Origin of the sequence: Evansella vedderi (genome assembly GCF_030813435.1) — a bacterium.
Classification (GTDB): Bacteria; Bacillota; Bacilli; order Bacillales; family Salisediminibacteriaceae; genus Evansella; species Evansella vedderi.
Genome location: NZ_JAUSUG010000013.1, coordinates 115,343 through 172,788 on the forward strand (window position 1 = coordinate 115,343; position 57,446 = coordinate 172,788).

Annotated in this window: 44 protein-coding genes (1 of these 44 cut by a window edge); 34 read left to right on the plus strand and 10 right to left on the minus strand. The window is 37.7% G+C overall.

What is annotated here, in order from left to right:
• Nucleotides 1-238 carry the 5' portion of an alpha-glucosidase/alpha-galactosidase gene (locus J2S74_RS16185; RefSeq protein WP_307327198.1) on the minus strand. The gene continues 1,064 nt to the left of window position 1, outside the view, so the window shows 238 of its 1,302 coding nt (coding positions 1-238); its start codon is at nucleotides 236-238; its stop codon lies off the left edge, out of view.
• A 124-nt stretch (nucleotides 239-362) separates the two neighbouring features.
• Here J2S74_RS16185 and J2S74_RS16190 point away from each other — a divergent pair, with 124 nt between their 5' ends.
• The 5 genes from J2S74_RS16190 to J2S74_RS16210 all read left to right on the plus strand — a co-directional run bounded on the left by J2S74_RS16190 (nucleotide 363) and on the right by J2S74_RS16210 (nucleotide 6,199).
• The gene (locus tag J2S74_RS16190) at nucleotides 363-1,250 is read left to right on the plus strand and encodes an AraC family transcriptional regulator (protein ID WP_307327200.1); all 888 of its coding nucleotides are present in this window, start codon (nucleotides 363-365) and stop codon (nucleotides 1,248-1,250) included.
• Nucleotides 1,251-2,286: 1,036 nt separating this feature from the next.
• Nucleotides 2,287-2,832, plus strand: coding sequence for a PspA/IM30 family protein (locus J2S74_RS16195; RefSeq protein WP_307327202.1), 546 nt, complete (start codon nucleotides 2,287-2,289; stop codon nucleotides 2,830-2,832).
• A 14-nt stretch (nucleotides 2,833-2,846) separates the two neighbouring features.
• A complete protein-coding gene (locus J2S74_RS16200; RefSeq protein ID WP_307327203.1) occupies nucleotides 2,847-3,380 on the plus strand; it encodes an NfeD family protein in 534 nt (177 codons plus the stop codon).
• A gap of 344 nt (nucleotides 3,381-3,724) precedes the next feature.
• Nucleotides 3,725-5,275 carry a flotillin lipid rafts scaffold protein FloT gene (floT, locus tag J2S74_RS16205; protein ID WP_370876023.1) on the plus strand — a complete coding sequence of 517 codons (1,551 nt, stop codon included), beginning with the start codon at nucleotides 3,725-3,727 and terminating at the stop codon, nucleotides 5,273-5,275.
• A gap of 294 nt (nucleotides 5,276-5,569) precedes the next feature.
• Nucleotides 5,570-6,199: an NAD(P)/FAD-dependent oxidoreductase gene (locus tag J2S74_RS16210; protein ID WP_307327205.1), complete on the plus strand. Its 630-nt coding sequence runs from the start codon at nucleotides 5,570-5,572 to the stop codon at nucleotides 6,197-6,199.
• 161 nt (nucleotides 6,200-6,360) lie between these two features.
• Here the strand turns inward: J2S74_RS16210 and J2S74_RS16215 are convergent, their stop codons facing one another.
• The 6 genes from J2S74_RS16215 to glgB all read right to left on the minus strand — a co-directional run bounded on the left by J2S74_RS16215 (nucleotide 6,361) and on the right by glgB (nucleotide 15,131).
• A complete protein-coding gene (locus J2S74_RS16215) occupies nucleotides 6,361-6,510 on the minus strand; it encodes a hypothetical protein (RefSeq protein ID WP_307327207.1) in 150 nt (49 codons plus the stop codon).
• Nucleotides 6,511-8,943, minus strand: a complete 2,433-nt coding sequence (locus tag J2S74_RS16220; RefSeq protein WP_307327208.1) for a glycogen/starch/alpha-glucan phosphorylase — start codon at nucleotides 8,941-8,943, stop codon at nucleotides 6,511-6,513.
• Nucleotides 8,944-8,950: 7 nt separating this feature from the next.
• Nucleotides 8,951-10,381 (minus strand): glycogen synthase GlgA, encoded by a 1,431-nt coding sequence (gene glgA, locus J2S74_RS16225; protein WP_307327211.1) that lies wholly within the window; start codon nucleotides 10,379-10,381, stop codon nucleotides 8,951-8,953.
• Between the two features lie 493 nt (nucleotides 10,382-10,874).
• Nucleotides 10,875-11,987, minus strand: coding sequence for a glucose-1-phosphate adenylyltransferase subunit GlgD (gene glgD, locus J2S74_RS16230; protein ID WP_307327213.1), 1,113 nt, complete (start codon nucleotides 11,985-11,987; stop codon nucleotides 10,875-10,877).
• Nucleotides 11,988-12,063: 76 nt separating this feature from the next.
• Entirely contained in the window at nucleotides 12,064-13,212 is a 1,149-nt protein-coding gene (locus J2S74_RS16235) for a glucose-1-phosphate adenylyltransferase (RefSeq protein WP_307327215.1), read from the minus strand.
• Nucleotides 13,209-15,131: a 1,4-alpha-glucan branching protein GlgB gene (gene glgB, locus J2S74_RS16240; RefSeq protein WP_307327216.1), complete on the minus strand. Its 1,923-nt coding sequence runs from the start codon at nucleotides 15,129-15,131 to the stop codon at nucleotides 13,209-13,211. The genes J2S74_RS16235 and glgB overlap by 4 nt, the downstream gene beginning before the upstream one ends.
• 394 nt (nucleotides 15,132-15,525) lie before the next feature.
• Here glgB and pulA point away from each other — a divergent pair, with 394 nt between their 5' ends.
• The 13 genes from pulA (at nucleotide 15,526) to J2S74_RS16305 (ending at nucleotide 31,460) form a co-directional block, all read left to right on the plus strand.
• Nucleotides 15,526-17,634: a type I pullulanase gene (gene pulA, locus J2S74_RS16245; protein ID WP_307327218.1), complete on the plus strand. Its 2,109-nt coding sequence runs from the start codon at nucleotides 15,526-15,528 to the stop codon at nucleotides 17,632-17,634.
• 255 nt (nucleotides 17,635-17,889) lie between these two features.
• Nucleotides 17,890-18,651 carry a DeoR/GlpR family DNA-binding transcription regulator gene (locus J2S74_RS16250; protein ID WP_307327220.1) on the plus strand — a complete coding sequence of 254 codons (762 nt, stop codon included), beginning with the start codon at nucleotides 17,890-17,892 and terminating at the stop codon, nucleotides 18,649-18,651.
• A 115-nt stretch (nucleotides 18,652-18,766) separates the two neighbouring features.
• On the plus strand, nucleotides 18,767-19,519 hold the full coding sequence (kduD, locus tag J2S74_RS16255; protein WP_307327222.1) for a 2-dehydro-3-deoxy-D-gluconate 5-dehydrogenase KduD: 753 nt from the start codon (nucleotides 18,767-18,769) through the stop codon (nucleotides 19,517-19,519).
• Between the two features lie 193 nt (nucleotides 19,520-19,712).
• Nucleotides 19,713-20,543 (plus strand): 5-dehydro-4-deoxy-D-glucuronate isomerase, encoded by an 831-nt coding sequence (kduI, locus tag J2S74_RS16260; protein ID WP_307327224.1) that lies wholly within the window; start codon nucleotides 19,713-19,715, stop codon nucleotides 20,541-20,543.
• A 402-nt stretch (nucleotides 20,544-20,945) separates the two neighbouring features.
• A complete protein-coding gene (locus tag J2S74_RS16265) occupies nucleotides 20,946-22,292 on the plus strand; it encodes a multi antimicrobial extrusion protein MatE (protein WP_307327227.1) in 1,347 nt (448 codons plus the stop codon).
• Nucleotides 22,293-22,465: 173 nt separating this feature from the next.
• Nucleotides 22,466-23,128 (plus strand): YesL family protein, encoded by a 663-nt coding sequence (locus tag J2S74_RS16270; protein ID WP_307327229.1) that lies wholly within the window; start codon nucleotides 22,466-22,468, stop codon nucleotides 23,126-23,128.
• A gap of 466 nt (nucleotides 23,129-23,594) precedes the next feature.
• Nucleotides 23,595-24,956: an ABC transporter substrate-binding protein gene (locus J2S74_RS16275; protein WP_307327231.1), complete on the plus strand. Its 1,362-nt coding sequence runs from the start codon at nucleotides 23,595-23,597 to the stop codon at nucleotides 24,954-24,956.
• 74 nt (nucleotides 24,957-25,030) lie between these two features.
• Nucleotides 25,031-25,981 (plus strand): carbohydrate ABC transporter permease, encoded by a 951-nt coding sequence (locus J2S74_RS16280; RefSeq protein WP_307327233.1) that lies wholly within the window; start codon nucleotides 25,031-25,033, stop codon nucleotides 25,979-25,981.
• Nucleotides 25,981-26,826, plus strand: a complete 846-nt coding sequence (locus J2S74_RS16285; RefSeq protein WP_307327235.1) for a carbohydrate ABC transporter permease — start codon at nucleotides 25,981-25,983, stop codon at nucleotides 26,824-26,826. The genes J2S74_RS16280 and J2S74_RS16285 overlap by 1 nt, the downstream gene beginning before the upstream one ends.
• 36 nt (nucleotides 26,827-26,862) lie before the next feature.
• Nucleotides 26,863-28,161 carry a Gfo/Idh/MocA family protein gene (locus tag J2S74_RS16290; protein ID WP_307327237.1) on the plus strand — a complete coding sequence of 433 codons (1,299 nt, stop codon included), beginning with the start codon at nucleotides 26,863-26,865 and terminating at the stop codon, nucleotides 28,159-28,161.
• A gap of 115 nt (nucleotides 28,162-28,276) precedes the next feature.
• Nucleotides 28,277-29,680, plus strand: coding sequence for a glucuronate isomerase (uxaC, locus tag J2S74_RS16295; RefSeq protein WP_307327239.1), 1,404 nt, complete (start codon nucleotides 28,277-28,279; stop codon nucleotides 29,678-29,680).
• A 188-nt stretch (nucleotides 29,681-29,868) separates the two neighbouring features.
• Complete coding sequence (locus J2S74_RS16300; RefSeq protein ID WP_307327241.1) at nucleotides 29,869-30,354, plus strand: hypothetical protein; 486 nt, start codon at nucleotides 29,869-29,871, stop codon at nucleotides 30,352-30,354.
• A 278-nt stretch (nucleotides 30,355-30,632) separates the two neighbouring features.
• Nucleotides 30,633-31,460 (plus strand): sugar phosphate isomerase/epimerase family protein, encoded by an 828-nt coding sequence (locus tag J2S74_RS16305; protein ID WP_307327243.1) that lies wholly within the window; start codon nucleotides 30,633-30,635, stop codon nucleotides 31,458-31,460.
• A 96-nt stretch (nucleotides 31,461-31,556) separates the two neighbouring features.
• Here the strand turns inward: J2S74_RS16305 and J2S74_RS16310 are convergent, their stop codons facing one another.
• Both J2S74_RS16310 and J2S74_RS16315 read right to left on the minus strand, forming a co-directional pair.
• Entirely contained in the window at nucleotides 31,557-32,558 is a 1,002-nt protein-coding gene (locus tag J2S74_RS16310; protein WP_307327245.1) for a LacI family DNA-binding transcriptional regulator, read from the minus strand.
• A 123-nt stretch (nucleotides 32,559-32,681) separates the two neighbouring features.
• On the minus strand, nucleotides 32,682-33,785 hold the full coding sequence (locus J2S74_RS16315) for a glycoside hydrolase family 88/105 protein (RefSeq protein ID WP_307327246.1): 1,104 nt from the start codon (nucleotides 33,783-33,785) through the stop codon (nucleotides 32,682-32,684).
• A gap of 218 nt (nucleotides 33,786-34,003) precedes the next feature.
• On the opposite strand from J2S74_RS16315, the gene J2S74_RS16320 reads away from it, so the two are divergent.
• The 15 genes from J2S74_RS16320 to J2S74_RS16390 all read left to right on the plus strand — a co-directional run bounded on the left by J2S74_RS16320 (nucleotide 34,004) and on the right by J2S74_RS16390 (nucleotide 53,911).
• Nucleotides 34,004-35,497: a UxaA family hydrolase gene (locus J2S74_RS16320; RefSeq protein WP_307327248.1), complete on the plus strand. Its 1,494-nt coding sequence runs from the start codon at nucleotides 34,004-34,006 to the stop codon at nucleotides 35,495-35,497.
• A 165-nt stretch (nucleotides 35,498-35,662) separates the two neighbouring features.
• Entirely contained in the window at nucleotides 35,663-37,189 is a 1,527-nt protein-coding gene (locus J2S74_RS16325; RefSeq protein ID WP_307327249.1) for a tagaturonate reductase, read from the plus strand.
• A 12-nt stretch (nucleotides 37,190-37,201) separates the two neighbouring features.
• Nucleotides 37,202-38,308 carry a glycoside hydrolase family 88/105 protein gene (locus tag J2S74_RS16330; protein WP_307327251.1) on the plus strand — a complete coding sequence of 369 codons (1,107 nt, stop codon included), beginning with the start codon at nucleotides 37,202-37,204 and terminating at the stop codon, nucleotides 38,306-38,308.
• Nucleotides 38,309-38,383: 75 nt separating this feature from the next.
• On the plus strand, nucleotides 38,384-39,403 hold the full coding sequence (locus tag J2S74_RS16335; protein WP_307327253.1) for a bile acid:sodium symporter family protein: 1,020 nt from the start codon (nucleotides 38,384-38,386) through the stop codon (nucleotides 39,401-39,403).
• A gap of 465 nt (nucleotides 39,404-39,868) precedes the next feature.
• Nucleotides 39,869-41,548, plus strand: a complete 1,680-nt coding sequence (locus tag J2S74_RS16340; RefSeq protein WP_307327255.1) for a PucR family transcriptional regulator — start codon at nucleotides 39,869-39,871, stop codon at nucleotides 41,546-41,548.
• Nucleotides 41,549-42,112: 564 nt separating this feature from the next.
• Nucleotides 42,113-43,321, plus strand: coding sequence for a M24 family metallopeptidase (locus tag J2S74_RS16345; RefSeq protein ID WP_307327257.1), 1,209 nt, complete (start codon nucleotides 42,113-42,115; stop codon nucleotides 43,319-43,321).
• A 232-nt stretch (nucleotides 43,322-43,553) separates the two neighbouring features.
• Nucleotides 43,554-44,750 carry a cystathionine gamma-synthase family protein gene (locus J2S74_RS16350; RefSeq protein WP_307327259.1) on the plus strand — a complete coding sequence of 399 codons (1,197 nt, stop codon included), beginning with the start codon at nucleotides 43,554-43,556 and terminating at the stop codon, nucleotides 44,748-44,750.
• A gap of 17 nt (nucleotides 44,751-44,767) precedes the next feature.
• Entirely contained in the window at nucleotides 44,768-45,976 is a 1,209-nt protein-coding gene (locus tag J2S74_RS16355; RefSeq protein WP_307327261.1) for a M20 metallopeptidase family protein, read from the plus strand.
• A complete protein-coding gene (locus tag J2S74_RS16360; RefSeq protein ID WP_307327262.1) occupies nucleotides 45,976-47,016 on the plus strand; it encodes a homoserine dehydrogenase in 1,041 nt (346 codons plus the stop codon). Before J2S74_RS16355 ends, J2S74_RS16360 begins: the two co-directional genes overlap by 1 nt.
• A 26-nt stretch (nucleotides 47,017-47,042) precedes the next feature.
• A complete protein-coding gene (locus tag J2S74_RS16365; protein WP_307327264.1) occupies nucleotides 47,043-48,491 on the plus strand; it encodes an aldehyde dehydrogenase family protein in 1,449 nt (482 codons plus the stop codon).
• A 301-nt stretch (nucleotides 48,492-48,792) separates the two neighbouring features.
• Complete coding sequence (locus tag J2S74_RS16370) at nucleotides 48,793-49,689, plus strand: AEC family transporter (protein WP_307327266.1); 897 nt, start codon at nucleotides 48,793-48,795, stop codon at nucleotides 49,687-49,689.
• A 97-nt stretch (nucleotides 49,690-49,786) separates the two neighbouring features.
• On the plus strand, nucleotides 49,787-49,987 hold the full coding sequence (locus tag J2S74_RS16375) for a hypothetical protein (RefSeq protein WP_307327268.1): 201 nt from the start codon (nucleotides 49,787-49,789) through the stop codon (nucleotides 49,985-49,987).
• 310 nt (nucleotides 49,988-50,297) lie between these two features.
• Nucleotides 50,298-51,752: an ABC transporter permease gene (locus J2S74_RS16380; protein WP_307327270.1), complete on the plus strand. Its 1,455-nt coding sequence runs from the start codon at nucleotides 50,298-50,300 to the stop codon at nucleotides 51,750-51,752.
• A 19-nt stretch (nucleotides 51,753-51,771) separates the two neighbouring features.
• Nucleotides 51,772-52,443 carry an ABC transporter ATP-binding protein gene (locus J2S74_RS16385; protein ID WP_307327273.1) on the plus strand — a complete coding sequence of 224 codons (672 nt, stop codon included), beginning with the start codon at nucleotides 51,772-51,774 and terminating at the stop codon, nucleotides 52,441-52,443.
• Nucleotides 52,436-53,911 (plus strand): PASTA domain-containing protein, encoded by a 1,476-nt coding sequence (locus J2S74_RS16390; protein ID WP_307327275.1) that lies wholly within the window; start codon nucleotides 52,436-52,438, stop codon nucleotides 53,909-53,911. The genes J2S74_RS16385 and J2S74_RS16390 overlap by 8 nt, the downstream gene beginning before the upstream one ends.
• A gap of 245 nt (nucleotides 53,912-54,156) precedes the next feature.
• Here J2S74_RS16390 and J2S74_RS16395 read toward each other — a convergent pair whose 3' ends face one another.
• On the minus strand, nucleotides 54,157-55,020 hold the full coding sequence (locus J2S74_RS16395; RefSeq protein ID WP_307327289.1) for a 5'-3' exonuclease: 864 nt from the start codon (nucleotides 55,018-55,020) through the stop codon (nucleotides 54,157-54,159).
• 228 nt (nucleotides 55,021-55,248) lie between these two features.
• On the opposite strand from J2S74_RS16395, the gene J2S74_RS16400 reads away from it, so the two are divergent.
• Entirely contained in the window at nucleotides 55,249-57,306 is a 2,058-nt protein-coding gene (locus tag J2S74_RS16400; RefSeq protein ID WP_307327276.1) for a cation:proton antiporter, read from the plus strand.
• The last annotated feature ends 140 nt before the right edge of the window (nucleotides 57,307-57,446 follow it).

Here is a 57,446-nt window from a genome sequence, read left to right on the forward strand (position 1 = left end):
TCACGTATTTAGCTCCCCTTAATGACTCTTTACGATCCAAATAAGCCTTGACTTTAATCGATGGATTATATTTTTCCGTTAAGTTTAAGAGCATTTTTTCTGAATCTTTTAATCTTGTCTCATCAATATCATGTAAAGCAAACTCAAACCCGTTTAATGCTTCTACAAACATACAGTCTCCTAGTACATTTTTTGCAAAAACAGTACTACCAGCTCCGATAAAAGTAATTTTGGACATAGTGAAACCTCCATTAAGGTAATTTATTGTTTGTTAATATAAACGCTTTCTCCTACTCCATCTAATGATAAAATCAGATATAGCAACCGTAAATGGTAATATGGTGTGATTGGAGGGTAAAATATTGCTTAATAAATTACAGTTGCCAAATGAAACAATTGCCATTAGAACGCAAGATAAAGTGATGGAGACGTTGGTTGATATCTATGTGGTGGGAAAACAGAAGGTCGATTTTCAAGACTATTATTGGAATGGGCTAAAAAGACAGGAAAGGGATGTGTTCATCTTTCAATATACCTTGTCAGGGGAAGGGGCCATTCATGTTCATGGAAAAACCTATAAGCTTCAGAAGGGGCAAGCTTTTATGGTGGAGGTACCAAGTGATCACTATTATTATATACCTGAAGAAAGCGAGGAGTGGGAGTTTATTTTCCTTACACTAAAGGGTCAGGCAGCTGCATCCTGCTGGAATTATATTATGGAGCAGTTTGGTAATGTAGTAACGATACCAATGGAATCTCAGTTAATTAATCAAGTGTTTAACATCTATCAGCAAGCATATGACAGAGATCTCCTGGACAATTATTATGCTTCCTCCCAAGCCTATGGTTTTATAATGGACTGTTACCGGTATTTTAAACAATTTAAAACAGATTCAGATTTACCGGAGAAAATAGTCCTCGCAACTAATATGATAAAAAAACGCTACAAGGAACCCCTATCTGTGGAGGAAATTGCGGATGCTGTTCAACTCTCGAAATATTATTTTATTAAATTGTTTCGGGAAAATATGAACATGACGCCAATGCAATATGTAACGAAAATAAGGTTAGAGCAAGCATTACACTTATTGAGATATACGGATTCAACCGTTAAGGAAATTGCAAAACTAGTTGGTTATTCTGATGATAACTACTTTAATAAAGTATTTCGAAAGGTTGTTGGGATTTCACCAGGGGAATTTCGTAAAAACAAACATTCCCTACCGTTTGACAGGTTGGTGATTCAATAAGTCTACCCTGAAAATAGGTTGCACAAAAGATCGCACTTTATCTTTTGTGCCACCGAAGCAATGAGCGAAGCCGCCGCAATCTTTACAAAGGTAGCTAGGAGTGAGGGTTTCCTAGCTATCTTTTTTGCGACGAGTAACCGCAGGAGCAAAATGCTTTCACTCCCTTTCCTCGGACGACCTGTCAAGCCCCCACGGTCTTCTCCCTGTGTGGTCTTGGCTTGCTCGTTCTTACGCAGGTGTGTCTTTCCCTAAAGGTAATTGTGTCCTTTAGAACGGCTTCCTGAGGACATAACCATCGAAATAAATAAAATTATGTCCTCTATTATTCACTCCTTAGGTGCTTTGTGCGGCGCGATGACGAGTACACCAGGGTTAGGAGCATGTAATAATTTAATAGATGTAGAGGACCAGCCATTGCTTAATCACCTGCTTATCCCATTGCTTTATTTTTTGCAGCTATTGCAGCTCAATTATTAGACTTATTCTTTGAAAAAAATATCCCAGAATCAAAACAGCCCGTTTCACTGGAAGCGTGCTGTTTTTTGTATTAAGCTATGTTAAACTTTGATGTTGATTTTCGCTTCAGAAACTTCAATTACGGCCTAAAGGCAGCCCACGTCCTTGCGTCTGCGATTATTCGACGCAAACTACTCGAGGTAGCGTCTCAGGTCCCGTTTGTGGGCAACGCGTAATGTCACCATCCTGGCTCCGCGGGCAACGCTTCAGACTCCTCGTCCATGCGGGAATCTTCCGCCGTTGCTTTTCCCGCAGGAGTCTCCTATCTTCCGCTACAATCAACAGTGTTAAAAATCAACACTGACTCTTAACAAAGCTTTGTATTAAAAAAATTTTTTTTCGTAGATAATGAAACTTTTTTGGAGGATATTCAGTAGAATAAGTATCCTTCGAATTTCTTATTTAACATTTATAGTAAGGCAAGTTTATGTTAAGCTTTACAAATAGATTCCAATTTCTGTGATGTTGGAGTGGTTCATTTAGAATAGGAGGGAGGACCTTGTTTTCCTTTTATAGACGTATGAAAGAAAGACTATCCTTTGGTGGGATACGGGAAAAGGGAGATTCCCCGGAAGACTTCCTAGATCAATTTATATTTGATATGCGTGAGGATATTGCCGAGGCCGAACAGGCAACTAGAAAGATGATTGTAGAAGAAAAGCTCCTATTGAAACGAATCCGTAATGCGAAGGAAAAGTTGGAAAAACGACAAAAACAAGCATTGGAAGCTCTTGAATTAGGAAAGGAAGATTTAGCTAGAAGGGCGTTAGAAGACAAAAATCTTATTGCCCAAGAAATAAAACAGTTAGAATCACTTTATGAAAGCACCTCACGGCAAGTTAATCAGCTAAGGGAAAAGGTAAAAGAACTGAAAGCATATTACCAAGATTTGCAGCTAAAGCGGGATGCCTTTAAAACAAAATCCACTGCCGCTGATGTTACCACGGAATTGTATCAATTAAAAACATCCACTTCTACAGGAGAAAATAACGCTGCCCTACCGTCAACGGATGAAGTGGAAATGGAGCTTAAGAAACTAAAGGATATGATAAACAAAAATAAGTAAGGGGGGATATTGGTATGGAGATTTTCGGATATCCATTAGAGACGGTATATTTGTTTGGGTTTATATTAGGTGGCATTTTAACAGTACTTTATATTTTATTTGGTGATATTATCGAAGGGATTTTTGAAGCACTTTCCGAAGGACCAATCAACCCGACACTTATCCTTTCTTTCATTACGTTTTTTAACTCAATGGCTTATTTAATGGAAAGGTTTAGTTCCATCAATAGTTTAATCATTGCCATTGCTTCCCTAGTGACTGCTTTTCTTCTAGTAACTTTACTTAATATTTTCGTACTGGTTCCCCTTTCTCAAGCGGAAGCAACATTGGCTTACTCCGATGATGATTTGAAGGGTAGAATCGGTACTGTTATAACTGCCATTCCAGAGGAAGGCTTTGGTGAAGTGATGATTCAAGGTAAACAAGGAAATATTGCAAGATCAGCAATAAGCTTCGATGATGTGGCTATCCCCTATGGGGAAAAGGTTCTCATTATTGAAGTGAAAAATAGTGTGTTACATGTATCTCCACATGAAGAACTAGATTAAGAGGAGAGACATGCACAATAAATTCTAAAAAAATTAGCTCTGTTAAAGGATAGTGTTGATTTTTTAACACTGTTGATTTAAGCGTAAGATACGAGACTCCTGCGAGAAAAGCAAGAGGCCACTGAAAAAGGACGTTTTTTCCCTTTTTCAGTGGTCTCGAAGCAATGGCTGAAGACCCCGCAGGGACGAGGAGGCTGAAGCGTTGCCCGCGCGGAGTCAGGATGACGACATTACGCCGTTGCCCACAGGACGTGGGCTGCCTTTAGGCGTAATTGGAGTATCTGAAGCGAAAATCAACATCAAAGTTTAACAGAGCCAAAAAATTTAAAGGAGGAGAAATTAACATGCCAGAAATGATTATGATTGTCGTTGGTATAGTAGTCGTTTTAATCCTAGCACTTATTGGTGTATTCGTAACAAAATACCGTACGGCAGGTCCAGATGAAGCATTAATTGTTACCGGTAGTTATTTAGGCAAAAAGAATGTAAACACAGATGAATCAGGTAACCGTATTAAGATTGTTCGTGGTGGCGGTACCTTTGTATTACCTGTTTTCCAACAGGCGGAATCGTTAAGCTTACTATCTAGTAAAATTGATGTTTCCACACCCGAGGTTTACACAGAACAAGGTGTACCAGTAATGGCGGACGGAACGGCCATTATTAAAATTGGTGGTTCCATCGGTGAAATTGCTACTGCGGCAGAACAATTTTTAGGAAAAACGAAAGCGGATAGAGAAAATGAAGCAAAAGAAGTATTAGAAGGTCATTTACGCTCTATCTTAGGTTCGTTAACTGTAGAAGAAATTTACAAAAACCGTGAAAAGTTTTCACAAGAGGTACAGCGTGTAGCCTCTCAAGACTTAGCAAAAATGGGACTTTACATAGTTTCATTTACTATTAAAGATGTTCGTGATAAAAATGGTTACTTGGATTCCTTAGGTAAACCAAGAATTGCTCAAGTGAAGCGTGACGCAGACATTGCAACAGCAGAAGCAGATAAAGAAACACGTATTAAACGAGCAGAGGCTGACAAGGATGCAAAGCGCTCGGAGCTTGAAAGGGCAACAGAAATTGCGGAAGCAGAGAAAATCAATCAGCTTAAGGTTGCGGAATTCCGTCGTGAACAAGACGAGGCGAAGGCACGTGCGGACCAAGCATATCATCTCCAAGAAGCTAGGTCTCAACAAGAAGTAACTGAGCAAAAAATGCAGGTTCAAATTATCGAGCGTCAAAAGCAAATTGAGTTAGAAGAAAAAGAGATTGCTCGTCGTGAGAAGCAATACGATTCCGAAGTTAAAAAGAAAGCAGACGCGGATCGTTATGCAGTAGAGCAAGCGGCAGAAGCGGAAAAGAGAAAACAATTCGCAGAAGCAGATGCAAAGAAATACAATATTGAAGCGATGGCCAAAGCGGAAGCAGAAAAAATCCGTATTGATGGTATTGCTAAAGCGGAAGCAGAACGTGCACAAGGGGAAGCGGACGCTGAAATTATCCGTCTAAGAGGTCTTGCGGAAGCGGAAGCGAAAGAAAAGATTGCAGAAGCGTACGAGAAGTATGGTCAAGCGGCCATCCTAGATATGATCCTGCAAATGCTACCTACCTACGCGAAAGAAGTGGCTGCACCATTATCTAACATCGAGAAAATTACTGTTGTGGATACTGGTTCAAGTGGAGAAAATGGTGGAGCAAACAAGGTTACTGGTTATGCAACGAACTTAATGTCTACCCTTCAAGAGTCACTAAAAGCATCATCTGGAATTGATGTAAAAGATCTAATCGAAAACTTCGCAGGAAAAGGAAATGAAAAACTAAACGTTGAGCAACTAAAGAGTGAATTAAAAGAAGCTACTTCTGCTCCAACGACTCCGAAAGATGTTAATACAGAAAAATAGATTGTAAGATTATCAGATTAGGTCCCCTTCATTATTGAAGGGAGCCTTTTCTTTTTTTATCCAAAGGTTTACATACCTAACGGGGGTATATTATAATAAAATAAGTATTTTATTTGTAATAAAGATGTGTTCGCAAACAGTATTGCTTTTAGAAAAGCTTGGAGAAGCGGAAAGCGTCCGCCTGTAGTGTATCCAAGCTCTATTATTTACTTGAAAATAATATGCCCTTGTGCGACCAGTAATCGCAGGAGCAATCTTTTATACATCCTTATTAAACAACGAGGAGGGGTTCGAATGGCAGAAGTTAAGATGATTCCATTAGCTGTTAACGGGGGAATTGGTTTTGGAGCAAAATTAACACCAAAACAGTTAATAGCATTAGGTACGTACTTAGATGATGATACAGAGGTTGAACTAACAACCTTTCAGCAAATAATTATTCAAGTTCCAGAAAATAAGGTGGAAGTTGCAACAGAGGAACTAGAAAAAGTTGGCTTCAGTGTTTATAAGGTTGGTCCTTATGTAAAGAGTTTACGTACATGTGGTTTTTGCCAAGGAGCAGAAGAAGAGGGGATGCCCATTGCCATTGAATTGAATAAGAGAATTGCCGGGAAATCGGTTCCTTTTACTGTGCGTCCAGCATATACTGGCTGTCCGAATGCATGCGGTGAACCATTAATAAATGATATTGGGGTTATTAAGCGAAAAGACCATTTCGAGCTATACGTTGGCGGCCAAGCTGTAGGGACAAATGCCCGTACAGGGGTATTACTGAAGGATGGGTTAGAACCGGAAGAATTATATGAGTTAGTTGATAAGGTTCTGGAAGTATATCGGAATAACGGTAGAAAAAGGGAAAGAATTGCAAAATTTATTGATCGTTATGGTTTTGATGCATTGAAAAAAGACGTTGGGGTTAGCTAATTTGTGAGAATTTCTTGGAATTGTGTCAAAAATGTGAATGGGAAGTTTTTGAAGTAGCTAAATCTCTTTCAATCTTTGTTTATTTCGAAAATTGAACCTGGGATAATTTAACCCGGTTCAGCTGAACCGGGTTAAAAAAGCCCTAGTTAAAATCATGAGTATTATCGAGCTAGGATGAATAAAACAGAGGTGGCTTTTCCAGCCTCATATCCCACAATTCCATATTCCCACAAATTCATATGCCACAACTCCACATTCCATCCGTCTACCAGCATACCATCACCATTCCCACATTCTTCTTCCATCTTCACCTACAAGACCTGATTCAAGTTCCAAATCTCCGATGCATACTCCTGAATCGTACGATCACTGGAGAACTTTCCGGAATAGGCGATGTTAGTGACACTCATATTTAGCCAGGTAGCTTTATCCCTATAAGCTTGCTCCACCAATTCATGGGTTTCAATATAGGCGTCGAAATCCTTCAATACAAAATACGGATCATTATGGTATAGAATATTATAGTAGATATCTTTAAATTCTATATCTTGAGATCCAAAATCTCCATAATTCAATTGGTTTAAGATTCTCCGTACCCGGTCATCTGTATTATAGATATCTCTAGCTACATAGCCTCCATTATGATAATAATTCAATACTTCCTCAGCAGTTAATCCGAATATAAAGATATTCCTGTCACCAACAAGGTCGCGAATTTCAATATTTGCCCCGTCAAGTGTACCTACTGTAATGGCACCATTCATCATCATTTTCATATTTCCGGTTCCGGAGGCTTCCTTACTTGCAGTAGATATTTGTTCACTTATATCTGCTGCCGGAATAATTTTTTCAGCCAAGCTTACATTATAGTTTTCCAAGAAAACAACCTTTAGCTTATCTTGAATAGTCTTATCATGGTTCACAAGGGAAGCCACTTTATTTATAAGCTTAATAATTTCCTTCGCCAAATAATAACTAGGGGCAGCTTTCGCTCCAAAAATAAAGGTACGTGGAATGATATCCAAGTTAGGGTTATCCTTTAAGTCGTTGTACAATTGGATAACGTGAAAAATATTTAATAACTGGCGTTTATATTCATGAAGCCGTTTTATTTGCACGTCAAAAATGGACTGATCATCCACTAAAATACCTGTTCTTTCATGAATGAACGATGCCAACACTTGCTTATTTTCATTCTTCACCTGCTCAATCTTTTCTAAGAATGGTTGATCCTTTGAATATCGAAGGAGGCCAATAAGCTTATTTGGACTTTTCACCCACTGTGGGCCTATCACATCTGTTATTAGGGAAGACAGCTTTGGATTTACTTGTAATAGCCAACGGCGATGGGTAATTCCGTTTGTTTTATTATTAAATCGACTAGGAAACAAGGTATAGAAATCCTTCATTTCTTTTTTCTTAAGTATCTCTGTATGAAGTCTTGCTACTCCATTGACACTAAAGCTTCCAACGATAGCTAGCCTTGCCATATGAACTTGGTCGTAGGCAATGATAGCAAGCTGCGGAATCTTCTCTCGAAGTTCAGGATGATCAAACCAAATTCCCTTACAAAAGCGTTCATTAATTTCATCAATGATCATATAAATTCGAGGAAGGAGGTTTTGCATCATTTCTTTTGGCCAAGTTTCTAATGCTTCACTCAAAGTAGTGTGATTCGTATAGGCGATGACGTTTCTAGTTATTTCCCACGCTTCATCCCATCCGAAACGTTCATGGTCCATTAGCACTCTCATGAGCTCTGGAACGGCTAAGCTTGGATGAGTATCATTAATTTGAATCGTTACTTTATCCGGCAAGTGCTTCAAGGAACGAAGACTGGTCTTCTTGTAGCTTCTAATAATACATTGAATACTAGCGGATACAAGGAAGTATTGCTGCTTTAAACGTAGCTCTTTTCCTTCATGATTGGAATCGTCTGGATATAGGAATCCTGATATTTGATCAATGGAATGTTGATGATCTAGGTCATGATAATATCTTTTTGATCGGTTTGTTAAAAACTCCGGCTCCATGTCTGGGCGTTCGGCACTCCATAAACGGAGACTGTTTACTACCTCATTTTGGTAACCAACGATTGGAATATCATATGGGACAGCCATTACTTGATCCGTATCTTCATATTTAAATTCTAAGGAGCCATCATTTTTCTTAAACATATTCACTTTTCCACCAAAGCAAATTTTGACCGCTTCTTCTACTTTCCTTGTTTCCCAAGGATACGGATCTTTAAGCCAATAATCTGGTAGTTCAATTTGGTTCCCATGTATGATTCGCTGTTCAAATAAGCCATAACGATAGCGGATGCCGCAACCAAAACCTGGGTAACTTAATGAAGCCATGGAATCGAGGAAACAGGCAGCTAATCTTCCAAGTCCCCCATTTCCTAAACCGGCATCATGCTCCTGAGAGTATACCTTTTCAGGGTCAAAACCAAGTTCCGTTAAAGCATCTGTCGTTAAGTCTAATAAACCGCAATTTAACAGGTTACTTTCTAAAAGTCGTCCTACAAGAAACTCCATGGATAAATAATATACCCGTTTACTATTGGCCTCTTTGTATTTGTTTTGTGTTTGAAGCCATTGTGGATTTATTACATCCTTAACGATGGAAGCTATGACATAATATAAGTCTTGATCTGAGGCACTCTTTATATCTTTCCCACGCTCAGTTTCAAGTTTGTTTGTGATGATATCCACAAGTTCTTCCAAGCTTAGCTGTGACAAAAGCTCTTCACCCCTTAATAGGTTCTGTTATTAATTGTTCATAGATACGTGAATAGTCATGGGCTGAATCTTTCCAGCTAAACTGACTTTTATTAACATTCTTCAGAAGCTGTTGCCATTTAGTTGTATCGTTATAAATAAACAAAGAGTATCGCAGTACCGATAACAAATCATGGGCGTTATAATTTGTAAAACTGAAACCATTCCCTTCGCCTGTTATTTCATTAAAAGGGGTAACTGTATCCTTTAGACCACCTGTCTCACGAACGATAGGTACCGTCTTATACTGAAGAGCAATGAGTTGGGACAAGCCACAAGGTTCAAATTGAGACGGCATTAAAAAGAAGTCGGCAGCAGCATACAGTTGGCGGGCTAATCCTTCATCAAAGGAAAGCTTAGCTACCAGTTTCTCTGGATATCTATCTCCAGCAAAATAGAAAAATGATTCAAATTCTGGGTCTCCTGTACCTAGTACAACGAACTGTACGTCCTCTTGCATAAATTGATCTAATATAGGTTCAAGAAGGTGAATACCCTTTTGCTCCACAAGTCTTGTGATCATTACATATAACGGTTTATCACCATCAATAGGTAATCCAAGCTGTTCTTGAAGAATTATCTTATTTTCTTTCTTCTTCACACGAGAATGTCGATAATTGACAGCAATATAAGGGTCTTTCCTAGGATTAAAGTCATCTGTATCAATACCATTTATAACACCTACAACATCCTCAGAACGTTGATGTATGATTGGATCAAGTCCTTCTCCGAAGTAAGGGTATTTTATTTCCTCGGCATAGCTTGGACTTACCGTAGTGATTTTATCGCTGTGAAAAAGACCAGCTTTCATACAATTTATAACACCATTCCATTCCAAACCTCCTAAATGTTCATTTGGAAGATTAAAAAATTCTTCGTACATATCTAGAGGCATCTTTCCTTGATACTTAATATTATGGATAGTAAATACGGTTTTCATATCTTCTACAGGCTGCATTATCTTTGCAAGGGCAACTGCAATACCTGCTTGCCAATCGTGACCATGAAGGATCTCTGGAGTAAAATCTAGATGGGGAATGGCCTCCATAACAGCTCTGCAGAAAAAGATGAAACGCTCTCCATCATCGTAGTAACCGTAAACACCCTTCCTCGTAAAATAATAATCGTTGGAGATAAAATAATAGATAATGTCATTATGCTCTAAGCTGTACAAACTAGCTTCTTGGTTCCGCCAGCCTAAAGGGACATGAAAGGAAACCTGAAAGGTCATTTGTTCTCTCCACTTTGCAGGAATTTCATCATACATTGGAAGGATGACACGAACATCCATCTTCTCATGCTTCTTTAGTGCTTGGGGAAGAGATCCAACTACATCTCCGAGTCCTCCAGTTTTAATAAATGGTGTGCATTCTGATGCCACAAATAAAACGTTTTTCATAATAGAATCTCCTCTCCTTTCAATTTTGTTTAATTTAAAGGCTATCATGAAAATACGAATCTGGATGTCATTCGCTACGGTCCACTCCCTTTCCGCGGGGGATCTGTCGAGCCTCTTCGAGCTTCGCTCTGAGGTGTCTCGACTAGACCCTTCTCCCGCAGGAGTCTCGTGGCCCTCCGCTCATTCCAAGCAGACTAAAATTTTCATTGTCCATGGTGGAAATTATATTTCCACATGGTGGGCTCTGTTAAAGGCAGTGTTAATATTGAATAGCGTTGATTTAAGCGGAAGGTGAGCACTCTTTACCTGCGACGAGCAAACGAAGTGTCGCAGGAGCATCCTGAAGCGAAAATCAACATCAAAGTTTAACATATTTCGTAAAATTTAACAGAGTTTATAATTTAATTATTATACTTGTAAGCTTTACCGCCTCGTGTCCATTGTAATTTATTTACCAGTTTACTCTAGTAAGAGGCGGTTGTTACTATTCAAATTACATTACTTGTCTTTTGGCTACGACAAATGGTTTATCCTTTGAACCTATAAATGTTTGGCCCTTTGTAACATGAACGTCCTTATCCAAGATGACATTTTCCAAGTAAACCCCGGGCTCGATCGTACAACGCTGCATGATGACGGAGTTTTTTATTTTTGCCCCTTCCTTTACTTGGACACCCCGAAATAAAACACTATTTTCCACATCGCCATCTACCACACAGCCGTTGGCAATTAAGGAACCGTGGACTCCTGCTTGATCTCGGTACTTGGTAGGAGGCTCACTGCTAACTTTGGTTCGAATAAAGGGCTGTTTTAAGAATAAGCTCTTATAATTTTGCTCGCATAACAAGCCCATATTATGGCGATAAAAGCTTTCGATAGAATTCACAAAGGCTGAGTACCCTTTATGTTCAAAAACTTGAATCTTAAGGTTAGCTAGATTTTCTTTAATTCCATGATAGAAAAAGTGATCTTTGTGATGGGCTATACATTGATCTACTGTATCCATAAGCAGTTCTTTATTAATAATATATACCCCTGTAAAAATCAGAGGGTTGCACTTTTCATTGGTAATGGCAGTTACCCAGTTTTGGTCATCTGTTTCAAGTCTTAAGCAGGCGTCGTGTTCTTTATTAAAGGAGTCTGGCTCCACTTGAGTTGCAATAAAAGTAATATCTGCTTCGTTGTCTAGATGGTGCTGGAACGCTGCTTGATAGTCACAGTTGGAAACAAACTGACTTCCGCTTACTAATACATGAGTGGAATGCCCTCGATGGAAGTAATCTCGATTATTATGAAAATATCGTAAATCTCCTCTAGAAATATCCGTTGGGTCATTCCAATCTGGAGGGAGGATAAATAATCCCCCGTGTCTTCGATCTAAATCCCAGTCAGCCCCTGTACCTAAGTGGTCCATTAGGGATCTGTATTTATTTCGGGTAAAAATAGCAATTTCATGTATGTTCGATTTCACCATGTTAGATAAGGTAAAGTCGATTAAACGATATCTTCCCCCAAAAGGGACAGCTGCACCGCAGCGAAAATACGTTAATTCATTTAAAAAATCGTGTTCATATTCTAGGTTAATAAGTCCCATCATTGAATTCATAAAGACGCCCCTTTTTACATTTAAGAAAGTATTAAAATACTCGAATTTGAAAACTGTCCAGCTTCAGCTTTTCTTATTAAATTTGAATAGATAAAATCTCCTTTAGACTTTCTGCATCAACTACGAGTGGTTCCTCATCTTGGTTTGACCGGAGATACGTATTAGGTGGAATGATTGTATTTTTCGTTACAATAACCCTTTCTAATACAGAATTCTCTCCCACTTCCACTCCTGGGTGTAAGATAGATTGATAGACGGTGCTTCCCTCGTTCACAATTACATTTTCAAAAAGGATAGAATGATCGATCGTCCCCTTTACCCAGCAGCCCGAATTTATAAGAGAGCTTTTTAATGTTGCTGTACGATCGATAAATTGTGGCGGGTTATTGGAATCATAGGTGTATGTCCGCCAATTTTTATTGTTTAAGGAGAAAGAAGAGTCTTCATCAAGAAGGTCCATATTGGCCTCCCAATAGCTTTGAATGGTTCCAACATCCTTCCAATAGCCTTCGAAACGATAGCCATACATTCTCTTTCCATCTTGTAGCATGGAAGGGATAATATCTTTCCCGAAATCATGACTAGAATGGATTTGCTCTGCGTCATGTAATAAATATGCTTTTAATGCTGCCCAAGTAAAAACATAGATTCCCATGGATGCTAAGTTACTCTTAGGATTGCTTGGTTTTTCTTCAAATTCGTATATCCTCAAGTCTTCCGTTGTATTGAGAATTCCAAATCTAGATGCTTCATCCCAAGGAACTTCCATAACAGATATAGTGGCATCGGCACCAGTTAGTTTGTGCTGCTTAATTAAATGTTTATAGTTCATATGATATATGTGATCACCGGATATAATAAGTACATATTCTGGGCTATATTGTTCTATAAAGTGAATATTTTGAAAAATAGCGTCCGCAGTACCTGAATACCAGCTGCCCCCTTGTTTTGCTGTATATGGGGAAAGGATCGAAACTCCATCCTTTTGCCTGTCAAGGTCCCATGGCTTCCCTATACCAATGTGTTGATTTAGCTCTAGTGGGGCATATTGTGTTAGTACTCCCACTGTATAAATACCTGAATTGGTGCAGTTACTTAAAGTAAAGTCTATTATCCTATACTTACCACCAAAGTGGACTGCTGGTTTTGCTAAATTTCCTGTAAGTTTTCCTAATCTTTTTCCTTCTCCGCCTGCTAAGAGCATTCCGACACATTCTTTTTTCATGTATCCCCCTCCTCGATATTTGGTGACTTGTCAGCACATTTATAAATGGAAATGGCTAACGGAGGCACTTTAATATTTATATGTTGGGCTAATCCATGCCATTCCTTAGGAAAACTAAAGTGTTCCTTTTCATTCAGCTGGTTAGACCCTCCAAAACTAATTTCATCAGAATTAAAGATTTCCTCGTATTTACCTGGTCGTGGAACTCCAACCTTGTAATCGTAATAAACATTAGGTGTAAAGTTACAAACAATAATTAATTCCTCATCAGGGTTTGTTCCCCGTCTGCGAAAGGCAATGATACTTTGATCAATATTGTGAGGATCAATCCATTCAAATCCTTCAGGACTATGATCTAATTCATACAAAGCTTTATGCTCTAGATAAAACCGATTTAGTTGTTTAACATAGTTAAATAATGAGCGATGTAAAGGATAATCGAGTAAATGCCAATCTAATTGTTCTTTATCTTTCCATTCTGCATAATGCCCCAACTCTCCACCCATAAATAATAGTTTTTTCCCAGGGTGAGCCATCATGTAACCGTAGAGCAGTCGAAGGTTAGCAAACTGCTGCCATTGGTCTCCAGGCATTTTATCTAATAAAGATTTCTTTCCGTGAACTACTTCGTCATGGGAAAGGGGCAACAGAAAGTTCTCGGAATACGTATACATAAAGGAAAAAGTAATGAGATTATGATGCCATTTTCGATGGACAGGATCTAGCTTCATATATTTCAGCATGTCATTCATCCAGCCCATATTCCATTTGAAATTAAAGCCTAAACCATTCATGTAGGTAGGTGCAGTTACTAGGGGCAGGTCTGAACTGTCTTCTGCCATCATTAGTATATTAGGTTCATAATGAAAAACTGCTTCGTTTAATTTCCTGATAAAGGCATATGCTTCTAAATTTTCTTCTCCTCCAAAGGAGTTATAAATTTTCTCTTCATTATCATGCTTATCGAAATTTAGATATAGCATACTAGCAACGGCATCCACACGAATACCGTCAATGTGAAATTCCTTCAACCAAAAGAGTGCATTAGAGATTAGAAAGCTTTGCACTTCTGGGCGGCCAAAATCGAATGTTAGTGTTCCCCAAGATTTTTTTTCAGCCTTTCGAGAATCCGCATATTCGTAAAGGGGCGAGCCATCAAATAACCGCAGTCCATGGTCATCCTTACAAAAATGACCAGGTACCCAATCCATTATGACGCCTATATTATGTTGATGGCATTGATCTACAAAATACTTGAAATCTTCCGGAGATCCATATCGACTTGTTACGGAGTAATAGCCAGTAATTTGATAGCCCCAAGACAAATCAAATGGATGTTCAGCCAAAGGGAGGAGTTCGATATGTGTATATCCTAAGGATTTAACGTAAGGGACAAGCTCCTTAGCCATTTCTCTGTAAGTAAAGTACTCTCCATCTTCTTTTGTTTTCCAAGATCCTAAGTGGACTTCATATATCAGGATAGGGGATTTATATACATTTATCTGGCTTTTTTTCCTTTGCCATTTTTTATCCTTCCATTCATATCCTTTATTACTTGGAGTTAAAGAGGCAGTTGCTGGTCTTAACTCTGATTGAAAGGCGTAAGGATCAGCTTTAAGGATACAATTTCCTTGCTGTGTTTCAATTTCATATTTGTAAGGTTCATTTGCAGGGATATCTGTAAAAAAACCTAACCAAAGTCCTTCATTATTAATTTTTTCTAGTGGATAATTTGTTCCATCCCAATTATTGAAATTCCCTGCGATACTAACGGACTTAGCATTTGGTGCCCAAACTCCAAAGCGGTATCCAGTTTCATTATCGAAGGTAATTTGGTGACACCCTAATAGCTTATAACTATAGTAATTTGTTCCTTGGTGGAACAAAAAAATATCTTGTTCAGAAATACTGTAGGGCATTGTACAATCTCCTCTCCTTCGAAAAAAAGCATATAAATGAGTAAATATACCATTGGTAGTATAATTTAAGATTTATTAAAATAAGCGATTATAACAAGTGAAGATCGGGTATAAATATACTTTAGAAGTATTTTCCTTTATGATTATGACTTGTAATTTGCGAAAAATCAAAATCTTTTTTATTACAAAATTTTACGAAGCAGTTGTTATTTTGACGGTTTCTGTCGAGCACATTATTTAAACATAACATTGCATGTATATTCACATTTTACTAGTTTTTTGTAACAGATTAATGGATTTACATTGTTGTATAGGGGTTACTGTAAGAAAAATTTTTCAAATTACAGGAGAGAGAGGCCCTAATCAAAATTTATATAAAAGAAGGAGTGCTCACGTGAAAACGCATGCAGCTTGGTTAGATGATGTTCATTTAATTAAAGTTAATTTTGAGGGTCTGTTACCGTCTGCGATCGATACAAATGACATAAAATTTAAAAATAATTCAGGGGAAATAGCAATACATGGTCAATTAGGGGAGGAGAGTGATGATGGCACCCTAAGTATTGTTATTGATAAGGATCTTCCATTAGGTGAAGAAATAGAACTAATGTTGGGGAGTATTACCATACCTGTTTATCCTAGAGGTGTTGTAAGAACACAATGGTTTGAAGAGCATTACACAGCTAAAGATGCAGCCTTAGGTATTCATTACGAACCAACTGGTACATTATTTACTATATGGGCACCAACGGCAACAAAGGTAATGTTATTTTTAAATAACAATAAATTTTCACTAAATAGACAAAAATACGGGATTTGGAATATGTTTCTTGAAGGGGATTGGCATGGTGCTAAGTATGAGTATGAAATCACTGTTAATGGAAGAGTGAACCGAGTAATTGACCCTTACACTAAGGCACTTCTTCCTAATAGTGAAAAAGGGGTTATTATTAATCCATCATCCACTAATCCACCTGGTTGGGAGCAACACCGGAGGCCGACTGTAAATAATCTTCAAGATTCCATCATTTATGAATTGCATGTAAGGGATGCAACTGTCTCCGAGTCAAGTGGAATCGTTCACAAAGGGAAGTTCATTGGGCTAGCGGAGAAGGGAACAGTAACTTCTAGTGGATACTCTACTGGGTTGTCTTATATGAAGGAGTTAGGGGTCACCCATGTGCAGCTATTGCCCATCAATGATTTTGCAAGGGTGGACGAATTAAATCCTGAGAACCATTATAATTGGGGGTACGACCCTTTATTTTATCAAGTTCCAGAAGGGAGTTATTCAACGAACCCTGAAGACCGTTTGTCGAGAATGATGGAATGTAAACAAATGATTCAAGCATTACATGAGCAAGATATATCTGTCATCTTAGATGTAGTGTTTAACCACGTATTTATTATAGAAGAGTCCGCCTTTGAAAAAATAGTACCAGGTTACTATTTCCGATATTACGAAGATGGTACCTTGAGTAATGGTACTGGAGTTGGTAATGATGTAGCAACGGAAAGGATCATGGTACGAAAGTTTATTTTGGATACGGTAGATTATTGGTTAAAAGAATATAAAGTCGACGGTTTTCGGTTTGATTTAATGGGTGTAATGGATGTAAAAACCATGAAGAAAATTAATGAGCGCTGTTTGAAAGAGGAAGTTCCAATAATGTTACTTGGAGAAGGGTGGGATCTTCCAACGGCTTTACATCACGAACAAAAGGCAACATCATTTCAGTCTCATCAACTAAAGGGAATCCGTTTTTTTAATGATTATTTTCGAGATTCTATAAAAGGGAATAATTTTGATGTGTACGACCAAGGGTTTGTTAATGGAAAAGGTCGATTTATTGAAAGACTTCCACAACTTGTAACAGGGTCAGCTTTAGAGGAATATGGGCATGTAGTAGTTTCTGATGTAACACAAACGGTTAATTACGTAGAATGTCACGATAACCATACTTTATGGGACAGACTTATTAAATCCAATGAAACGGAAGGGGAGGAGGATAGGAAGAAAATGCACCAGCTTGCAACGGGTATTACCATATTAAGTCAAGGTGTTCCATTTCTTCATGCAGGTCAAGAGTGGTTTCGAACAAAACATGGGGATGAAAACAGCTATATTTCTGGTGATTATATTAATCAACTAGATTGGAAACAGAGAGAGCAAGAAAATAAAAGTATTCAATTTGTAAAAAAGCTTATTGCCTTAAGAAAAAAATATGATGTCTTTCGACTTGTATCCAAAGATGAAATTCGAAGAAGGCTTCATATTTTAGTAACACCAGCTCCTATTTTTGGATGGACACTGTTTGGAGATCGGGAAGACTTTGCTATTTATGTAAATCCAACAAAACGCCGTTTCCAATTACAATTACCTTCTACCGGAAAATGGTCGATTATAGTGAGTAATGCTAGAGAAGGGGATACAGAAATAAGTGGAGAATGGATGTTCATTAACCCCTATGAATTTACTGTGCTTAAAAAGTCTAGAAATTAAAGGTTTTATCAAAACAAGAAGGGGCTTAAAAGGTTAGAACATACCTTTTGAGCCCTTTTAAGTGATTTTAAATATCTAAAAGCTTCCTTATTATATAGTATTATATAGCGTAATGAAAGCGTTTAAAATCTACTGTATAACAGATAGACTAATTTTATCTGTTGCTACTACCCATGGCTACTAGTAGGGGTTTACAAATGTTTGTTTTTGTTCGATAATGAATGTACACAAACCAACTTCTCGGAGGAAACATACATGCTATCTGTTGAACGCTATGAAGCGATATTAGAAGAGTTAGACAAAATGAAAATTGTTAAGGTTTCAGAGTTAAGTAAATATTTAGGGGTAACTGAAAAAACGATTCGAGTAGATCTAGAAACCCTAGAAAAGAGGGGGCTGCTCTCGAGAATACATGGTGGTGCTGTACTTCCTGAACAAGGGTCAAGAATTTTTCCCATCGATGAAAGACAATCTATGAGGGGGGAAGAAAAGCTTCAAATTGCTAGAGAGGCATTTAAGCTTATTGAACCTGGTGAAACCATTCTTTTGGATGGGGGAAGTACAATTAGAGCTTTGGCAAGTTTTCTTGGAGAATTCCCCGTTACAGTAATCACGAATGATTTAAAGATTGCATCAGAGCTTTTAAATAAGGAGAAGGTTCAACTAATGGTTTTAGGGGGGAGCAGAATAGGAACTTCTTCTTCCCTGTACGGAGCTGAAGCAAGTGAGATGTTGAAGAGAATAAGGGTAAATCGCTTGTTTTTTGGAACAACAGGTGTGTCTTTAGAACATGGACTTACTGTCCTCAACAGCATTCATGCAGATTGGAAGCGACAAATTATTAACTGTGCAGACCATGTAAGCTTATTAGCAGATTCCAGTAAATTTGAAAAAGTAGCATTAATACAATTTGCCACGATACATGAAGTGGACGAGATTATTACTGACAAAAATATTCCGGAAGATATAAAAGTTAAGTTAGAGGAGCTTGATAAATCAATTATTCTTTCCCAATGACGAGCTTGAATAAAAGAAATTATTGTAAGAACTTTATTAGAATGATATAATCGAACCATATAGAACAGAAACGAACATAAAATAAACTTTATAGTACAAATTAGGAGGTCTTTAAATGCAACCCTTCTCGTTAAAAGGAAAAGTTGCCCTTGTAACAGGGGCAAGCCGTGGATTAGGCCAGGGAATGACAGTTGGTTTAGCGGAGGCTGGTGCTGATGTAATAGGTGTTGGAATTAGTGACATGTCCGAGACAAGAACAAAGGTGGAAGCTTTAGGACAGAAGTTTTATGAAATTAAAGGAGATTTATCAGAAGAGGGTGCCGTGAACAAGGTTGTGGCAGCAGCATTAGAACAGGCTGGAAAAATAGATGTTTTAGTAAATAATGCTGGAATTATTCGTAGAAGTGAAGCGGAGAATTTTTCTGATGAGGATTGGAACGATGTTGTTCAAGTAAATTTAAATTCTGTTTTTCGATTAAGTAGAGAAGTGGGGAAACATATGTTGGAAAATGGATCAGGGAGAATCATTAACATTGCCTCCATGTTGTCCTTCCAAGGGGGATTGAGAGTTCCCGCTTATACTGCTACAAAACATGCTGTAGCTGGACTTACAAAATCACTAGCTAATGAATGGGCAAGTAAAGGGATTAATGTAAACGCTATAGCACCTGGTTATATGGTAACAGATAACACTGCACCTTTACGTGCAAACAAAGAAAGAAACGAATTTATTACATCTCGTATTCCTAAAGGGGAATGGGGAACTCCGGATGACCTTAAAGGTCCAGTAGTTTTCTTAGCATCAGATGCATCCAATTATGTCACTGGACACGTTCTATGTGTCGATGGCGGATGGATGAGTTCATGATAAATTAAAGAGATTTAGCATAAGAATTGTAAATTTAAAAAAAGGCCATTTTCGGATAGATTGTTGCTTTTTATAAGTCGAAGGAGTGAAAGGCGGAAAGCGTCCGCCTGTAACGGATTCGACCGGTTATCTTATTTTACTAAAAAGCAATAATCTTTTAGAAACAGCCAAAGAATATAAGGAGTGAAGGTAAATGGAAAACAGATATGCAGTAGGTCCAGAGCAAACAAAACAATTTACAACAGAACAATTAAGAAATGAATTTTTAATGGAATCATTGTTTGTTTCAGGGGAAATTAATATGGTTTATTCCCATTATGATCGCGTTGTGGTAGGGGGAGCTATTCCAACTGGCAGTACTTTAAAGTTAGATGCTGGTGACTTCCTGCGAACAGATTATTTCTTAGAAAGAAGAGAGATTGGTATAGTTAATATTGGACCTAAGGGAACAGTAAATGTTGACGGAGAAGTTTATGAACTAAATAAACGAGATTGCCTATACATTGGCTTAGGTAAAAAAGAGGTGACCTTCGAAAGCGAAGACACATCTAACCCTGCTAGATTCTATTTTGTATCCGCTTTAGCCCATAAGGAATATCCAACAAGGGTATTACCAATTGCTGAAGCAGAACCTACAAAGTTAGGATCAGATGCTGAATCTAATAATCGAACAATCTACAAATATATTCACTCAGAAGGAATTCAAAGCTGCCAATTAATGATGGGAATGACTCTTTTAGAGCCAAATAATATGTGGAATACGATGCCAGCTCACATTCATGATCGACGCATGGAAGTATACTTATACTTTGATATGGAAGAGGAGTCAAGGGTTTTCCACTTCATGGGCCAACCTCACGAAACGCGTCATTTAGTAGTGAAAAATGAGCAAGCTATTCTTTCTCCTCCTTGGTCTATACACTCTGGTGTAGGGACAAATAACTATACCTTTATTTGGGCAATGGCTGGAGAAAACTATACATTTAAAGATATGGATTTTGTGAAAATGGAAGATTTAAAATAATGTTACTGAAAGGTGTGTTAAAGGTTCATTTTAACTTTAACATACCTTTCTTTCGTTCGATTTTCTATGAAGAGGTTGTTCAAAACTCCCATGTCTTTATAAACCCCACTATAAATAAAACTTTTTTGGCTGTGCTAAATTGAAAGTTGATTGAAGCGCAAGGCACGAGACTCCTGCGGGAAAAGCAACGGCTGAAGACACCGCAGGGCGGGTTTCCCGAGGAGGCTGAAGCGTTGCCCGCGGAAAGCGAGTGCCTGTAGCGTAAATCAACTTAAAACATTGTTTTCGTATAAAATGGTAGGGTTTTGGAGCTTTTTGAACTCATTCTGTAAAAAGTATTATTTATATAATGAATGTTTAAATGCTTCAGTTGTAGTGAAAAAATTGGAGAAAGGAATACAAATGAATTTGCATTCAGATTCTAAAAACTTATTAAGCTATCGTACAGTTTTCTGGTTTTTTCTTCCATTAGGTTTTTCGGCTAGCCTAGTGACTTTTTCTCACCTAATTATTAATAGTACACTAGCAAGGGCACCAGATCCTGCCTTTGTTATTGCAAGCTATTCCATTGCCATGAGTTTATTTACTATTTTTGAAAAGGCAGCTTTCGTTATACGGCCAACCTCTGCAAAGCTTATACGTGATAAAGCCTCCTACCGGGCTGTATCGAAAGTTTCCATTTACGTTCTGCTCATCATTTTATTCTTATCTTTAATTATTGCATATTCCTTTATAGGTAAATGGATTTTAATGTACATTTTTGGGGTCAACAGCGAGTTACTTACTTCTACGTTAGATGCCTATAGAATTCTTTTATTTGTAACCATTTTTTCTGGTATCAGGTGTCTCTTTCAAGGCATAATCATAAATAATCTCAGGACGAAGTGGATGACCATTAGTATGGTCTTTAGATTATTAGTAATGGCTGTCCTAGCTTATATTCTAGTCACTCAAGACTTGGTGCATCACGGCTATATAGGTTCCATTATTTTTTTAGTTGGGATGGCTATTGAAGCATTGGTTAGTACATTGGAAGGTTTACATCTCATTAAACAGCTTCCAGAAAAGAAAGAGGACCATACTATTCAAAAGAGTTCCCATGTATTAAGTTTTTATCGTCCATTATTATTAGCCTCTTTTATAGCGGTATTAATCCAACCTTCCATTAACGTGACATTAGGCTGGAGTGAAAAAGGAGAAGTGGCGGTTGCCTCTTATGCTGTTGCTTGGGCAGTAACTCAGTTGTTTCTTAGCTTTACTTCTTATATGCATCAAATAGTAATGAACTTTTACCGAAAAGATTCAACCGTTGTTATTCGTTTTGCTATCTACGCCAATATGATTCCTTCACTTTTTTTGTGCCTTATTGTTTTTACTCCTTTAGGAACCGTTTTGTTACAGAACATAATGGGGCTGTCAGGTGAACTACTGCAGGAAAGCTTATCAGCTTTAACGTTTTTCTTACTATTTGCGCTTATTTTTCCATGGGTAGACTTTCTACATGGCATGGTCATGAATAGAGCTGAAACTCGAATTATGGCATTTTCCCAAACAGGTAATGTGATCGTAACTCTAGGGATGCTGGTGATGATGTTTTATTATTTTTCTCCTTTAGGAGGGGCTATTGGTTCCATTGCAATTAGTATTGGTTTATTAGCCGAGTTAATAATTCTTACCATTATACTAAAATACAAACCAGAGAAATCTTCTTCTAAAGCTAACACTAGAAGAAGAAAAGTGGAAGGTTAGAATAAAGAAGTAATCTTACCTTACTTAAGTGATAGAATTTTCTGCTATTGAAATGAACCCCGTTCTAACATACAATTAAAATAACAACGTTATTAGAATGATTGATTAATAGCAGTGTAGTTCATTTGCCCGTTAATACATGGCTTAATAACGATATAAGGGGGAATATGAAGATGGATTTAGGAAAAATAGCAAGTCCCTTTTTTCTTGCGTGTGATTGGATAATGAAGCTAGCGTACGTCAACATATTATGGTTTGGTTTTACACTTTTAGGGGGAGTTATTTTTGGTATGGCCCCTGCTACAGCTTCCGTATTTACTGTAGTTCGGAAATGGATAGAGGGTGACAGGGATATTGCTATAACTAAATTGTTCTGGAATACTTTCCGAAAGGAATTTATAAAGGTTAATCTTCTGGCCTTTACCTTATTAGTTATTGGAGCTATTTTATTATTTGACATTTACTTTTTCCAAAACATGGAGGGTGTCCTATCTCAAATTTTGCATATCGTGTTCATAGTAGCTTTTGTGAACTTTGTCATTGTATTACTTTATATATTCCCAGTCTATGTTCACTACGAGTTAAGGGTTTTTCAATACTTAAAATATGCTTGTATTTTAGCCCTTTCCAACCCTTTTCAATCGTTATTGATGGCGTCCCTTGCAGGCTTTAGTATGTTCATAGTTATTTGGAATTCTGCTTTGTTTTTATTTTTCAGTGTTGCGCCAATTAGTATGATTTTAATGTTGATCACCTATAGGATTTTTGACAAAATACAAAATAAACATGGGGAAAAAACAGAAGAAAGTACAGCCACAGCACGGGCTACTATGTAGTTGGTGCAACAATCATTTTTGAGAGTTTTTAACAGAGGTATAACTAATAAGGGCCGCAAATGATTGTATTACATCTATTGCGGTTCTTCTATGTTGTTTATGGAGTTGGCCATTTAAAGCTACGAATAAAGAATACTTTAAAACCCCATATTATTAGAGGATTTCTTGTATAATTATAGTATTTCGAATGTTAAAAGAAAAATAAATTATGAAAAAATTTAAAATTGTCATTGAAAACGCTTACCCTCCATGATAATATAAATTTACAACGTTGTTACTCAGATTTCCATAATAATTACAACGTTGTTATGGATGAGGAATAATTAATAATTTTCTGTTATGTTTTTTTGAATATAGTAAAATGAAAGGGGGCACGGTACATAATAGATTACTAATATTTTAGTTATGGTTGTCATGTTGTAGTCTAATAGGGTAATTTATTTAAAAATGTTAAGGGGGAAATTGCATGTTTGGAAAGTTCAAAATCTTCTCATTAGTACTGGTTATTATGATGGCGCTTACAGTGTTTGCCGCTTGTTCAAGTGACGAGCCAACGGATGCTACTGAAGGAAGTGATTCGAATGGTTCAAGTGACTCAAACGGTTCCAATGAAGAAGCAACATCTGATGAAGAGGAAGACATTGTACTCCGCTTTATGTGGTGGGGAAACCAAGACCGTCATGACAGAACTTTACAAGTAATCGAAATGTATGAGGCAGAAAATCCACATGTAACAATTGACTATGAGTTTTTAGGATTTGATGATTTCTCTGAAAGATTAGCAACACAAGCTGCCGGTGGAAATGCACCAGATATTTTCCAGATGGTTGACCGCTGGTTGCCACAGTATACTCAAAGTGGCCTTTTAGCAGATTTACAACCTTACATTGACTCTGGGGCAATCAATACAGATAATATTGATCAATCAGCGTTAGACCCTGGATACATTGGTGATCAATTAGTAGGTCTAAACTCTGGAAGTAATGCTTTCGCCCTTGCTTTTAACCCAGATATGTTTGATGAGGCTGGTGTAGAGTATCCACAACCTGGTGATACTTGGGCTGATTATGTAGAAAAAGGGCGTGCTGTTCAGGAAGCTTTAGGATTAGACTATGCAGTACGAAACGACGTTCAGCATGACAGAGGCTTTGGTATTTGGTTAAGACAGCATGGATACTGGTTATATAATGAAGAAGGAACAGGTCTTGGTTGGGATGATGATCAATTATTCTTAGATTACATCAACTTCTGGTTAGATTTAGAAGCGGAAGGTCTTGCTCCTCCTGCTGACGTGTTAGAAGCTACTGGTTCCATCGAAAACTATTTGTTAGTTACAGGCGATGTTCCAATGCAAATAATTCATAGTAACCAAATTGTTGCTACATCTGCAGCAGCAAACCGTAATTTTGAATTAACTACTTTACCGTTTGGTGAAAGTGGAGAGTCTGGTCAATATGTAAGAGCATCCTTATTCTTCTCCATGAATGCGAATACAGAGCATCCTGATGAAGTTGTGAAGTTTATGGATTTCTTAACTAACAGTATTGAAGCACATGAAGTATTCCAAGGGGATCGCGGTGTACCAATTTCTTCTGAAATTCGTGAGCATTTATATGCTAGTGCTGAAAGAACAGTCCAACAACAGTTTGAGTATATTGACTTGATTTCTGAACATGCGGGTGCAGCACCACCACCACCACCTCCGACAGGTCAGGAAATGGATAGATTCTTTGAGAATGTTGTTTATGAAGTGTTATATGGACTTAAAACTCCAGAAGAAGCACTTGAAGAGTATAAAAGAGGTGTTCAAGATATTATCGATAGATAGAGAAATTGTGGGAAAAGTTTAATGAGTAAAAGCCATCAATTGATGGCTTTTACTTCCTCAGAAGGAGGTTTACAATGAAAAGCGAGCTAGGGAATCCACAGTCACTACAAAACACATTTAATAAAAATGCCAAAAAGAGGGATTTAAAACAAAATTTAGTTGCTTTATCTTTTCTTTCCCCTTGGCTTATAGGATTTATAGGTTTCGTTATTGGTCCGATGATCTACTCATTCTATTTATCTTTCACTAATTATAATATGTTAACTGCACCACAGTGGGTTGGATTAGATAATTATATTCGTATTTTTACGAATGACCAATTATTTATACAATCAATGAAAGTAACACTTATTTTCGTCCTTATTTCTGTTCCTCTAAAATTAATATTTGCCCTTTTTGTAGCGATGTTAATGAATATGGGACATCGTGGATCAGGAATTTATACGCTAATCTACTACGTTCCATCCATTATTGGAGGAAGTGTTGCTATCGCTGTTATTTGGAGACAGATTTTTGGAAGGGATGGAGCATTAAACCACGTATTAGCTTGGTTTGGTATAGAGGGATATAACTGGTTTTCTCATCCGGATTACGCGTTATGGGTATTAATTATTTTAGTAGTTTGGCAATTTGGTTCACCAATGGTTATATTCTTAGCAGGTTTAAGACAAATTCCTGGAGAACTTTATGAGGCTGCATCTGTTGACGGTGCAGGTAGAGTTAGGAAGTTTTTTAATATTACTTTACCTTTATTGACTCCAGTTATTTTCTTTAACCTTATTTTTCAAATGATAAACGGGTTCATGACCTTTACCCAAGCGTTCTTAATCACAGAGGGGGGTCCTGTTAACCGAACTTTATTCTATGCTTTATATTTATACCGTGAAGCATTTACGAATTTCCGAATGGGGTATGCTTCAGCACTTGCTTGGGTGTTACTTGTTGTTATTGCAATAGTAACGTTCATCATCTTTAAATCCTCGAAAAAATGGGTTTACTATGAGTCGGAAGGAGGCAAAAGCTAATGGAAACAAAAAAATCAAAAACATCGTCTATTCTCTATCATTCGTTTATTATAGGATTCGGTTTCCTGATGCTTTACCCGATATTATGGATGGCAGCAAGTTCACTTAAACCAGAGCATGAAATCTTTTTAAATGCTGCATCATTACTGCCTTCCGATTTTAGATGGGAAAACTACGCTCAAGGTTGGCAAGGGTTTGGTAGATATGGTTTCGACTTGTTCTTTAAAAACTCTATGATCGTTACAACTTTATCAGTTGTTGGGGCTTTATTTTCTTCCAGTCTTGTAGCCTTTGCTTTTGCAAGACTAAAGTTTAAATTTCAAGGAATATTATTTGCTTGTTTATTGGCGACAGTAATGCTTCCAATGCAAGTAACATTAATTCCTCAATATATCCTATTCCATAATTTAGGATGGGTAAATACATTTTTACCACTTGTTGTACCAGCATTTATTGGTGGATCACCATTTTTCATTTTCTTAATGGTTCAATTTATTCGAGGGATACCAAGGGAGTTAGACGAAGCAGCCATTATTGATGGTTGTTCATGGTACGGTGTATTCTGGTATGTCATTTTACCTTTATGTAAACCTGCCCTAGTTACCGTAATGATTTTCCAATTTATGTGGACTTGGGATGACTTCTTATCACCATTAATTTATTTACAGAATACAAATCTCTACACCGTTGCATTAGGGTTACGTGCTTTCTCAGACCCAGATAACTTGACAGCGTGGGGACCACTAATTGCCATGTCTACCTTATCCTTGATACCGCAATTTATCTTGTTCTTATTCTGTCAGAAATATTTAGTTAAGGGAATTGCTACTACAGGTATTAAATAGACATTAGATATATAGAAGAAAAGGGTGATGGAAGTCATGAGAAAATATGCAATTTGTGGTGTTAGCAAAAGAGCATTAAATATGTTTATAGAGCCTATACTTAATACTTTTTCGTCCACAGCCAAAGTTGTAGGTTTGTTGGATTCGGATTCAAAACGCTTTGAGGTATGTAAAAATACATACCCTTCCCTTTTATCAATTCCAGAGTATCTTCCAGATGATTTTGATCAAATGGTAGCAGAGAATCAACCAGATGCAGTTATTGTTGCTAGTAGAGATGACACACATGTAACTTATATCTTAAAAGCTTTGGAAAAGGGCTTAGATGTCATTGTTGAAAAACCAATGGCTACAACTGGTGAGGATTGTAAAAAAATATTAGATGCTGAGGCTAAAAGCAGTGGGAAAGTAATCGTTACATTTAATTATCGCTACACTCCTATTCATTCAAAAATTAAAGAGTTAATTTTAGAAGATAAAGTGGGAAGGATAACATCCGTAGATTTAAACTGGTATATCGATACGTATCATGGATCTAGTTATTTTCAACGCTGGAATCGAATAAGGGAATTTTCCGGTGGTTTATCTATTCACAAAAGCTCTCATCATTTTGATTTAGTTAGCTGGTGGACAGATCAAAAACCTGTAGAAGCATTTGCCTATGGTGCTCTAAATTATTATGGACCAGAAGGTGAACTCAACCCAAAGAAAGAAGATGGAAGATTTTGTGCTACTTGTGATGTACAATTAGATTGTGATTACTATACACGATGGAACTCTAGAAGTAAAAATATTGAAGTTGTGGACGACCACGTTGGTAACACGGATGTGGACAGTGATTACACAAACTATCGCTCTGATCAATGTATTTATGACTCAGAGATTAATATAGAGGACACGTATACTGCAACGGTTAAGTATGATAAAGGTGCTCTTTTAAGCTATTCTGTTAACTTTTCTTTACCATATGAAGGGTATCGACTGGCAATTAACGGTACGAAAGGAAGAATTGAAACGGTTGAGTATCATATACCTCAACGGGTACCATTTCCAACGGAAGTTCAGACGATTGACTATTTCCCTATTTTCGGTTCAAAGGAAACGATTCATGTCGTTCATAAAGAGGGAGGGCATGGCGGGGCAGACCCAATTATGCTGGAGGATCTATTCCTAGGAGTAGACCCAAGAAGACCGTACACCATTTTATCTGGTACAGAAGATGGGGCTTTCGCCGTTGCTACAGGAGAGGCGGTTTGGCGTTCAGTTAAGGAGAATAAACCAATTAGTATTAACGAAGTTTTAAGCCTATCTAAAGAATCCATTAGTACTAAATAACCAATTGATTACCTTCCGAGTATAGTAGGAAGGTTAAGTTAATAAATTTAATAACAACGTTTTCTATTAAATTATTAATAAAGTTATTATTTTAGGAGGAGGTCTATAACTCGGTATGAAACCATTTATTCATGATAATTTTATGCTTAACAATGAAGCTGGTAAAGTTTTATATCATGACTTTGCTAAAGAAATGCCAATCTATGATTATCACTGCCATTTGAGCCCAAAGGAAATTGCTGAAAATAAAATGTTCAGTAATATATCTGAAATTTGGCTTCATGGTGATCACTATAAGTGGAGAGCCATGAGGAGCTTAGGAATTGATGAAGAACTCATTACTGGTAGTGCGAGTGATTATGATAAATTTCGTGCATGGTCAAAGGCGGTACCATATACCATCGGTAACCCCCTCTATCATTGGACTCATTTAGAGTTGAAGCGATATTTCGATACGGATTTATTATTAAATGAAGATACAAGTGAAGAAATCTGGCAACATTGTAACTCTTTGTTACAAACGGAGGAGTTAACGACTCAAAGGATTATTGAAAGATCGGGTGTTAATGTCATTTGTACTACGGATGATCCTATCGATAGCTTAGAACATCATAAGGAAATAAAGGGAAATTCAGCCATAAAAACAAAGGTGCTCCCAGCATTCCGTCCAGATAAAGCAGTAGAAATTACTCGACCAGAGTTTAAGGACTATGTACAAAAGTTATCCGATTCCGCAGATATAAAGATTACATCTTACGAAGATTTATTAAAGGCTTTAGAGAATAGAATGCATTATTTTCATGAAGTTGGCTGTAGAATCTCAGATCATGGAATTGAAACATTACCTTTCTTAGAATGTACGTTAGAAGAGGCAGCTGGAATTTTTGAAAAGGGTATTGCTGGTCAGAGTATTAGTAAAGAAGAAGAAGAAAAGTATAAAACATACACTCTCTTGTTCTTAGGGCGTATGTATCATTCTTTAGGGTGGGTTATGCAATTCCACGTTGGAGCAATTCGAAATAACAATGAACGTATGTTTAAAAAATTAGGTCCAGATACTGGCTTTGATTCTATTCATGATTTTGATTTATCCCGCTCCTTAAATGGTTTCTTAAATGAGTTAGATAAAAACGATGAACTGCCAAAAACAATCCTTTATAGTTTAAATCCAAACCATAATTACACGATTGCCACTGCCATTGGAAACTTCCAGTCAGGTGGAACAAGGGGGAAGCTGCAGTTAGGTTCTGGCTGGTGGTATAACGACCAAAAAGACGGCATGATTAAACAAATGACTGATTTAGCAAACATTGGCTTATTGAGCACTTTCGTTGGTATGCTGACAGATTCAAGGAGCTTCCTTTCCTATACCCGTCATGAGTATTTCAGACGTATATTATGTGATTTAGTAGGTGGATGGGTAGAAAAAGGAGAAGCACCAAGAGATTACGAATTACTAGGGAAAATCGTACAGGACATTTGCTATACAAACGCTAATAATTATTTTGAAATTAAATAAGCTGTTTCCTAGGCTTGGAGAAGTGGAAGGAGGCTGAAGCGTTGCCCGCGGAAAGCGTCCGTCTGTAGCGTATCCAAGCCATACTATATTCTCTCAAAAACAACATCTTTTAGAAAACAGCCATTAAATAAGTTTTTTCCTTCCATAGCCTATATGGATAAGCCTCAATCTCCCATGAGATTAGAGGCTTGTATTTTATTGACCTTTTTATTTTTTACATATTTGCCAGCAGTAACCATGTGACAGATTATTATGAAGTAGAAGGTAAATCTCTATTAGGAAGAGAGATTAACGTTAATGATTATCCTTATATGAAAAGTGTCTACGGACTTTTAAAGTTAGCATCGGAACAAGCAGGCTTTCTTTTTACTCAACACCGCTCCATGTCTTGTATTAACCTACGAATCGGTTCTGTACCTCCAGAAGAGGAAACGATAGCCATAAAAAAGCATCCAAGACTAAAAAAGACGCTATTAACGGATAAGGACGTGATTGGCTTGTTCACAGCGGCCATCGAGTCAAATATAACCTACGGAACGTACTATGGTGTGTCCGATAACGAGGAGAAACCTTGGGATACAACGAATGTATTGGAGGAATTGAAATATAAATCTGTTTCTAATGTTGACGATATATTGCAGGAACAAATCGAAACCACCAATTTCAGCGAATGACAACCAGATTCGTATTTTCACGGTAGACCCCATGCAAATTGAAATTCGCACCATGGAGAATAAAATATTTTTCTCCTTGAAATGAGCGAAGGTCCACGAGACTCCTGTGGGAGAATGATCAAGACGAGACACCGCAACGACGAAGTCGTGAGGAGGCTTGTCAGATCACCCACGGAAAGCGAGTGGACCGTAGCGAATGACAACTTGATTCGTATTTTAATGGTCGACCAAGAAATTAAATAATTTATAGATTAAACTTCTTTTTAGGGGGAATGAAAATGAGTGTTGGAGTTTTAGCACATTTATTTGGAAAGATGCCTTATAAGCAACTTGCTGTTGAAGTAAGTACACATGGCTTCAAGCATGTTCAATTAGCACTATGGAAAGCTGTGGATGATTATGATTTTAATAAAGCCGGTCTTTTAAATCCCGGTTTAGCTACAGATATAAGGGAAACATTCCAAAAGCATGGAGTTTCTATCTCCGTCCTTGCTTGTTATCTTCATCTTTATCATAAAGACATCGTTACTCGTCGTGAAAATATTGATCGTTTCAAAGAATTAATTCGTTATGCTAGTTTACTAGGGGCTCCAGTAGTTGCAGCGGAAGTAGGTAAACCCTCTTGGAAGGTTAGTAATGAGGATTGGAATATCTTAAAATCTACTTTAGAAGAATTAATTGAAGAAGGAGAAAAATGGGGAGTATTTGTAGGGATTGAACCTGCTAATGATCACCTGATTGATACTGCAGCTTCATTAAAACACATGTTAGAGGAGTTAAATTCTTCCCAAATTGGCGTTGTATTAGACCCAGGAAACCTCTTAACCGCTAAAAATTTTCATCAACAGGACCAAGTTATTGAGGAAGCTTTCCATTTGCTAGGAGATCATATTGTGGCCTGCCATGCTAAGGATCGCATTCTATTAGAAGACAATAGCATTCAAACTGTTCCACCTGGAAAAGGGAAAATGAACTATGCTTTGTACGTGAAACTTTTGGAACAATATAAACCAAAATGTAACATTATAATGGAAGCAGCAAAGCCTTATGAGATGTTAGAATGTAAGTATTATATCGAGAAGGTACAGCAAGCTGTAAAAGACTAAAGAGAAGCTGGACGAAAAGCTCAGTGTGATTATTCATCTAAAATACTTCGAGGTAGAGTCAAAAGGTTAGAAAATGACCTTTTGACTCTACCTCTTTTATAATGATAGCTTCTTATCAATATTAATAGGTTTACAGGAATTTGTAATATTGAGTTCAGGACTCAGCATAATGGAATCTTCCACTTCTTTTTTATTCACTAAATCTATTAATATCTCTGTAAGTTTATCCGTAATTTTATCTAGAGGAACACCTACAATGGAAATAGGTTTATTTCCACCTTCACTTTCCTTATGTGGCAGGTTATCGTAGCTAATAATGGAAATATCATCTGGTACCTTGAGGTTATTTTCACTAACTGCACGAAGAACCCCTTTAGATAAATCATGACTTCCACAAATTATTGCTGTCGGCTTCTCTGTTTCCAACAATTTTTTAGTCGCCATATAACCATCGTATTGATCCATGCCACCAACAGAAATAAGTGAATTAGGGTGATTCTCTATCTGACATTCATGAAGGGCCTGTTTGAAACCAATTACCTTTTCTACCTGAAATGGGTCTGATGGTAAATCTCCGATATAGGTAATCTTATTATGTCCCATTCGGTTCAGGTAGTGAACCGCATTTTTTATGGCAAATTTTCTGTTAACATCCACGACAGGGTACGGATTTTCGTGTTTTGCAAGACCATAAACTACAACTGGCACTGTTGATGAAAAATAATCTGTTTTTCCATCACCATCAAAAACAAGAATTGCATCGACTTGAAAACGGTTAAACGTATTAACTGCATCACTGATATTATTTATGGACATTAACGTAGTATAATTGTGTTCTTCCAAACGTTTATTTATTTTTGTAATTAATGCAGCGTGAACATCACGTTCTACATTAGGCCACACAACACCAATGGTGTTAGATTTTTTTGATACTAAACTTCTAGCCGCGGCATTTGGCTGATAGCCAAGTTCCTGTGCAATAGCAACTATTTTCCTTTTAGTATCATCTTTCACAAGGGGGCTATTAAGAAGAGCTTTGGATACAGTGGAGTAGCTAACTCCAGCAGATTTCGCTATATCTTTAATTGTCACGCTCATAGCTCTACCTCCATAGGGTATCTATTTTAAAATAATGAATTATTATTTGCTGAGACAACGTTGTTATTCTTTAATTATAGCATAGTAGTGATATTCAGTACTATGCGTTGACAACTTTTTGAATTATTTCTGGTACTTCAACTCGTTATAAGCCATAAGAAATGGAGCAACTCCATGGCCATTATTCGTTACGATCGGTTCGCCATTTATATAATATTCGTAACTCCCATCACGGACTACCCCAAGTTCAGGATGGGTACCTAAACCAGCACTTTTACAGATGCCTCCAAGAAGAACCTCCCCATTTTCCTCATGAAGGTAGTGATGAAGGATACCTTCAAAGGCATCCACTCCGTATTGTCGGTAGTCTGTTGGTAAATATCCAAGTCGAACCGCCTTTAGGATGCCGTATGATATCATTGCCGTGCCACTTGTTTCTAAATAATTGCCTTTTCTTCCGCTATATTCAACTACTTGGTACCACATTCCACTATGGTGTTGATAACGGAGCATTCCATCAACAGCCTCTTTTAGTAATTCTTTTAATTCGTTAGTCTCTACCTCTTCTCCTTCTAATACCTCTAAAATATCAACAAGGGCCATTACATACCAACCAACGGCACGGGACCATACATGTGGGGATAAGCCTGTTTCCTTATTACACCAAAACATCTCTCTACTCTCATCATACGCGTGATAATATAATTGTGTTTCTTCATCAAGTAGGAACTTTCGAGCATTTTTAAACTGGTTGAGTGTATCAGAATAATCCTTTTTCTGTTCAAACTCTTTTATGTATTGAACATAAAAAGGTTGCCCCATGTATAATCCGTCCATCCAGATTTGATGTGGATAGTTTGTTTTGTGCCAGAAACTACCTGACTCCGTTCGTGGGTAAGTTTCTAATTGCTTATAGATTAAGTCTAGTATTTTTTTATATTTTAAGTCTTTTTCTTTTTCATAAAGGGTAAATAAAATTGCGGACATTCGTATTTGGTCGATACTATAGTAATTAGGGTCTATAAGAGGGATATTATTATTTTTATCATATAATTGATCTATATAATTCTTTACAAAAAGATAATCTTCCTCATTCCCACTTTGTGAGTAACTATCGAGATATGCTTTTAAAATGCAGCCCTCCACATAGTGCCATGTTAAAGAATACCACTTACCGCATCCTTCCATATATTGCGCCTTTAGTTTTTCCACTTTTTCATATGCCAACGAAAACACCTCCGAAAATATAGCAAACTATTTGAATATGTTAATTTTTAATAACAACGTTGTAATTATAATTTAAATGCAAAATGAAAGCGGTGTCAATAGGTTGAGAGACAATAAACTAAAAATAAATACTAATTAAAAAGTTTCTAAGATTGACATTTAATTAGATCATTTTTATAATTACTATAACAACGTTGTTATTCGTGAGGAGGATATGGATGGAGTCCACATATATTATCGTTAATGAGCTTGATAATGTTGCCTTTGCCCTTAAGGATTTTCAAAAAGGAGAATCAATTCAAGTAAATGACAATGAGATTTTTGTAAATAAAGTGATACCAGCAGGACATAAAATTGCTTTAAATACTATCCAAGAAAATGAAAACGTTATCAAATATGGGTACCCGATTGGTAGTGCTAAGGAAACCATTTATGCAGGTGATTGGGTACACACCCATAATGTCAAAACAAATTTAGAAGGTACGTTAGAATATACTTATAATCCAAAAACTAGTAGTGTAAAGAAGATCTCAACTGAACGAACCTTTAACGGTTATGTACGTGAAAATGGTGATGTAGGGATCAGAAATGAAATTTGGATTATTAATACAGTTGGCTGCATTAATAAAACGTGTGAAATTGTAGCCAAGATGGCAAGTGACCAGTATAAAGACGAAAAATTAGATGGCGTTTATCATTATCCTCACCTTTTTGGCTGCTCTCAACTAGGAGATGACCTCCATAATACTCAAAAAATATTAAGTAATTTAGTACATCATCCTAATGCTGCTGCCATATTAGTAATGGGACTTGGCTGTGAAAATAATTATATTGAAGAATTTAAAAAAGTCATCGGTAAATACAATGAAAACCGAGTGAAATTTTTAGAGGTGCAAGCTGCTGAGGATGAAATAGAGGAAGCGATGAAGCTGATGGATGAATTAGTTATCTATGCGAAGTCATTTGAGCGGCAGCCTGTTCCTGTTTCTAAGCTAAAGGTAGGACTAAAATGTGGAGGATCTGATGGTTATTCAGGAATAACAGCAAACCCTTTATTAGGAGCTTTCTCAGATAAGCTCATTTCCCATGGTGGTTCCACTGTGTTAACGGAGACACCTGAGTTATTTGGTGCAGAGCAGATACTTATGGAACGTGCCAAGGACGAACAAACATTTACAAAAATAGTGGACTTAGTTAATGATTTTAAAGAGTATTTTATGAAGCATGGACAAAATGTATATGAAAATCCTTCCCCAGGTAATAAAAAGGGGGGCATTACGACATTAGAAGAGAAATCTTTAGGAAATGTGCAAAAAGGTGGTTTTGCAGAGGTTGTAGATGTATTACCATACGGTTCTAGAATGCAAAAAACAGGATTGAATCTGTTGCAAGGGCCAGGAAATGATTTAGTTTCTGTTACAGCTCTGGCAGCGTCGGGAGCCCACATTGTTCTATTTACAACAGGAAGGGGTACGCCGTTTGGGGGGCCTGTTCCCACAGTGAAAATCTCAACTAATTCAGCTCTATATAACAAAAAGAAGAATTGGATTGATTTCAATGCCGGTGTTTTAGTGGAAGGGAAAGATAAAGGGGAGCTCACAGATGAGTTTTTTGAATACATCCTTCAACTAGCATCTGGTGAAGTGAGAACGAACAACGAGAAGTTTGGATTTAAAGAGATTTCTATTTTTAAAGATGGTGTTATTTTATAAAATTTTAGATTAAAAGATAAGGCTGTTTTCTAAAATGTTTATAGATCGAATCCGTTACAGGCGGACGCTTTCCGCGGGCAACGCTGGAGTCGCCGCCTTTCACTCCTTCGAGATTTAAAAAACAACCATCTTAACAATTTAAAATTTAAGGGGAAGAGGTGCGGGATGAAGCTACTTAATACGTCATTACTGCGGGAAGATATCACTACCGCTGCGGAATTACCTAGTGAGGAAAATTTACCGGAAAAGGTATTACAATTTGGGCAAGGGAATTTTTTGCGTGGATATGTGGACTGGATGATTCACCAAATGAACAAACAAGGTCTTTTTAATGGAAAGGTTGTTGTTGTTCAGCCGTTATCGCAGGGCCCAACGATACCAAAGTTAAACAAGCAGGATGGACTTTTTACAGTGGTCCTAAGGGGTGTCCAAAATGGCAGAGTGGTAGATAAGAGTGAAGTTATATTTTCCATTTCTAGAGGCTTGAATGCAAAGGCTGAATGGCTAGAGGTTCTAAAAGTGGGAGAATCTCGAGAGCTTGAATTTATTTTTTCTAATACGACAGAAGCAGGTATAACGTATGTGGATGAGGGATATGTGGAAGGGGAGCCACCTGATTCCTTTCCTGGAAAACTAACAGCCTTTTTATATCACCGATTTCAGGAGTTTAAAGGGGATGCTGATACAGGATTAATCATTATCCCTTGTGAATTAATTGAAGACAATGGAATAAAGCTCAAAGAGTATGTTTTAAAAAAGGCAGAAGATTGGCAGCTGCCAAAGGAATTTATTATGTGGGTCAAAGAGCATAATCATTTTTGCAATACATTGGTGGACCGAATTGTAACTGGTTTTCCAAAGGATAATGTAGAAGAGTTTAATAGCTTACTAGGTTACGAGGATTATTTCATTACTGTTGGAGAACCGTATCATATGTTTGCCATTGACGGGGATGAGGTAGTTAAGGAAAAATTGCCACTTCACAAAGCAGGGCTTAACGTCAAGTGGGGGGATATAACCCCCCATCGTGAATTAAAGGTCCGTCTTTTGAATGGTCCACATACGATGATGTTTGCTGTCTCTTATTTATATGGGGTAGATACGGTTCTTGATACGATGGAGGAAAGTACATTGCGTCAGTTTGTGGAGCAAGGCTTTAGAGAAATCCTTCCTACCGTTCAAGCCAATGAAGATGAAAAACAATCTTTTGTGGAAGATGTAAAGGAACGATTTTTAAATCCTTATAATAAGCATTACTTAACTGATATTGGCTTAAATGCTGTATTTAAATATAAGGCCCGATTACTACCTTCTCTCCATCGCTACTTGGATAAAAAGGGGACATTACCAGAAGCAATGGTGTTTTCTTTAGCAGCCATACTAGCTTACTATCGTCCTATAAGAAAGGAAGAAAATGCTTTAGTAGGCCTTCGTAACGGAAAAGAGTATATGATGCGAGAGAACACAGAAGTACTTGAAGCATTTTATCGAGGCTGGAGTAATGTAGATAAAGGACAAAATACGATAAAAGAGTTTGTCACAACACTATTTTCCGATTATACCGTTTGGGGAGAAGATCTAAATAAGATTGAAGGGTTAACGGACAAGGTAACAGACTTTTTAATGGATATAAAGTCTAACGGAATGAAAGCAAGTGTGGAGAAGCTCGTACAAAGCACGGTGAAAAGGTAAGGAGGAGACGGGATGACAACAGTTGCCGTATACAAGGGTAAAACCGCATTAAAATGGGCAGAAGATGCTTGTAGAAGTTTAATGAACCAATATGAACCAGTTAAGTTACCTCCAGCGGATCGCTGGCACTATCATCAGGGTGTATTCCTCTGTGGAATGCAAGACGTGTGGAAAGAAACAAAAAACGATGATTATTATCATTACTTTAAAGAATACGTAGATAAACTTGTGGATGAAGAGGGGAATTTTCTTTTTCGCAGAAGTGAGTTAGACGCCATTCAACCAGGGTTGTTACTATTTTCTCTATATGAAAAAACCGGTGATAAACGTTATAAAATCGCAGCTTCTAAGCTAAGAAATCTATTAAAGACGTTAAATAGAACGAAAGAGGGAGGCTTTTGGCATAAAGATAAGTACCCGTATCAAATGTGGCTAGACGGATTGTATATGGCTGGCCCATTTACGATTACTTACGGTCAGCAGTTTGATGAGCCGGAACTTCTTGACCTTGTAATCCACCAGGAAAGCTTAATGAGGAAAAATACGAAAGATGATAAGACAGGTTTATACTTTCATGGTTGGGATGAAAGTGGTAAAACACCTTGGTCAGTACCAGGAACAAATACTGCACCAGAAATTTGGGGGCGTTCATTAGGCTGGTACGGTATGGCTCTTGTAAACATGATTGAAATGCTTCCAAAGAATCACCCGAAAAAGGTGGAGTGGATATCCGTTCTTCAAGATTTAGTGGCGAACTTAGTTAAATACCAAGATAAGGACTCAGGGTTATGGTACCAAATTGTAGATAAAGGCCATTTACCTGATAATTGGTTAGAAAGTTCTGCGTCTAGTTTATTTGTATATACGATTGCAAAAGCAGTGAACAAAGGCTATGTAGATAGGAAGTATATGGAAGCTGCCGAAAAGGGCTATGAAGGAATTGTGAATCGGTACATTGAAGTCCAACCGGACGGAAGTATTGCCCTTACCGGAATATGTATTGGTACCTCCATTGGTGTCTACGAGTATTATGTGGCCCGAGAAACATGTGCCAATGACTTGCACGGTGTAGGTGCATTCGTATTAGCTAGTATTCAAATGCATCAAAATGAAAACTAAAGTATAATAGTTTTTAAGAAGGTCAATGGATTTGTATCCATTTGGCCTTTAGTTATTGGGAGAGAAGGGTAAAATGTGATTGATAATTTAAATAGTATTTTACAAAAATGGATGCCGTATGTAACGCCTTTGGCAGTTATTCTTGGTGTAACTTTATTTTCAGGTTTAAGCTCCTACTCCTATTTAGTTCAGTGGGCCTTTGCCTTTATCAGCTTTGTTAGTTGTTTAGGGTTAAACATCAGCGCAATAAGAAAGGCTCTATCTCGTCCTTTACCTATTATTGTCTGTTTACTACTGTTACAAGTAATAATGCCGTTAATAGCTTTAGGTATTGGTACTTTGTTTTTTTCTGGGGATCCATATATCATCATGGGGCTTGTTTTAGCTTATATTATCCCTACAGGGGTAGTTTCTTTGATGTGGGTAAGCATTTATAAAGGGAATAAGGCAGTAACACTATCAATTGTTCTTATCAACACACTGCTGTCCCCCCTATTAGTTCCTTTTATGTTAAACCTTTATGTTGGTACACAAGTTTCCATGGATACTGTTGGATTAATGTCAGGCCTGTTCTGGATGATTGTAGCCCCATCTGTATTAGGTGTTATCGCTACGAGAATTTGGAAGAACGAAGCGTTAAAAGCCGCTTCTACCCTTGCGCCATTTTCAAAATTAAGTCTTATTTTTGTAATTCTAGTAAATGGAGCAGTTGTTTCCCCTTATTTGCAAAATCTGAATGGAACGATCATCTTTATTGGTTTTATTATTTTGCTTATTTCAAGTTTGGGATATTGGATTGGCTTATTCATAGCAAGGTTGTTGAGATGGGATAAAACCATCGCTATTAGCTTAATGTATAACAATGGAATGAGAAATAACGGTGCAGGTGCAGCACTTGCAGCAGCTTTTTTTCCACCTGCCGCCGCATTTCCAATTGTCGTTGCGATCCTTTTCCAGCAATTTCTTGCTTCTATTTTTGGCCGTTTGGCACACTATTATTTCGACCATACAGAAGAAAAGGTATTGCGCTTTTTAAAGAGAAATGGTTATCCCTCAAAGGAGGAAATCTATCATAAGAAGGTCCAGGGAAAATAGATTTTAGGATAATTTATTTGGTAAAAAAGCTATGCGTTGAAATTCGCATAGCTTTTTACTTTATGAAAGGTAGTAACTTATACCATGAAACAGGTAAGATAGTAGAATCGGTAGTTACCTGTCTCATAAAGCGATCATGAAACGGTTAAGGCAGTTGAAACGAGAGTTACCTGTCTCATAGAAGCAACCATGAAACAGGTAAGATAGTAGAATCGGTAGTTACCTGTCTCATAAAACGTCGATGGAACAGGTAATGTCTAAGGAGCTTGCTAAACCTGTTTCATAAGTTAAAAATTAAGCATCAACAAAAACGTGTAAGGATAATTTAATCTAATTTATAAAAACAAGTTAACTTTTAAGAGGTATGGGGAACCTTTTCTGTATATACATAGTAGTAAATACTCAAATGCTAATAAACTTAAAGACTATGAAAGCCAAAGTTCAGCATTAAACTGAGGTGGTTAGATGGGGCTCACTGTAAAAGATGTTGTTCAATTACCGATTATGGGAACATCCAAGGTGAAGGCAGGGAAGGAACTACTTGATAAAAAAATAATCGAATGGATTTCTGTTATTGAAATTCCTGTAGAAAATTTCGTCCGTAAAAATGAGTTTGTATTGAGTACTGGAATTGGATGTGAGGATGACCCCCTTTTATTAGAGGAATTCGTTAAGGATATTATTGATTCTGGTGCTTCTGTATTAGCTTTTGCTACAGGGAGATATGTTTATGATGTTCCCGACCGAATTATAGAATTAGCGAAAAAACGTGATTTTATAATCATTGATATTCCGTGGGAAGTACGTTTTGGGGATATACTCCACATTGTTTTACACGAAATTCATAAAGAAAAGCAAGGGGAGCGCCAGCAGGCTGAGGATGTTAGGCAGGAGCTGATTAACTGTGTCCTCCACAATAAAGGACTTCAGGACATTTCCCGCATATTATATAAGCATGTGCAAATGCCCTTAGCTATCACGGATAATACAAAAACAATTCGCTCTAACCAACATTTCTCACAAAAGCTCCTTCAGACTATTTCAGATGAAAAGGGACAAATACAACAAATCCCCCCATCTGATATTTTGTTTAGTGACCATCCTCTCTATCACCAGATTGAAGAGTATATGGTGGATAATCAAATTGTTTACCAGCTGCCGATCATTAATAATCAAAGTAAAGAGGGAATTCTCCATTTTCAGCCTAAGGATAGGGAAAAGTTAACATGGTTTATCTTAAATGTCCTTGATCATGCTCTAACTGCTTGTGCCCTATATTTTGTAAAAGAAAATGCCATTGAAATGACGGAGGTACGTCTAAGGGATAATTTCATTCTTGACTTAGCAAAAAAACATACAGAAGTCACTAACAAACTTATTTCTAAAGCACAGCTCCTTGGCTATGATTTAACTAGACCATATATATGTATTGTCGGCCATGTTAGTCATCAAGATGAGAATAAACCGCATAAAAAAGGAGGGAAGGACAGTCCACCAACCTCCTCATTACAAAGCATGAATTATTATATACAGAAGGTTATTACCAACGCTGGAAAAGTTCTTCACAGAAAAACGATGACCACTTTTGATGAGAACGAAGTGATCATTTATTTAGAAGCGGATCACCATCCATATATGGAGACGGCAAATCAGTTTTTGGATGTAATAGAACGAAGGCTTTATGAGCTTTTGAATGGGATTGATTTATCTTGGGGAATAGCTACCCATAAGGATGGCCATTACGCCTTTTATAACAGCTATGAAGAGGCAAAGACGGCATTAGATATAGGGAAACAGCAGTATGGACCTGGAGAAAGGACATTCTTCAGTGATACACGAATAAATCGATTATTAATGGCTCTCTCACAGGAGAGCGAAATAGAGAATATTGTAAAGGATACTCTTCAACCCTTGCTAGATTATGATAAAAAAAGGCAAACGGACCTAATATACACTTTTATGATATACAACAAATACAAAGGGAATGTCAGTCAAACTGCCCGTGCCTTAAATTTACACAGGCAATCCCTCCTTCATCGCTTGCGGAACATTGAGTCATTGACCCAATTATCCCTAGTCGACTCCGATGATCTGTTTTTGTTAGAGCTAAGCGTCCGACTATGGATGTTAAGAAAATTTGATTAAAAAAGTTTAAGTAAAGAGACTGGGACATAACTAAAGTGTCTAATCGGAAATACGAACAATGCACTACCTTAGCGGAGGAAATATACGTAGACTCCTGCGGGAGCAGAGGCAGAGGTGAGACCCCACAGTGCGTTAGCACGAGGAGGCTCACCAGCCGCCCGCGGAAAGCGAAGTATATTTCCGAAGCGGGTAGATTGCGCCTACAACTAGTTTGTTCGGATTTCTTATTAGTAAAAATACTTTTGTCCCAGCCTTTTTTTTAATACTTTTTGGCAGCTTTCTAAACTTTGTTGCATTTTTTAAAAGCTTGGAGGAGCGGAAGGCGGCGACTCCAGCGTTGCCCGCGGGGAACCAGGACGGTGACATTACGCCTGTAGCGTATCCAAGCCAAATTATAGTCTCCTAATAAACTAAAAACAGCTACACATTATAAACATCGAAAAACTGTATAACAAACTCCATAAAAGTTCATACACATTGAGCATTCCCTTTTAGACGATAATTTAATAATTTAATACTACACGGCCGTTTAAATATTTAGATATATGGGAGGAGGGAACGTCAGTGCTTCCGTTTGATATTTTGGAATATCAAAACCGTTTACGAGAAACAAAAGAGCGAATGGAAGAGAAGGGAATTGAGGTTTTGCTTGTAACGGATCCTGCCAATATGAATTATCTTTCAGGGTATGATGCTTGGTCCTTTTATGTGCATCAAATGTTAGTGATTATCATTGATGAGTCTCAGCCAATTTGGATTGGGCGTTATCAAGATGCTAATGGAGCAAAAGCTACCACATGGTTGTACGAGGAAAATATCATCCCGTACCCTGATTACTATGTTCAGTCGTCGAAATACCATCCGATGGATTTTATCGCAGATATATTAAATGAAATTGGCCATGGAAACCGCCATATTGGGGTGGAAATGGACAATTACTATTTCTCAGCAAAAGCCTATGAAAGATTAAAACAGAAGCTTCCGAACGCCACCTTTAAGGATGGAGATCTAGTTGTTAATTATGTTCGATTAATTAAATCAGATCAAGAAATTGAATATATGAAGCGGGCAGCTAAGATTGCAGAGAAAGCTATGAAAAAAGGGACAGAAAGTATAAGAACTGGTGTACGGGAAAGTGACACTGCTGCACGGATTTATTATGAAATTATTTCAGGAACGGAAGGGTACGGTGGAGACTATCCGGCCATTGTTCCTTTGCTGCCAGCAGGGGAAAGAACATCGATCCCACATGTTACATGGACCGACAGAACGTTTCAAGAAGGGGACGCTGTAATTGTTGAACTTGCTGGCTGCTATAAACGGTATCATGTCCCCCTTGCAAGAACAGTAACCGTTGGGAATCCTTCAAAGGAACTTCAAAAAATTACTCCCATCGTTGTGGAGGGCTTAAATGAAGTATTAGATTCCGTTAAACCAGGAATGACCTGCGGTGAAATGGAGGAGGTTTGGAGAAAAAGCCTGCAAAAGCATGGCATTCAAAAGGAAGCACGACTAGGGTATTCCATTGGTTTGAATTATCCACCAGATTGGGGAGAGCATACGGCAAGTATTCGTAAAGGAGATACTACAATTCTAAAACCTAATATGACATTCCACCTCATCCCTGCCCTTTGGTTTGACAATTATGGAATTGAGATAAGTGAATCCTTTCGAGTAACGGAAAATGGATGTGAAACCTTTACGAACTACCCAAGAGAGCTCATTATCCAATCACCATACCGAATAGACAAACAAGACGGAAAAATCAGCTGATATAATTCACTTATGCAAACAAATTGGCATCATGGGGTATTAAAATAGGATTTGTATTGTCTCTCGAATCCGTTACAGGCTCCGCTTGTGGGCAACGGCGTAATGGCGCCATCCTGGCTCCCGCGGGAGCTTGACAGGTTGTCCGCGGAAAGGAGTGGACCGTAGCGAATGACATCCAGATTCAGATTTTTAGGGTAGGAATTATCAAAATTTGATCGAGGGGGAATTCATGATGAAGAATTCAAGAATGTCCACAAGATCCATTTGGGCCGGAGAAAGAGACTATCTTGCTTTCGGTGCTACGCAAGTACCAGTCGTTCACAGTGTTTCCTTTGGCTATGATGATATGGATGAATGGTTTGAGGTAGCTATCGGAAATAAGGAAGGGCATATTTACGGAAGAAATACCAATCCCACTGTTCAAGCCTTTGAAGACAAAATAAGAATATTGGAAGGGGCTGAAGCTGCCACAAGCTTTTCCACTGGAATGGCAGCAATCAGCAATACACTAAGTACTTTTTTAGTACCAGGAGACAGAATAGTGTCTATTAAGGATACGTACGGAGGTACAAATAAAATTTTTTCCGAGTTTTTACCTAAAAATAACGTAAATGTAGTCCTTTGCGAAACGGGGAATCATGAGGAAATAGAAAAGGAAGTGGCAAAAGGCTGCAAAATCCTTTATTTAGAAACGCCAACGAATCCTACCGTAAAAATTACGGATATAAAACGAATGGTGAAAGCAGCAAAAACAGTGGGTGCTCTTGTCATTGTAGACAATACCTTCGCAACACCAATTAATCAAAATCCCCTAACATTAGGTGCAGATCTTGTTATACACAGTGCAACGAAATTTCTAGGTGGTCATGCGGATGCATTAGGGGGAGCCGTTTGTGGACCGAAGGAATTAGTGGAAACAATTTATCATTACCGAGAAATTAATGGTGCCACATTAGACCCTATGGCAGCCTACCTGCTCCTACGGGGAATGAAAACATTAAAGCTGAGAATTGATAAGCAAAATGAGAATGCATTAGCCGTTGCAAGGTATTTGAAGTCAGTTCCAGAGGTTGAAGATGTATTCTATCCGGGATTAGAGGCTCACCGGGGACATGATATCGCCAAACAACAAATGAGAGGTTTCGGAGGAATGTTAAGCTTTTCCGTGAAAGGTGGTATGGAAACGGTTCGTCATTTGCTGCCGAAGTTACATTTTGCTAATCGTGCTGCAAATTTGGGAGCTGTAGAGACAATTGTCGGTCCAGCAAGAACAACGAGTCACGTGGAATGTACACCGGAAGAAAGGAAGGCATTAGGTATTCCAGAGGGACTCGTTCGCTATTCAGCAGGTATAGAAGATATTGAAGATTTAATAGAGGACTTAGAGCAAGCATTTGTTTCCTTACCAAAACATTTAGTGAACAATTAATAAGGAGGCTGCTAGTTTTGGATATCATCTCTCATCGTTCCGAACAGTTAAAGGGAAAGCTGATTGAATGGAGAAGGCATTTTCATCAATATCCCGAATTAAGCTTTCGTGAAGAACAAACAAGTAGATTTATAGAAACGACATTAAAAACGATGGGAGCTTATGATATTAAGACAGGAATTGCAGGCCATGGTATTGTGGCTGAGGCCACATTTGGGGATGGTCCGGTTATTGGTATTAGGGCAGATATGGATGCCCTTCCCATACAAGAAAAGGGAGACGGGGAGCCCATATCTGCTCACCCTGGTGTAATGCATGCCTGTGGCCACGATGCCCATATGGCAATGCTCCTTGGAGTTGCCCAGCTCTTGGCAGAGGATTTAGAGGCTGGAAGAATAAATGGAACGGTTAAATTAATTTTTCAACCAGCGGAAGAAAGTACCGATGAATATGGATTAACAGGGGCACCATATGTCCTTCAATCTGGAATTGTCGATGATTTGGATGCTATCTTATCCTTGCATATATGCCCCTGGAGAAAAGTTGGGGAGATTCAAGTTAACAAAGGTCCTAGTATGGCAAATATCGATAACTTTACTTTAAAAATTAAAGGAACAGGGGGACATGGTGGTTATCCTTATCAGACGACAGACCCCATATGGATAGGCAGCTATATATTGCAAGGAATTTATAGCTTGATCAGTAGAAAGCTAAATCCGTTAGAGGTAGGCACCATCAGTGTCGGAAGCATACACGGGGGAAATTCAGCTAATGTCATCCCCGATACAGTAGAAATTAAGGGGACGATCCGTTCCTATACTCATGAAATACGCCAACAGCTTCGGAATGAGCTTGCTGCAGTGGCTAAAATAGCCGAATCTTTAGGGGGAGAATACGATCTAAGCTTTGAGTACGGAGAACCAGCCCTTAACAATGACCCATTAATAATGGACCTAATCATTCAGTCGGCTAAACGTATGTATCCGAATATGAAAATCTATGAAGAACCATATGGGATGGGTGGAGAAGATTTTAGTCATTTTACGGAAAGAATTCCGGGAGCAATGTTTTTTCTAGGTTGTGCACCTCACTCCAGAAAGGAATATCATTTGCATACACCGGAGTTTAAATTAGATGAGGATGCTTTACCTATTGGAACAGCTATCTTAACTAAATGTGTTCGGGAGTTTTTAGAAGGGAAGCTAAAGCCAGGAGGTGACAGGTAGTGCCCACTAAAATTGCATTTATTGGATTTGGCGGTGTTGGGCAAACATTAGCTGAGCTATTATCAAAACAAAGGGAAGACCTTTCGGAAAAGTATGGGTTAAATTATGAAGTTGTGGCTGTATCTGATGTCATGAAAGGGGCAGTGTATCAACCAAAGGGGTTAAATATTAATAGGTTATTAGAAACAGTAAAGGAAACGGGAAATGTAGAAAAATATCCAGATGAAGAGGGGCTTATCAAAGGCTGGGATAGTTTTGATACTATCAATAAATCCAATGCAAATGTAATTGTTGAGGTAACCTTTACAGATGTAAAAACAGGCCAGCCTGCTATTGATCATTGCCGAGCAGCATTTGAACGTGGAAAAAGCGTTATTACTACGAATAAAGGCCCTGTTGCTCTAGCTTATAGGGAATTGGCTCAGTTAGCGGAAGAAAAAGGTGCCTTTTGGGGATTTGAAGGTACGGTCATGAGTGGAACTCCTGCTTTGAGGATGCCTATTACAACACTTATAGGAAATAATATTTATGAGATAAAAGGGATTCTAAATGGTACAACGAACTATATTTTAACGGAAATGGAGAAGGGAAAATCCTATGAGAAGGCCTTAAAAAAAGCACAAGAGCTCGGATATGCAGAGGCGGACCCCACAAGTGATGTGGAAGGGTACGATGCCAGATATAAAGCGGCTATCCTTTCAAACTATATCATGGAAGCTCCTCTTGCAGCAGAGGATATTCCCTGTGAAGGAATTAGTAGTATGACAGAGGAACAGGTGCAGGAGGCTTTAAAAAATAAGAAGAAATGGAGACTAATAGCAAGGGTGAAGAAGGATGGTAAAGAGGTCACTGCTTCCGTAAAACCAGAATTATTAGATGCTGATGACCCATTAGCAGGAGTAACAGGGGCCACAAATGCCATTCTATATGAATGTGATTTGGCAGGACCAATTATGCTTACTGGAGCAGGTGCTGGATTAGTAGAAACAGGATACTCCCTTTTAATAGACCTTATTCACTTTGGGAAAGGCGGACAATAGCTATGGAAAGATAAGGAGGGTGTATGATGTATACAAAGATCATAACAGAAAAGATGCTCCTTGCAGGCGTTTGGGTGGAAAGTCAACGGACGTTCGATGTATTTGATCCACAAAACAATCGGTTAATTGCCAAGGTTCCATTAGCTACAAAGGACGATATGCTCTTTGCTATTGAGAAAGGGCAAGAAGCTTTTAAGAAACACCCGTTTTGGCCGACACATGAAAGAATTAGTGTATTAAATAAAGCTGCGGACTATGTGGAAAAAAATAGGGAGCGTTATGCAAATACCATTGCATCGGAAGGAAGTAAAACGATAACAGAAGCGCGTGGTGAAGTAAAAAGAGCTATTCAAACAATCAGAATTAGTGCAGAGGAAGCAAGGCGAATCAATGGAGAGACAATCAACTTTGATCAAAAAGAGGGCAGTGAAAATCGAATAGGCTACTATTATCGATTTCCCATTGGTGTTATTGGTGCCATAACTCCCTTTAATGATCCTTTAAATTTGGTTGCACATAAAATTGCTCCAGCTATCGCCTCTGGTAATGCTATCGTAGTAAAACCTGCATCTGTTACCCCGTTAAGTGCTTTATTATTAGGGGAGGCATTTGTTCATGCGGGGCTGCCGAAAGGATTTTTATCCATTGTCCCGGGGTCAGGTAAAGAAATAGGAGAACTCCTTGTAACTCACCCAACCATCAAAATGGTTTCTTTCACAGGTGGATTAGAGACGGGGGAGAAAATTGCCCATCAAGCAGGACTAAAAAAGATAAGTATGGAACTCGGCTCTAACTCTCCTGTTATCGTGTTAGAAGATGCCAATCTAAATGAGGCTGTTGAATCTTGTGTTTCCGGCTCCTTTTCTGCAGTTGGTCAAAATTGTATCGGTGTTCAAAGGATTTTCATTGAAGAATCCATTTATAAAAGCTTCCGTGATGCTTTTGTAGAGAGAACTTCACAGATGAAGACAGGGGATAAAATGTTAGAGTCGACCGACATGGGACCAATGATTAATGAAGGAGAAGCAAAACGTGTGGAAGGCTGGGTTAATGAGGCCCTATACAAAGGTGCAAAAATACTAACAGGTGGAAAGCGAAATGGTGCATTCTATGAACCTACTGTTTTAACCGATGTACCTGAAACAGCTGTCATTGCAAAGGAGGAAATCTTCGGTCCAGTTGTACTTCTTTATTCGGTGAAAAATTTAAAGGATGCCATCAAGCAATCAAACGATGTAAATTACGGTCTTCAGGCTGGAATTTTCACAAAAGATATAGAGAAAGCCTTCTATACTATTAAAAACATGGATGTTGGAGGTATTATGGTAAACGATAGCAGTGACTATCGAATCGATGCAATGCCATTTGGGGGAATAAAAGGCTCAGGATTAGGGCGAGAAGGTGTCCGTTCCTCTATCGAATCCATGACGGAACCAAAAGTTGTTTGCTTTAATTTACAAGATTATCAAATGTAGTATAATGAAACAAAATTAACGTCACTCCCAAACACCCTGGGAGGACTTTTTTTTGACTTTGTTAAAGAGTAATATTTATTTTAAACAGAGTCGATTGAAGCGTTGCCCGCGGAAAGGGAGCAGTCTTTACCTGTGACGAGTAATCGAAGGAGCAAGTAGATCGGCGCAGGGCAGCCAGAAGCGAAAATCAACATCAAAGTTTAAACGAGCCTTAAATTTAGAGAAAAATTCCTTTGGGAAAGTAAGACATGTAGATATATAATAGCCATATGAAAAAACGAATATTTGGTGGTGCTTTCTTTTGACAATTTTTATTCAAGTAGTTTTACCAGTTCTTTTAGTCTTTTTGATCGGCTATGTAGTTCAAGTATGGAAAAGGATTGACATTAAACCTATTTCTACTGTAGCCATCTATATCATGACTCCAGCATTAGTATTCCGGACCTTCTATACGGCTGAATTAAATATACAATATTTGTATATGGCTATTTTTGCTGCTTTGCTATTATTGTTATTAATAATTGTGAATAAGGTTTATTGTAGGGTAATGAGATACCCTACAAAGCTTGAAAGTGGTTTAATCTTATCTACTGCCTTCATGAACTCAGGAAATTATGGGGTTCCGATCATCCTGTTTGCCTATGGGGAAGCAGGGTTTGCCTATGCTATTGTTTTCATGGTTATACAGTCTGTTATCATGAACTTCTTCGGCGTTTATTATGCTGCAAAAGGTTTAGCTGGGATAAAAACCGCTATCAGGGTTATTTTTATGATGCCAGCAACCTATGCCGTGATCATTGCATTACTCCTCAGAGGTACAGGCCTCCCACTTCCTGATAACCTATTTAAAACAGTGGATATTATTGCAGAAGCAACAATCCCCACGGTGATGCTTATTTTAGGGATGCAATTAGCAAAAATTAAGTGGGGAAATTTCGAATGGGGACATGTATCTTATGGCGTTATTGTTCGGCTGCTAATATCTCCATTAATTGCCTTTGGAATTACTTTGCTTTTGCCAATGGACCCATTACTGGCCAAAGTCTTGATCGTATTGGCAGCTACCCCATCAGCAGCGACCATTGTTATGTATGCTGTAGAATTTGATTCTAAACCAAAGCTTGTGTCCAGTATTACATTAATTTCTACATTAATAAGCGTATTTACAATAACCATATTACTGTGGATTATAGGTTAATTCGGTCCAATAAATACACTAAAAAATCTTTTTTCTAGTACTCACTTCCCTTCGTTTGATGCATAGTATAAATCATCAAAATGGGGAGCGATTGAAAATGGGAAAAAAGAAAAAAATTATCAAAGTTTCAACAGCTGATAAGTATGCACACACAATGAAGATGGTCACATCAAGCACTTGTATAATCTGTAAGAAGCAGTGTCGTAGAGGTTTGGCGTATATAGAAAAAATGAGTAAACCAGGAGCCATAGGAAAAGGAGTTCCGTGCATATTAACAAAAGGAAAAGGTTATAAATAAACGTTGAGTTTCTAGCTGAAAACATCCTTTCTAGCACAATTAACTGCTGGAGAGGATGTTTTTATGTTACATAGATTATTATGAGCCCAGAGATAGAATGAAAATTATTTACTAATGTTGGAAAAATTAGATTGCACTAACTACTCCCTCGTAATATACTAAATTTGTAGATTTGTGGAAAAAGTTAGAAAAAACCTATTCTAAACCGGAAGATTAAACAGATTATTCTATTAATTAAATCTGTTTCAGCCCTGTTAAGTATAGGGGAGAAAAAATAGTTTCAAAAAAAACTTATTTGAGGGGGACGGTTATGAACTTCATTAAACGCGGCGCTTTAAATGTTACTAGAAGAATAGGGAAATCATTTATTTTACTATTTATTATCTTTATTTTGGGGAACGTAATAGCTGGAGCTATTTCAATTCAGCAAGCAACAAGTAATGTAGAAAGAACCATTAAAGAAAGAATAGGTACAGCAGCAACATTGGAAATTGATTATCAGAAATTGGATAGTATGAGTGAACAGGAAATGATGGAAGTAGATTGGACTCCTATAGGCCGCGATCTTATTAGGCAGATCGGGGAACTTTCGTATGTAAAATATTATGATTATTCATCAAGTACATGGCTAGGCTCTGATGACATCCAAAGCTATGAAGGTGGTATGGAAGTACATTATGGTGACTCTTATAACCCGAGATTTCAGTTAAAAGGTATTAATTATGCCCGTGTCCTTGATTTTGAAGAAGGAAGAGGGCAATTAGTTGATGGAAGAGTGTTTACGGATGACGAAATTGAGAACGGAGCATCTGTTGCTATAATTTCAAAGAAACTGGCTGAAGAAAATAATTTACATGTTGGGGATACGTTTGCCTTAACAAATAAGGTGTTTGATTACTCAGCAGGGGAGGAGGAAGAGATTGCTTCTCGTGATGTTGTTTTAGAGATAATTGGTTTATTCGAACCACAATCAGTTGCTGAGAATGATGGGGAAAATTCAGACCGTGGTATGTGGGATTGGATGGATATTGAATATCAGAATACAGTTTATGTGTCAAATCAAGTTGTACGAGAGGAAAATCAATTCCATATGGAAGCATATATGGCCATTGATGAAGAGTACGCACAAATGATTGAAAATGAGGAGATTCATGAACATTTCTCTCCGATTTTCATCTTACATTCAACAGATGTAGCTGAAGCCTTTGCAGAAGAAGCAATGCCACTAATACCACAACTATACACTGTTAGGAATGTCAGTGATCATTTTGATAACATTGCTGGACCAATTAAATCCATGGCCACGTTATCTGGATACGTATTAATCGTCTCCATTGTAGCATCTGTATTAATTATTGGGTTAGTTGTCTTATTGTTCTTACGTGATCGTAAGCGTGAACTAGGCATTTACTTATCGTTAGGAGAACGTCGAAGTCGTGTCGTTGGTCAAGTATTATTGGAAGTGATGATTGTTGCTATCATAGGGATAACACTCTCCCTTTTTACTGGAAATCTACTCGCTAGTGGGGTTTCAGATACAATGATGAAGTCGGATACAAATCAACAGTATCAAGACTACTATTTTTATGGTGGTGAGCTTCATTCGAATCTAACAACAGATGATGTTATTGAATCCTATCAAGTACATTTAAACGCAACTTATATTATGATGTTTTTAGTAATAGGTCTGTTAACCATCCTTGTATCAACAGTTATACCATTAATTTATATCGTTCGTTTAAATCCGAAAAAGATATTAATGTAATAGAGGGGGGAAGAAGATAATGATACTAGAGGCAAAAAACTTAAATTATTACTATCAAGACGGTGAGAATCGCCGTTATATATTACGAGATACAAATGCTTCTTTTGAAAAGGGGAAATTTTATACTATCTTAGGACACTCAGGTTCAGGAAAAACCACATTTATGGCTTTACTTAGTGCATTAGATGAACCACATAGTGGAAATGTTTTGTTTCATGGACAAGATATTAAACAAATAGGCTATGAAAAATACCGTCGAAACAATGTTGGAATTATTTTTCAGAGTTATAATCTCGTTCCTTCCTTCACAGCGGTGGAAAATGTTCTTGTACCCATGTCCATAACAGAAAATGAAATACCGAAGGATAGAAAAAACGTGGCTTATAATTTACTAGATTACATAGGCATTGTAAAAACAAAAGCCGACCGTTTTGTAAATAAATTATCCGGGGGAGAACAACAACGTGTAGCTATAGCAAGGGCATTGGCAACAAACGTGGAACTCATTCTTGCAGATGAGCCAACCGGTAATCTTGATGAAGAGATGGAACAAGAAATTATTGATATCTTCACAAAACTTGCTCATGAACACCAGAAGTGTGTCATTGTCGTTACTCACTCAAATGAAATTGCTCAGCAATCTGATCAAATTTACACTTTAAAGAAAGGTGTTTTAACAAAACATGAGTGATTTCTTATCTAACTTTAACAAGGATAAGTATAATCAATTTATGAATGAGCGAGAGAAAGAAAAAACGAGTAACAATGACAAAAATAAATCAGAAAGGCAAGAAGAAGAGTTAGAAATAGCGGGAGAGTCTGAAACAGATCAAACTTCAGTGAAAGAGCAAATCTTTGAGGGATCTACTAACTCCTCAAAAGCCAATGTTGCTGCAAAATCAATTGTAAACCGTCACATGGAATCAGTGGAGGAAATGGAAATAGACCCAGAATATAAAAAGAAAAGGCGCCGTACCATCATATATTTGATTACTGGAGGAGTGTTGGCACTCTTCCTACTCTTCCTCCTTTATTATCAAGCTGTTCACGTTATCATGGAAGATTTTGTTGGACAACCTATTTCCGATGCACGGGCATGGGCAAACGAAAATGGCTTAGAGGTAGAATTGCTCCATGAAACTAGCATGGAGTATGATGTCAATCAAATCATCTCTCAAAGTACACTTGAAGGAACAAGAGTAAGGAAAGGTGAAACAATTACCCTTATAGGGAGCACAGGACCAGACCTAGATGAACGAATTGTCTTACCTAACTTTGAGGAAATGAGCCTATATGAGGTTGAAACGTGGATCGCATCTGAGAAAGCTGAAAATATTCAAATTATTACAGAATATAGTGATGAAGTGGAAGAGGGAAATTTCATTCGGCTTGCCATTCGTGATTCGAACGTAAATGAGGAAGAGTACCGCCGAAGAGACAGGGCTATTGTCTACTATTCTAGAGGGAAAGAAACATTTGAACGGAATATTACGGTTCCCGATTTTGTTGGAAAACCTCGTCATGAAGTAGAACAGTGGGCGGAAAACAATGAAATTGAAATGACATACACAGAGAAAGACTCCAACAATGTAGAAGCAGGTATGATTATTAGCCAAAGTATTCGAGATGAGAAATTAGCAAAACGCGATAAAATGGAAGTTGTCGTCTCCCTTGGAAAAGCAATTATTGTACCAGACTTTTCTGAACTAACAATGGAAGAGGCAATGAATTATACTGGTTTAAATGTGATGATGCAACAGAGGTTTCATGGAAATGTTCCGTACGGAGGATTAATATCTCAATCCATTAAAGCTGGAACAAAGCTAATAGAAGGAGACAACATGGATATTAAAGTTGTCTATTCAGAAGGACAGCCTTTCTTACGAGATTACCGTGGTCTGCTGGAAGGAGAGCTGCCACGTCTATTCTATGAGGACTACCGATCCAAAGGCGCTAATGTTCATTACAAAGTAAAATATGTAGAAGCTCCTGAAGTTAAAGGAACCGTAGTCAGTATGAGTAATTTCAATGAATTTGTTCCGATGGATTATCAAGTAGAGATAAGGGTAAGTAACAATAAAAAAGGGAATTCTTCTCCGTGGGAGGACGGTGGGGCCCATGAGCCATTACCAATGGAAGAAGAGCTAGAAAATAAATAGCGAATACGGATGGGGATGTAAGGTATTAGAAGAACAGAGGCCCGTCCCATGATTACTTCGAGGGTGACTCAAAAGGTAAAAAACACCTTTATTACGAAAACTATGTTTTAATACATTGTTTATTTTCAAACGAAGTTGATTGAAGCGTAAAACAACTCCAAATTTAGCATAGCCAAAATAGTTTTCATTTAACGTGTTGTCTATAAGGATATGGAGTTTGAGTCACCCTCATGTAATTCATTGACTTATCCAATCATTTTATCTAAGTTCTTAAACTCCAGCTCTTGGAATTTATCCATCATTCTTTCCCGGTTAATGTTAAAAAGAGCATTGTCTAATGAACAATTAACAGCTACTTCACAATGAATTCTCGCTAGTTTACGGGATAAATGTAACATCTCCAGATCCTGTTCAATCTTCGTCCTTTGAGCTTTTGTTAACGATCCTAAGTTTTCTAATATACCTTCAATACTGCCGTATTTTATTAATAGGTTTAGTGCTGTTTTTTCACCAATTCCCTTTACTCCAGGATAATTGTCACTACTATCTCCCATCAATGCCTTCAAATCAACCATTTGTGGAGGATGTATCCCCTTTTCATCATAGAAATTGTCTTCTTTGTATAATTCGTAGTTCCCATAGCCTTTTTTCAAGAGAACAACATGAATATTTTTTTCAATTAGCTGTAAAATATCCTGATCTCCAGTTAAGATCAATACCTCTGCTTCTTCTTTATAATGTTGGGCTAATGTTCCAATACAATCATCCGCCTCGTAGCCATCAAGTCCTACATTCGGAATATCCAAAGATTCTACAACATCTTTCACAAGGTCAAATTGGGGGATTAACTCAACAGGGGGTTCCCCTCGGTTCCCTTTATAATTAGGGTATAACTCCGTGCGAAATGTCTTACTTCCCATATCCCAGCAACAAATTACGTGGCTTGGCTTGTACGTATTTACGGCTGTAAATAAGTGTTTAATAAATCCATGAATAGCATTAGTTGGCACTCCTTTACTATTTACCATAAAATAACCGCTCATAGCGGTAGCGTAGAAAGCACGAAATAATAATGCCATTCCGTCCACAAGCATAACTTTATTTTTCATCACCAAAATAACTCCTTTTTAAATGACATTCTATACATTATAACAAAAAAAGTAGAAAAAACGGGAAGATTTCATAGGAAATAATCTATACATCAAAGCTTGAGTGCGTATTACGTTATTGAAATGTTAGTAAGTGAATAATAATGAGTTACCTTCATCATATAATTAATAATGCTCTAAGGAATATTGAAAGCTTTATCTGTTTTACTATTTAAGGGGGACACTTCCTTGTTTCAACTTCCTATTGAAGACCCTGTTAAAATCTTTGCCCTAACGATGGTTATCTTCTTTCTAACACCTATTTTGATGAATAAATTGAGGATTCCCGGAATTATTGGGCCTATTATTGCTGGAATTATTATCGGTCCAAATGGGTTGAATATATTAGAACGGGATCAAACAATCGTATTACTGGGGACAGTGGGGCTATTATTTATTATATTTATCGCTGGTTTAGAGTTGGACCTTGATGGCTTTAAAAAATATAAACACCGAAGTTTACTATTTGGAACACTGTCTTTTATAATTCCATTTATAATTGGCACGGCCTTTTTTATTATATTGGGCTATTCATTGATGGCTGCCATTCTTATTGGATCTATTGTAGGGTCCCATACACTATTAGGATATCCCATTGCTAGCAGGCTGGGGATTGCAAAAAACACGGCAGTTACAACTGCAGTTGGAGGTACGATTGTGACGGATACCTCCGCTTTATTAGTGCTGGCGGTGATAACTGGTGCAGTATTTGGAGAACTTTCACCGGCCTTTTGGGTGCAGTTAGGAATATCCATCGCTGTTTTTGTTACGGTTGTCTTAGCTGGTATTCCACTCCTGTCAAGGTGGTTCTTTCGAAATGTTAATAGTGAAGGTATCAAAGATTTTACCTTTGTAATGGTTATTTTATTTGCAGCTGGATTCTTGGCTCTTGTAGCTGGGCTGGAGCCTATAATTGGGGCCTTCCTAGCGGGGTTAGCACTGAACCGGTTAATTTTAGATTATGGTCCATTAATGAATCGCATACGTTTTTTTGGTAATGCTCTCTTTATTCCCTTCTTTTTATTTTCCGTTGGTATGTTGATGGATTTAAGGGTCCTTGTAAGTGACCCGAGTGCTTGGGTTGTAACATTGCTCATTTTAGCTGCCGTTTTCATGGGAAAAGGGCTTGCACCATACGTAGCAGGGAGGCTGTATGGCTATAGCAGCATGGAACGGAAGGTAATGTTTGGGCTTACTATACCACAAGCCGCAGCAACCCTTGCTGCCACTTTGGTTGGGTTTAATGTTGGTTTATTAGATCAATCTACAGTAAATGCAGTTATTATTATGATTTTATTAACCTGTATCATTGGCCCGTCATTTGTAGATAAATATGGACGAAAGCTAGCTTTGACTGAAGAGGAGAAACCTTATAAACCTCAGGAAGGTCCAGAACGGATTTTGATTCCATTATCAGACCCGAATACCATGGAATCTTTATTAGATCTATCCTTTTTAATTAAGGGAGCAAATAGTGAGGATCAACCATTGTACCCATTATCCGTCGTTCAAAAGGAAGGGAAAGCAGCAGAAAGTGGTGTAGCAAAGGCTGAGAAAATGCTAGGCCGTGCTGTTATGTACGCTTCAGGTGCAGAAATGCCTGTCCGAGTTTTAACAAGAGTGGATTTAAATGTTTCTGATGGAATAATTAGGGCTATTACAGAGGAAAGAATCAATATCATCGTTGCTGGATGGGATGCAAAGATGACTAGTAGACGATTATTTGGTAGTGTCATTGACAGGGTGATTGAGCGGACAAATCAAACCATTATGGTATCAAAAATAGGTTATCCCTTAAATACGGCAAAACGGGTTGTGTTAGTCATTTCCCCTGGTGCAAATCGAAAACCGGGATTTAGTGATGCTTTACAAAAAATAAAAATGATAACCGGTAAATTAAACGTCTCTTTACTCGTATTAGTCATTAAAGAAGAGACGGATAAATATGTGAGATATATGAAGGAAATTAAACCTAATCCACCTACAACGCTTGTTCATGTTGAAGACTGGGAGATATTGAATAATAATTATGTACCTAAATTAACGAGGGATGATTTAGTCATCCTTTTAAGCGCACGAAAGGGAACGATAGCTTGGCATTCACAGTTGGAGAAGCTGCCAGAGAGATTAGCCTTTGTTTCCTGTGAAAGCTTCATTATTTATTATCCTGCTGAGGTGGAGGAAGAGGTGGATATTCGTGGAACTAGGGGGACTGAAGTTCCGAAAACCTTTATATATAAAGAATAGACAGAGAAACAGAGGGGGTCTTAAAAGGTTAAACATACTTTTAAGACCTCCCTCTATAAAGTTAAAATATCTCCTGAATACTCACGTATTCTCAAAATTTCATAAACACCTATATAGTAGACGCACCTCTGATAATGGAT

What these genes read in the sequence shown, in the direction of transcription:
- J2S74_RS16195 (WP_307327202.1), top strand. Translation starts at nt 2,287, where the DNA reads ATGAAAGAAAGACTATCCTTTGGTGGGATACGGGAAAAGGGAGATTCC.
- J2S74_RS16200 (WP_307327203.1), top strand. Translation starts at nt 2,847, where the DNA reads ATGGAGATTTTCGGATATCCATTAGAGACGGTATATTTGTTTGGGTTT.
- floT (WP_370876023.1), top strand. Translation starts at nt 3,725, where the DNA reads ATGCCAGAAATGATTATGATTGTCGTTGGTATAGTAGTCGTTTTAATC.
- J2S74_RS16210 (WP_307327205.1), top strand. Translation starts at nt 5,570, where the DNA reads ATGGCAGAAGTTAAGATGATTCCATTAGCTGTTAACGGGGGAATTGGT.
- glgA (WP_307327211.1), bottom strand. Translation starts at nt 10,381, where the DNA reads ATGAAAAACGTTTTATTTGTGGCATCAGAATGCACACCATTTATTAAA.
- glgD (WP_307327213.1), bottom strand. Translation starts at nt 11,987, where the DNA reads ATGAATTCAATGATGGGACTTATTAACCTAGAATATGAACACGATTTT.
- J2S74_RS16235 (WP_307327215.1), bottom strand. Translation starts at nt 13,212, where the DNA reads ATGAAAAAAGAATGTGTCGGAATGCTCTTAGCAGGCGGAGAAGGAAAA.
- glgB (WP_307327216.1), bottom strand. Translation starts at nt 15,131, where the DNA reads ATGCCCTACAGTATTTCTGAACAAGATATTTTTTTGTTCCACCAAGGA.
- J2S74_RS16250 (WP_307327220.1), top strand. Translation starts at nt 17,890, where the DNA reads ATGCTATCTGTTGAACGCTATGAAGCGATATTAGAAGAGTTAGACAAA.
- kduD (WP_307327222.1), top strand. Translation starts at nt 18,767, where the DNA reads ATGCAACCCTTCTCGTTAAAAGGAAAAGTTGCCCTTGTAACAGGGGCA.
- kduI (WP_307327224.1), top strand. Translation starts at nt 19,713, where the DNA reads ATGGAAAACAGATATGCAGTAGGTCCAGAGCAAACAAAACAATTTACA.
- J2S74_RS16265 (WP_307327227.1), top strand. Translation starts at nt 20,946, where the DNA reads ATGAATTTGCATTCAGATTCTAAAAACTTATTAAGCTATCGTACAGTT.
- J2S74_RS16270 (WP_307327229.1), top strand. Translation starts at nt 22,466, where the DNA reads ATGGATTTAGGAAAAATAGCAAGTCCCTTTTTTCTTGCGTGTGATTGG.
- J2S74_RS16275 (WP_307327231.1), top strand. Translation starts at nt 23,595, where the DNA reads ATGTTTGGAAAGTTCAAAATCTTCTCATTAGTACTGGTTATTATGATG.
- J2S74_RS16280 (WP_307327233.1), top strand. Translation starts at nt 25,031, where the DNA reads ATGAAAAGCGAGCTAGGGAATCCACAGTCACTACAAAACACATTTAAT.
- J2S74_RS16285 (WP_307327235.1), top strand. Translation starts at nt 25,981, where the DNA reads ATGGAAACAAAAAAATCAAAAACATCGTCTATTCTCTATCATTCGTTT.
- J2S74_RS16290 (WP_307327237.1), top strand. Translation starts at nt 26,863, where the DNA reads ATGAGAAAATATGCAATTTGTGGTGTTAGCAAAAGAGCATTAAATATG.
- uxaC (WP_307327239.1), top strand. Translation starts at nt 28,277, where the DNA reads ATGAAACCATTTATTCATGATAATTTTATGCTTAACAATGAAGCTGGT.
- J2S74_RS16305 (WP_307327243.1), top strand. Translation starts at nt 30,633, where the DNA reads ATGAGTGTTGGAGTTTTAGCACATTTATTTGGAAAGATGCCTTATAAG.
- J2S74_RS16310 (WP_307327245.1), bottom strand. Translation starts at nt 32,558, where the DNA reads ATGAGCGTGACAATTAAAGATATAGCGAAATCTGCTGGAGTTAGCTAC.
- J2S74_RS16320 (WP_307327248.1), top strand. Translation starts at nt 34,004, where the DNA reads ATGGAGTCCACATATATTATCGTTAATGAGCTTGATAATGTTGCCTTT.
- J2S74_RS16325 (WP_307327249.1), top strand. Translation starts at nt 35,663, where the DNA reads ATGAAGCTACTTAATACGTCATTACTGCGGGAAGATATCACTACCGCT.
- J2S74_RS16330 (WP_307327251.1), top strand. Translation starts at nt 37,202, where the DNA reads ATGACAACAGTTGCCGTATACAAGGGTAAAACCGCATTAAAATGGGCA.
- J2S74_RS16340 (WP_307327255.1), top strand. Translation starts at nt 39,869, where the DNA reads ATGGGGCTCACTGTAAAAGATGTTGTTCAATTACCGATTATGGGAACA.
- J2S74_RS16350 (WP_307327259.1), top strand. Translation starts at nt 43,554, where the DNA reads ATGAAGAATTCAAGAATGTCCACAAGATCCATTTGGGCCGGAGAAAGA.
- J2S74_RS16365 (WP_307327264.1), top strand. Translation starts at nt 47,043, where the DNA reads ATGTATACAAAGATCATAACAGAAAAGATGCTCCTTGCAGGCGTTTGG.
- J2S74_RS16375 (WP_307327268.1), top strand. Translation starts at nt 49,787, where the DNA reads ATGGGAAAAAAGAAAAAAATTATCAAAGTTTCAACAGCTGATAAGTAT.
- J2S74_RS16380 (WP_307327270.1), top strand. Translation starts at nt 50,298, where the DNA reads ATGAACTTCATTAAACGCGGCGCTTTAAATGTTACTAGAAGAATAGGG.
- J2S74_RS16385 (WP_307327273.1), top strand. Translation starts at nt 51,772, where the DNA reads ATGATACTAGAGGCAAAAAACTTAAATTATTACTATCAAGACGGTGAG.
- J2S74_RS16390 (WP_307327275.1), top strand. Translation starts at nt 52,436, where the DNA reads ATGAGTGATTTCTTATCTAACTTTAACAAGGATAAGTATAATCAATTT.
- J2S74_RS16395 (WP_307327289.1), bottom strand. Translation starts at nt 55,020, where the DNA reads ATGAAAAATAAAGTTATGCTTGTGGACGGAATGGCATTATTATTTCGT.